At 73.7% G+C, this 42785-nt stretch carries 40 protein-coding genes, 1 pseudogene and 1 riboswitch; of the genes and pseudogenes, 21 read left to right on the top strand and 20 right to left on the bottom strand.

Annotation, left to right across the window (positions count from 1 at the left end; genetic code table 11):
* A pseudogene (locus ACEPPI_RS23530) lies at window positions 1-965 on the top strand (hypothetical protein); the annotation flags it as partial.
* A gap of 78 nt (window positions 966-1043) precedes the next feature.
* On the opposite strand, the gene ACEPPI_RS23525 reads toward ACEPPI_RS23530, so the two are convergent.
* From ACEPPI_RS23525 to ACEPPI_RS23515, 3 genes are read right to left on the bottom strand one after another with little or no spacing between them, the layout of a single operon-like run.
* Entirely contained in the window at window positions 1044-2426 is a 1383-nt protein-coding gene (locus ACEPPI_RS23525) for a bifunctional RNase H/acid phosphatase (RefSeq protein WP_373917233.1), read from the bottom strand.
* Window positions 2426-3169 (bottom strand): zinc ribbon domain-containing protein, encoded by a 744-nt coding sequence (locus ACEPPI_RS23520; protein ID WP_373917237.1) that lies wholly within the window; start codon window positions 3167-3169, stop codon window positions 2426-2428. Before ACEPPI_RS23520 ends, ACEPPI_RS23525 begins: the two co-directional genes overlap by 1 nt.
* Entirely contained in the window at window positions 3166-4023 is an 858-nt protein-coding gene (locus tag ACEPPI_RS23515) for a Nif3-like dinuclear metal center hexameric protein (protein WP_373917232.1), read from the bottom strand. The genes ACEPPI_RS23520 and ACEPPI_RS23515 overlap by 4 nt, the downstream gene beginning before the upstream one ends.
* Window positions 4024-4396: 373 nt before the next feature.
* Between ACEPPI_RS23515 and ACEPPI_RS23510 the strand changes: the two genes are divergently transcribed.
* Together ACEPPI_RS23510 and ACEPPI_RS23505 are read left to right on the top strand one after the other, a co-directional pair.
* Window positions 4397-5464 (top strand): hypothetical protein, encoded by a 1068-nt coding sequence (locus ACEPPI_RS23510; RefSeq protein ID WP_373917231.1) that lies wholly within the window; start codon window positions 4397-4399, stop codon window positions 5462-5464.
* A gap of 34 nt (window positions 5465-5498) precedes the next feature.
* Window positions 5499-5966, top strand: a complete 468-nt coding sequence (locus tag ACEPPI_RS23505) for a hypothetical protein (RefSeq protein WP_373917230.1) — start codon at window positions 5499-5501, stop codon at window positions 5964-5966.
* Here ACEPPI_RS23505 and ACEPPI_RS23500 read toward each other — a convergent pair.
* From ACEPPI_RS23500 to ACEPPI_RS23490, 3 genes are read right to left on the bottom strand one after another with little or no spacing between them, the layout of a single operon-like run.
* On the bottom strand, window positions 5963-6904 hold the full coding sequence (locus ACEPPI_RS23500; protein WP_373917229.1) for a 3-oxoacyl-ACP reductase: 942 nt from the start codon (window positions 6902-6904) through the stop codon (window positions 5963-5965). The two genes, ACEPPI_RS23505 and ACEPPI_RS23500, sit on opposite strands and share 4 nt — an antisense overlap.
* Before the next feature lie 24 nt (window positions 6905-6928).
* Complete coding sequence (locus tag ACEPPI_RS23495; RefSeq protein ID WP_373917228.1) at window positions 6929-8005, bottom strand: Zn-dependent alcohol dehydrogenase; 1077 nt, start codon at window positions 8003-8005, stop codon at window positions 6929-6931.
* Between the two features lie 36 nt (window positions 8006-8041).
* A complete protein-coding gene (locus ACEPPI_RS23490; protein WP_373917227.1) occupies window positions 8042-8896 on the bottom strand; it encodes a MaoC/PaaZ C-terminal domain-containing protein in 855 nt (284 codons plus the stop codon).
* Window positions 8897-9161: 265 nt separating this feature from the next.
* Here ACEPPI_RS23490 and ACEPPI_RS23485 point away from each other — a divergent pair, with 265 nt between their 5' ends.
* Window positions 9162-9521: a DNA-binding response regulator gene (locus tag ACEPPI_RS23485; protein WP_373917236.1), complete on the top strand. Its 360-nt coding sequence runs from the start codon at window positions 9162-9164 to the stop codon at window positions 9519-9521.
* A gap of 72 nt (window positions 9522-9593) precedes the next feature.
* Here the strand turns inward: ACEPPI_RS23485 and ACEPPI_RS23480 are convergent, their stop codons facing one another.
* Window positions 9594-10898, bottom strand: coding sequence for a cytochrome P450 (locus ACEPPI_RS23480; RefSeq protein ID WP_373917226.1), 1305 nt, complete (start codon window positions 10896-10898; stop codon window positions 9594-9596).
* 208 nt (window positions 10899-11106) lie between these two features.
* Between ACEPPI_RS23480 and ACEPPI_RS23475 the strand changes: the two genes are divergently transcribed.
* A complete protein-coding gene (locus tag ACEPPI_RS23475) occupies window positions 11107-12159 on the top strand; it encodes an amidohydrolase family protein (protein WP_373917225.1) in 1053 nt (350 codons plus the stop codon).
* A gap of 98 nt (window positions 12160-12257) precedes the next feature.
* On the opposite strand, the gene ACEPPI_RS23470 is transcribed toward ACEPPI_RS23475, so the two are convergent.
* Together ACEPPI_RS23470 and ACEPPI_RS23465 are read right to left on the bottom strand one after the other, a co-directional pair.
* Window positions 12258-13442 (bottom strand): lipid-transfer protein, encoded by a 1185-nt coding sequence (locus ACEPPI_RS23470; RefSeq protein WP_373917224.1) that lies wholly within the window; start codon window positions 13440-13442, stop codon window positions 12258-12260.
* Window positions 13443-13462: 20 nt separating this feature from the next.
* Window positions 13463-15619: an acyl-CoA dehydrogenase gene (locus ACEPPI_RS23465; RefSeq protein WP_373917223.1), complete on the bottom strand. Its 2157-nt coding sequence runs from the start codon at window positions 15617-15619 to the stop codon at window positions 13463-13465.
* 150 nt (window positions 15620-15769) lie between these two features.
* Here ACEPPI_RS23465 and ACEPPI_RS23460 point away from each other — a divergent pair, with 150 nt between their 5' ends.
* From ACEPPI_RS23460 to ACEPPI_RS23450, 3 genes are all read left to right on the top strand, one after another.
* On the top strand, window positions 15770-15970 hold the full coding sequence (locus ACEPPI_RS23460) for a hypothetical protein (protein ID WP_373917222.1): 201 nt from the start codon (window positions 15770-15772) through the stop codon (window positions 15968-15970).
* A 161-nt stretch (window positions 15971-16131) separates the two neighbouring features.
* Window positions 16132-16683, top strand: a complete 552-nt coding sequence (locus ACEPPI_RS23455) for a hypothetical protein (protein WP_373917221.1) — start codon at window positions 16132-16134, stop codon at window positions 16681-16683.
* A 5-nt stretch (window positions 16684-16688) separates the two neighbouring features.
* Window positions 16689-19532 (top strand): M48 family metalloprotease, encoded by a 2844-nt coding sequence (locus ACEPPI_RS23450; protein ID WP_373917219.1) that lies wholly within the window; start codon window positions 16689-16691, stop codon window positions 19530-19532.
* An 89-nt stretch (window positions 19533-19621) separates the two neighbouring features.
* Here ACEPPI_RS23450 and ACEPPI_RS23445 read toward each other — a convergent pair whose 3' ends face one another.
* The 3 genes from ACEPPI_RS23445 to ACEPPI_RS23435 are packed head-to-tail and all read right to left on the bottom strand — an operon-like array spanning window position 19622 to window position 22307.
* A complete protein-coding gene (locus ACEPPI_RS23445) occupies window positions 19622-21220 on the bottom strand; it encodes a serine/threonine-protein kinase (RefSeq protein ID WP_373917218.1) in 1599 nt (532 codons plus the stop codon).
* A gap of 18 nt (window positions 21221-21238) precedes the next feature.
* Window positions 21239-21499, bottom strand: coding sequence for a DUF397 domain-containing protein (locus tag ACEPPI_RS23440; protein ID WP_373917217.1), 261 nt, complete (start codon window positions 21497-21499; stop codon window positions 21239-21241).
* Window positions 21459-22307, bottom strand: coding sequence for a helix-turn-helix domain-containing protein (locus ACEPPI_RS23435; protein ID WP_373917215.1), 849 nt, complete (start codon window positions 22305-22307; stop codon window positions 21459-21461). Before ACEPPI_RS23435 ends, ACEPPI_RS23440 begins: the two co-directional genes overlap by 41 nt.
* Window positions 22308-22389: 82 nt before the next feature.
* Between ACEPPI_RS23435 and ACEPPI_RS23430 the strand changes: the two genes are divergently transcribed.
* From ACEPPI_RS23430 to ACEPPI_RS23420, 3 genes are all read left to right on the top strand, one after another.
* Window positions 22390-22800, top strand: a complete 411-nt coding sequence (locus tag ACEPPI_RS23430; RefSeq protein ID WP_373917214.1) for an ATP-binding protein — start codon at window positions 22390-22392, stop codon at window positions 22798-22800.
* An 84-nt stretch (window positions 22801-22884) separates the two neighbouring features.
* Complete coding sequence (locus ACEPPI_RS23425; RefSeq protein WP_373917213.1) at window positions 22885-24717, top strand: protein kinase; 1833 nt, start codon at window positions 22885-22887, stop codon at window positions 24715-24717.
* A 90-nt stretch (window positions 24718-24807) separates the two neighbouring features.
* A complete protein-coding gene (locus ACEPPI_RS23420) occupies window positions 24808-25449 on the top strand; it encodes a class I SAM-dependent methyltransferase (protein ID WP_373917212.1) in 642 nt (213 codons plus the stop codon).
* Here the strand turns inward: ACEPPI_RS23420 and ACEPPI_RS23415 are convergent.
* Window positions 25446-26318, bottom strand: a complete 873-nt coding sequence (locus ACEPPI_RS23415; protein WP_373917211.1) for a class I SAM-dependent methyltransferase — start codon at window positions 26316-26318, stop codon at window positions 25446-25448. The genes ACEPPI_RS23420 and ACEPPI_RS23415 overlap by 4 nt on opposite strands.
* 226 nt (window positions 26319-26544) lie before the next feature.
* Here ACEPPI_RS23415 and ACEPPI_RS23410 point away from each other — a divergent pair, with 226 nt between their 5' ends.
* From ACEPPI_RS23410 to ACEPPI_RS23395, 4 genes are all read left to right on the top strand, one after another.
* Entirely contained in the window at window positions 26545-27561 is a 1017-nt protein-coding gene (locus ACEPPI_RS23410) for an N-acetylmuramoyl-L-alanine amidase (protein WP_373917210.1), read from the top strand.
* Between the two features lie 157 nt (window positions 27562-27718).
* Window positions 27719-28564 carry a hypothetical protein gene (locus ACEPPI_RS23405; protein WP_373917235.1) on the top strand — a complete coding sequence of 282 codons (846 nt, stop codon included), beginning with the start codon at window positions 27719-27721 and terminating at the stop codon, window positions 28562-28564.
* Between the two features lie 127 nt (window positions 28565-28691).
* Window positions 28692-29702, top strand: a complete 1011-nt coding sequence (locus tag ACEPPI_RS23400) for an LLM class F420-dependent oxidoreductase (protein WP_373917209.1) — start codon at window positions 28692-28694, stop codon at window positions 29700-29702.
* 31 nt (window positions 29703-29733) lie between these two features.
* A complete protein-coding gene (locus ACEPPI_RS23395; RefSeq protein WP_373917208.1) occupies window positions 29734-29961 on the top strand; it encodes a hypothetical protein in 228 nt (75 codons plus the stop codon).
* A 90-nt stretch (window positions 29962-30051) separates the two neighbouring features.
* Here the strand turns inward: ACEPPI_RS23395 and ACEPPI_RS23390 are convergent, their stop codons facing one another.
* The 4 genes from ACEPPI_RS23390 to ACEPPI_RS23375 form a co-directional block, all read right to left on the bottom strand.
* Entirely contained in the window at window positions 30052-30690 is a 639-nt protein-coding gene (locus tag ACEPPI_RS23390) for a hypothetical protein (RefSeq protein ID WP_373917207.1), read from the bottom strand.
* Between the two features lie 154 nt (window positions 30691-30844).
* Window positions 30845-31951 carry a prenyltransferase/squalene oxidase repeat-containing protein gene (locus ACEPPI_RS23385; protein WP_373917206.1) on the bottom strand — a complete coding sequence of 369 codons (1107 nt, stop codon included), beginning with the start codon at window positions 31949-31951 and terminating at the stop codon, window positions 30845-30847.
* Window positions 31948-32682, bottom strand: coding sequence for a class I SAM-dependent methyltransferase (locus ACEPPI_RS23380; RefSeq protein ID WP_373917205.1), 735 nt, complete (start codon window positions 32680-32682; stop codon window positions 31948-31950). Before ACEPPI_RS23380 ends, ACEPPI_RS23385 begins: the two co-directional genes overlap by 4 nt.
* Before the next feature lie 73 nt (window positions 32683-32755).
* Window positions 32756-34078 (bottom strand): glycosyltransferase family 4 protein, encoded by a 1323-nt coding sequence (locus ACEPPI_RS23375; protein ID WP_373917204.1) that lies wholly within the window; start codon window positions 34076-34078, stop codon window positions 32756-32758.
* Between the two features lie 228 nt (window positions 34079-34306).
* On the opposite strand from ACEPPI_RS23375, the gene ACEPPI_RS23370 reads away from it, so the two are divergent.
* Window positions 34307-34954: a TetR family transcriptional regulator gene (locus ACEPPI_RS23370; RefSeq protein ID WP_373917203.1), complete on the top strand. Its 648-nt coding sequence runs from the start codon at window positions 34307-34309 to the stop codon at window positions 34952-34954.
* Between the two features lie 210 nt (window positions 34955-35164).
* On the opposite strand, the gene ACEPPI_RS23365 is transcribed toward ACEPPI_RS23370, so the two are convergent.
* From ACEPPI_RS23365 to ACEPPI_RS23355, 3 genes are all read right to left on the bottom strand, one after another.
* Entirely contained in the window at window positions 35165-35344 is a 180-nt protein-coding gene (locus tag ACEPPI_RS23365) for a hypothetical protein (RefSeq protein WP_373917202.1), read from the bottom strand.
* Window positions 35345-35423: 79 nt separating this feature from the next.
* A complete protein-coding gene (locus ACEPPI_RS23360; RefSeq protein WP_373917201.1) occupies window positions 35424-35657 on the bottom strand; it encodes a ferredoxin in 234 nt (77 codons plus the stop codon).
* Window positions 35657-37108 (bottom strand): aldehyde dehydrogenase, encoded by a 1452-nt coding sequence (locus ACEPPI_RS23355; RefSeq protein ID WP_373917200.1) that lies wholly within the window; start codon window positions 37106-37108, stop codon window positions 35657-35659. The genes ACEPPI_RS23360 and ACEPPI_RS23355 overlap by 1 nt, the downstream gene beginning before the upstream one ends.
* A 198-nt stretch (window positions 37109-37306) precedes the next feature.
* Between ACEPPI_RS23355 and ACEPPI_RS23350 the strand changes: the two genes are divergently transcribed.
* From ACEPPI_RS23350 to ACEPPI_RS23330, 5 genes are all read left to right on the top strand, one after another.
* Window positions 37307-38416 carry an MBL fold metallo-hydrolase gene (locus ACEPPI_RS23350; protein WP_373917199.1) on the top strand — a complete coding sequence of 370 codons (1110 nt, stop codon included), beginning with the start codon at window positions 37307-37309 and terminating at the stop codon, window positions 38414-38416.
* A 102-nt stretch (window positions 38417-38518) separates the two neighbouring features.
* Window positions 38519-38596: riboswitch (cobalamin riboswitch) on the top strand.
* A gap of 131 nt (window positions 38597-38727) precedes the next feature.
* On the top strand, window positions 38728-39975 hold the full coding sequence (locus tag ACEPPI_RS23345; RefSeq protein ID WP_373917198.1) for a prenyltransferase/squalene oxidase repeat-containing protein: 1248 nt from the start codon (window positions 38728-38730) through the stop codon (window positions 39973-39975).
* Entirely contained in the window at window positions 39975-40661 is a 687-nt protein-coding gene (locus tag ACEPPI_RS23340; RefSeq protein ID WP_373917234.1) for an SCO2322 family protein, read from the top strand. Before ACEPPI_RS23345 ends, ACEPPI_RS23340 begins: the two co-directional genes overlap by 1 nt.
* The gene (locus tag ACEPPI_RS23335) at window positions 40658-41854 is read left to right on the top strand and encodes an energy-coupling factor transporter transmembrane protein EcfT (protein WP_373917197.1); all 1197 of its coding nucleotides are present in this window, start codon (window positions 40658-40660) and stop codon (window positions 41852-41854) included. The genes ACEPPI_RS23340 and ACEPPI_RS23335 overlap by 4 nt, the downstream gene beginning before the upstream one ends.
* On the top strand, window positions 41851-42785 hold a 935-nt coding region (locus ACEPPI_RS23330; protein ID WP_373917196.1), incomplete at its 3' end, for an ABC transporter ATP-binding protein. The genes ACEPPI_RS23335 and ACEPPI_RS23330, both read left to right, overlap by 4 nt.

The raw sequence follows: 42785 nt of genomic DNA, 5'->3' as shown, positions 1-42785 counted from the left end.
TCGCCCTGCCCGCCACCCGGGCCGAGCACGCGGCCCGTCCCGCCGCGGACGCCGCCGCCACGCCCGCCGGGTCGGCGCGTACGACCGGCACCCCGGCCGCGCCCGTCCCCGCGGGCAGCGGCAGCGGCAGCCCGTCGGGCGCGGGCTACGGCACGACGAACACCGCGCCGACCCTCGCGACCTGGCGAGCGGCCCGCGCCGCACAGACACCGGCCGAGAACGACGCGTGGGGATCCATGGGCACCGGAGCCTGGCTCGACGCCAACACCCACCCCGACCAGGACTTCTCCCTCAGCTTCCACCAGCCCCGCGGGGAGGTGTACATCACCTCCGGCGGCCGGGAACTCGACTTCGGGGCGATCCACGAGGTCGCCAGGACCGCCTGCCTGGGGCTGCGGGACCTCCGTACCGCCTACCCGGACCTCCCGTACCGCACCTACGTGATCGTCGACACCGGGCACAGGGGAGGCCCCGCCGTCGTCTGGGCCGACGACTTCCGCGCCAACACCGCCTGCTCGACGTCCGTGACCGACCGCACCACCGCCCCCGGCGCAGGGCAGGCGGCCGGCTGGTACCCCGACGCGGGAGGCCTCGCCGCCGCGCAGGTGCCCTCCCGCGACCCGGACGAGATCCGCGTCGCCGACCGGATCGCGACGTCGATCATCCGGGCGTGGAGCGGCAACAGCTCCGACCACGGTTACTACCGGCTCAGCCACGACAACCTGAGCGTCGGGTTCGACCCCGAGAAGCGGGTGATGTACGTGTGGGCAGCCAAACCCGCATGGGACGGGACCACCCGGGGCGAGTGGGCGCACCAGGCGGCACAGCAGTCCTGCACGCAACTGGCCGCCGCATCCGCGGATTCACCGAACTGGCCCTACACGAGGTACGCAGTACTGATCGAGGACCCCACCGCCGGAGACGAGTTCCTGCTCTGGGGCTCCTCCGGAGCCTGCGAGGCCTGACGACCCGCACGGCGCCACCGGCCGGACACGACGGAAGGACCCCCGCCCGGTGGGCGGGGGTCCTTCCGTTCCGCTCCGCTAGCGCAGGTGCGAGGTGTCGTTCAGGAGGCGGACCGAGGCGTTGCCGTCGGCGTAGTAGGCGACCGCCGACAGGGAGGCCGCGGACAGCTCCATCTTGAACAGGGACTCCGGCGGCGCGCCCAGCGCGAGGCGGACCAGCGTCTTGACCGGGGTCACGTGGGTCACCAGCAGCACGGTGCGGCCCGCGTGGGCGGACAGCAGCCGGTCACGGGCCGCCGAGACGCGGCGGGTGACGGCCGTGAAGCTCTCGCCGCCACCGGTCGGGGCCGCCTTCGAGGAGTCCAGCCAGGCCTGGAGGTCGTCCGGGAAGCGCTCGCGCACCTCGGCGAAGGTCAGGCCCTCCCAGGCTCCGAAGTCCGTCTCGCGCAGGCCCTCCTCGACCGTGACCGGCAGCCCGAGGCGGTCGGCGACGGCCTGGGCGGTCTCCCGGCAGCGGCGCAGCGGGGAGCTGACGACGGCCTGTACGGTGCCCCGCGCGGCCAGCGCCTCGGCGACGGCCGCGGCCTGGCGGCGGCCTGCCGGGGACAGCTCCGGGTCGGTGCCGCCGCTGCCGGAGAAGCGCTTCTGCGGGGTGAGGGCGGTCTCGCCGTGCCGCAGCAGCACGAAGGTGGCGGGCGCGCCCATGTCGGGCCCCCATCCGGTGCCGGTGCCGGTGCCGGTCGTGGCGCCCGTGCCGGTCGTGGCGCCGGTGCCGGCGGCGGGCTCGGGGGCCCCGGCCGCGCCGAACAGCGTGTCGGTGTCGCGCGCCACCACGGAGGCGGCGCGGACGGAGTCGGCCTCCGCGGAGGTGCCGGCGTCGCCGAACAGGGTGTCCGCCCCGGCCGTCGCGGCCCCGGCCGCGCGGGTTCCCGTGGCACCGCCGGAGGCCATCGCGGCGCGGACGGCCGCCGCGCCCTTCGTCGCGTCGCCGGGGGGACCGGACGGCGGGGCGGCGGCGAAGGCCGTGGAGCGGGACGGTTCCCACTGCGCTCCGCGCTTGCCCGCGTCCATCGCCTCGTTGGCGAGCCGGTCGGCGTGCTTGTTGCGCTCGCGCGGGATCCACTCGTAGGTGACCTGCGCGCGCGGAAGGACCTTCGCGGCCTGTGCCGCGAGCGGCTTCATGTCGGGGTGCTTGATCTTCCAGCGGCCCGACATCTGCTCGACGACGAGCTTGGAGTCCATCCGGACCAGGACCGTCGCGTCCGGCGCCAGCTCACGCGCCGCCTCGAGGCCGGCGATCAGGCCCTTGTACTCGGCGACGTTGTTCGTCGCGACGCCGATGAACTCGGCGCGTTCGGCCAGGGTCTCCCCCGTCGCCGGGTCGAGGACGACCGCGCCGTAGCCGGCGGGACCCGGGTTGCCCCGGGAACCGCCGTCCGCCTCCACGACGAAACGCGGCATCAGATGCCCGAGTCCGCCGCACGGACCAGGATGCGGCCGCAGTTCTCGTGCCGGACGACCTGGTCGCGGGCCGCGGCCTTGATCTCGTTGACCTCGGCCAGGTCCAGCTCCAGGCGGCAGCCCTCGCAGCGGCGCTGGTACAGGCGGGCCGCGCCGACGCCGCCCTGTTTGACGCGGATCTTCTCGTACAGGGCCATCAGGTCGGACGGCATGGAGCCGACGATGACCTCGCGGTCCTTGCCGATCTTCGCGACCTCGGTGTCGATCTCGCCGGTGGCGGCGTCGCGGCGCGCGGTGGCGTCGACGAGCTTGGCCTCCAGGGCGGCGACCCGCTCCTTCAGCTCGGTGACGCGCTCCTGCGCTGCCTCCAGGCGCTCCATGACCTCCAGGACCACGTCCTCCAGGTCACCCTGGCGCTTGGCGAGGGAGACGACCTCGCTCTGGAGGTTCGCCAGGTCCCGGGCCGAGATGCCGACGCCGGTGTCCAGGCGCTGCTGGTCGCGGGCCGCACGCTGACGGACCTGGTCGACGTCCTGCTCCGCCTTGGTCTGCTCGCGGGCGGCGTCGCTGGCCTGGGTCTGCGCGGCGACGAGCAGGTCGCGCTGCTGGCTGAGGTCCTTGGTCAGGGAGTCGACCTCGGTGTGCTCCGGGAGCGACTTGCGCTTGTGGGCGAGCTGAGACAGCCGCACGTCCAGGGCCTGGACGTCGAGAAGTCGGATCTGGTCGGCGGGCTCGGCGTTCAGTTGGGGGCTCCAGAGGTAGAGGGGGAGGTGACGGACGGCGCGTGCGCCGTCCACGGGTCGGTGACCGTGCGCGAGACGTGGGTCCGCAGACCCCAGCCGTGGCGCTCGGAGATCGCGTCGAGCTGCGCGGCGGCCTGCTCGCACCAGGGCCACTCGGTGGCCCAGTGGGCGGCGTCGACGAGGGCCAGCGGGCTCTGCTCGCGGGCCTCGGACGCCGGGTGGTGGCGCAGGTCGGCGGTGAGGAAGGCGTCCACGCCGGCGGCGCGGACCTGCTCGAAGAGGCTGTCGCCGGAGCCGCCGCTGACGGCGACGGTACGGATCAGCGCGTCCGGGTCGCCCGCGGCGCGGATGCCCTGCGCGGTCGACGGCAGCCGGGAAGCGGCGCGGGCCGCGAACTCGCGGAGGGTCTCGGGGTGGTCCAGCTCGCAGATCCGGCCCAGGCCCCGGCGGCCGGCCGGGTCGGTGGGGTCGGGCACGAGCGGGCCGGTGACGCGCAGGTCGAGGGCGCCGGCGAGGGCGTCGGAGACACCGGGGTCGGCGGTGTCGGCGTTGGTGTGGGCGACGTGCAGCGCGATGTCGTTCTTGATCAGCGTGTGCACGGCGCGGCCCTTGAAGGTGCCCGCCTCGACGGTGGTGGTGCCGCGCAGGTAGAGGGGGTGGTGGGTGACGAGCAGGTCGGCGCCCAGCTCCACCGCCTCGTCGACGATGTCCTGTACGGGGTCGACGGCGAAGAGCACCCGGGTGACCTCGGCATCGGGGTCGCCGCAGACGGTGCCGACGGCGTCCCACTGCTCGGCCCGCGAGGGGGGCCAGAGAGCGTCCAGCGCGGCGATGACTTCAGAGAGGCGAGGCACAGGCCAAGGTTACCGTTCCTTTTTTACGGGCTCCCTCGCCTCCGGGGCGCCGGATGCCTGGCTCACGGCACCGCGCGTCCTCGGAAACCGCTCGTTCCTCGCGGTTTCCCGCGGGCGCTGTGCACTGTTCCCCCGGCGCACCCCTTCGGCTCGGGAGCCCGGTGCGGGCTGCGGGGGAAGAAGGGGCGGTGGCGGTGTTCGGGCGGGGTGGGCCGCCCTCTGACCCCAAACGCCCCGATATGGAACAGCACAGCCGCGCCCCCCGCCACCGGCGAATCGCCTCGTGGCCACCCGTACGTGTGAAGCCCGCCGAGTCGTGCGCGACCCCGGGGGCCTCGAAAACTAGCTTCCTCATCCGGAGGTGACGGCCCGGATGACTGTCTGTGCCATCGAGATCACGACGCCCGCCCCGTTCACGATCGCCGCCGACGGGGCGTATGCCGCGCGGCTGGCCGGGGAGGGGCAGGCGCGCTACCCGGAGCGCTGGACGCTGGGGGGACCCGAGCCGTACGCGGTGCCATTGCCGCTCGCGCAGCCTGAGGAGGCCGACAGCGAAGTGCTGGCGCTGACCGACGGGCGGGTGCTGATCCACCGCCGGGTCGCCGACCGGCACGCGTTCGCGCTGCTCTACCCGTCGGGCGCCGCGACCGGGCCGCGCACGGGGGAGCTCCAGCTCGGCGCGGTGCCCGCCGAGGAGGGCGTACGGGTCCGCCTGCTGCCGCCCTCCCCCGACGGACACGGGGCCTACGCCCTGGCGGTGGGGCCGGCTCAGAGCACCGTCTGGCAGGTCGCCGGTGCCCCCGGCGGGCCGCGCCGGGCCGCCGTGCTGCCGGGGCGCTGCTCCGGCGGGGTGTGGCTGGACCGGGTCGGCCGCCTGCTGTCCCTGGACCGGGAGCTGGACGGCCGGACCAAGGCCGTCGCCGTGGACCTGGAGCGGGGCGGCGAGGTCAGCCCGCTGCTCCAGATCGCCGAGGACAGCGACGACCGGCTCCTGCTCGCAGCACCCGACAGCGGGCTGCTGCTGATCCGCTCCGACGCCCCGGGCGAACCCCGGCTCGGCTGGGGGGTGCTGGGCAGTGCCCGCCCGGTCCGCTTCCCGGAGTGCCTGCGCATCGCGGACGCGCACCCCTTCGCCGTGCAGCCGGGCCAGGCCCTGATGCCGGAGACCTGCGGGGTCGCGCTGCGGGTCGGCGAGGCGGAGCTCGTGCTGTGGCGGCCGGCCGACCGCGGCGTCTTCCGGCTCGGCGCCCCGGTGGGCTGGCTCGGCACCGGCCTGTGGACCCCGCAGGGCCGCCTGCACCTCCCGTACGCCACCCCGGAGGTCCCCTGCGGGATCGTCGGCATCGGCCAGCCCGCACCCCCGCCCCCACCGGTCCGCCTGGACCCTCCACCGGCCCCGCCCCTGCGCCCGGTCCCCCTCCAGCAGGCCCCGCTGAGCTGAGCCCGGGGCGCGCGCGTACGGGCACAATGGCCGCGTGGGCAGCCAGATCGACATCTTCAGACTCTTCGGTTACCGGCCGTGCGGGCAGGACCTGCTGGTGCGCGTGGTCCGGCCCGCCGCCGCGAACGCCGATCAAGGGGCGCTGGACGCCGCCGACGCGGTCGCCGACTCGGCGACGCGGCGGCTCACCACCCGGTGGGAGCAGGGGCACCTGCGGTCCGGGTGCCCCCACCCGCACACGGCGAGCCTGGTCGCCGAGATGCAGGAGGCGCCCGTGGGGGAGGAGCTGTACGGCCCGGGCCGACGTCGGCTCTGGGTGTGGGTGGCGCGCACGAAGTACGGCGCGCCGTGGACGGTCCTCGGGACCGCACCGACCGAAGCCGAGTTCTGGGAGGAGGTCCGGGACGACCCGGACCTCCTCGGTCTCGGCCCCCTGGCACCCGCCGAACTGCGCCGGGTGTGTTTCCTCACCGACGGGGACGACACGCCCCCGCCGGCCTAGCCGTGCTTGAGGCCCAGGACCTCGGCGGCCGCGAAGGTCTCGTTCGGCGGGCGGGAGTCGTAGTGCGGGGTGAGGAGCCCGTCGAGTTCCTCGTAGGAGAAGGACTCCTTGGCGGTGTCGAACTTGGCCGCCACCCTGGGGCGTTCCATCACGACCACGATCCCGCCGTGCACGACGAACAGCTGCCCGTTGGCCTTCGCCGAGGCCGGCGAGGCCAGGTAGCCGACCAGCGGGGCGACGTGCTCGGGGGCGAGGGCGTCGAGTTTGCCCTCCTCCGGCTCCTGGAAGCCCGCGAAGACGTCCTCGGTCATCCGGGTGCGGGCGCGCGGGCAGATGGCGTTGGCCGTCACCCCGTACTTGGCCAGGGCCAGGGCGGTCGAGGTGGTCAGGCCCACGATGCCGCCCTTGGCGGCCGCGTAGTTGGGCTGGCCCGCCGAGCCGCCGAGGAAGGCCTCGGAGGAAGTGTTGACGATCCGGCCGTAGACCGGGCCGCCCGCCGCCTTGGAGCGTTCCCGCCAGTGCGCGGCGGCGAAGTGGGTGGTGTTGAAGTGACCCTTGAGGTGGACCCGGATCACCGAGTCCCACTCCTCCTCCGACATGGAGAAGATCATCCGGTCCCGCAGGATGCCCGCGTTGTTGACGAGGACGTCCAGCTTGCCGAACCGGGAGACGGCCAGTTCCACCAGGTCCCGGGCCTGCTCGAAGTCGGCCACGTCACCGAGGTGCGCCACCGCCGATCCGCCCGCCGCACGGATCTCGGCGGCCACCTCCTCGGCCGGGGCGGCGGACGCATCGCCCGAGCCGTCCCGGCCGCTCTGGCCGAAGTCGTTGACGACCACGCTCGCGCCGAGGCGGGCCAGTTCGATCGCCTCGGCCCGGCCGAGCCCGCGGCCGGCGCCGGTGACGACGGCGCTGAGCCCCTCAAGTGGCAGTGACATCTACCGGATTCCTCTCAGAGCGGGTCAGAGTTCGATGCAGGTGCGCAGCGCGACGCCGGTGCGCATCTGGTCGAGGGCGTCGTTGATCTCGGTGAGGTGGACCCGGTGGGTGATCAGGCTCTCCAGATCGACCCGGCCGGCCCGCCACAGGGCGATGGTGCGCTCGTAGGAGCGGAGCACGTCCCCGCCCCCGTACATCGACGGCAGGATCTTCTTCTCGTCGAAGAACAGCGAGAACATGTCGACCTGGAAGGTGTCGTCGAGGGCGCCCGCACCGACGATGACGACACTGCCGCCGCGGCGGGTCGCCTTGTAGGCGGTCTGCGCGGTGGCGGACTTGCCGACGACCTCGAAGACGTAGTCGAAGCCCTCCCCGGAGGTGATCCGGCTCTTGGCGTCGTCCAGGGCCTCGGGGGCCACGGCCTCCGTCGCGCCGAAGCGCAGGGCCGCCTCGCGCCGGGAGGCGACGGGGTCGACGGCGATGATCTGGGCGGCGCCCTGGAGCCTGGCGCCCTGGATGACGGAGATGCCGACGCCGCCGCAGCCGATGACGGCGACCGAGGAACCGGCCTCCACCTTGGCGGTGTTGACGGCGGCGCCCAGCCCGGTGGTGACGCCGCAGCCGATGAGGGCGGCGATGTCGAAGGGCACGTCGTCGGGGATCGGGACGGCGCACTTGGCGTCGACGACGAGCTCCTCGGCGAAGGTGCCGGTGGCGGCGAAACCGAAGACGTCCCCGCCCGCGCGCCGGAAGTTGGGGGTGCCCGCGTTGACGAGGCTCTCCAGACAGAGGTGGCCCTGCCCGCGCTTGCAGGCCGCGCAGTGCCCGCAGGGCGGCAGCCAGCAGACCAGGACCCGGTCGCCCTGCTTGAGGTGGGTGACCCCGTCGCCCACGTCGGCGATCACCCCGGAGCCCTCGTGGCCGGGGATGAAGGGGGCCGGCTGCGGCAGCACGCCGCTCATCGCGGAGAGGTCGGAGTGGCACAGGCCGGTGGCCCTGATGCGGATCTTCACCTTGCCGGGGCCCAGGCCCACGGCCTCCATGTCGTCGACGACCTCCAGCTTGTCCTGGCCTATCTCGCTCTGCAGTGCTGCGCGCACGGTGCGGCTCCTTCTGTGGTCGCAGGTCTGACTGTCTTACGCGTGTTCGACGACGGTGTCGGCGAGGACCGGGGCGTCGTCCCGGTCGACGGCGGTGACCGAGACCAGGACCCGGCCGGTCTCCTGCCACATCCGGATGCGCAGCGTCTCGCCGGGGAAGACGATCCCGGCGAAGCGCGTGCGGTAGGCGCGGACCCGGGAGACATCACCGCCGAGGACGGTGTCGACGACGGCCTTGAGGGTCATCCCGTACGAGCACAGGCCGTGCAGGATCGGCCGGTCGAAGCCGGCCAGCTTGGCGAACTCCGGGTCGGCGTGCAGGGGGTTCCAGTCCCCGGAGAGCCGGTAGAGCAGGGCCTGCTCCTCGCGGATGGTGCGCTCCTCGGTGCGGTCGGGGGCCCGCTCGGGCTGCTCGGTCCTGACGGAGGGCCCGCGCTCGCCGCCGAAGCCGCCTTCTCCCCGGACGAAGAGCTGCGCGTCGCTGGTCCACAGCGGCCCGTCGGCGTCCGCGACCTCGGAGCGCAGCACGATCACGGCCGCCTTGCCCTTGTCGTGGACGGCGGCGACCTTGGAGGTGGAGGTGGCCCGCCCCTTGACGGGGATCGGGCGGTGCAGCTCGATGGAGTGCCCGCCGTGCAGGACGGCGGCGAGGTTCACGTCGATGCCGGGGGCCGCGAGGCCGCCCAGCATGGCCATGCCGGCGCCCGCGACGGTCGCGAAGCTGGGCAGCACGTGGAGCTTGGACTCCAGGGTGTAGCGCAGCTCGTCGGGGTCGGTGGCCGGGAGCCCGGCACCGAGGCCGAGGTGGTAGAGCTGGATGTCCTTGTGGTCCCAGCCGATGTCCCCCTGGCGGGGTTCGGCGGCGAGGGCCTTGGCGGCATCGATCGGCATGGGGATGCTGCTCCCTGGGTCGGGGCGCCGCGGCCTGCGCGAGCACCGCTGCCTTGGAAGACCTCGGCGCGGCCGTCCGCACCGTCAGCCGCACCGAGGTCGTACGCGGAACCGTTCTAGAACGCGTTCTAGCGCCGGTTGAAGGAATGTATAACGCACGCCCGATCACTTGGGAAGACTCCTGACTTCACGTCAGATCGGGTGGCCCAGTGGCGTGTTGCCCCCTGCCCCAGGTGGGGGGCGTTACGCTGCGCCGGTGGACGAAATGCCCGTGACGCACCGGCCCGCCCGCTCCCTGCGCGTCCTGCTCGACCCGCCGAACCCGGCCCTCGCGGTCCATTTGAGCCTCCAGCCGGACATCGAGGTGGTCACCTCCGCGACGGCCCGGCCGGCGGTGGCGCTGGTGGAGGACCTCGCCTCGGTGACGGCCCTGCTGGAGGACGATCCGCAGTGCCGGGTCCTGGTCGCCACGGGCTCGGCGCACCCCGGGCTGAGGGAGGCGGTCCTGGCGGCGGGCGCGGCGGGGCTGGTCCTGCGGGACGGCCCGGTCGCGGAGCTGGCGGAGTGCATGCGCCGCGCGGCCACGGGCGAGACGGTGGTGGACCCGGCCCTCGCGGGCCCGTAGCACGGCGTGCGGAAGCCCTCCGCCGGCGGCGCGGAGGGCTTCGTACGGAGGACTCCGGTGCGCGGGACGTCCCTACCGCGCCGGGGCGGTCCAGTCGTCGACCGTCCGCGAGGGGTCCAGCGCCACGGGCAGCTTCTCCAGCCCCCGGAAGGCCGGGAACGGCCCCTTGAGCCAGTCCCCGGCGTCGGAGTCCGGGAGCGCCAGGACCATGTCGGGGAAGCGGTCGAGCAGCGCGGTGAGGCAGATCTCCAGCTCCAGCCGGGCCAGCGGGGCGCCCAGGCAGAAGTGGGGGCCGAAGCCGAAGCCGAGGTGTTCGCGCTGGAGGTGTTCGCGGGTGATGTCCAGGGTGTCCGGCGCGGGGAACTTCTCCGGGTCGCGATTGGCGGCGGTCAGGGCGATCTGCACGATCGCGCCCTGCGGAATGAGCGTTCCGCCGATTTCCACGTCCTCCAGCGCGTACCGGAAGGTGGAGGTTTCCACGGAGCCTTCGTAGCGCAGGAGTTCTTCGATGGCCTGCGGCAGGAGTTCGCGGTTCTCCTGCAGCGCCCTCAGCTGTTCGGGGTGGGTGAGCAGGTTGAAGACGGAATTGCCGATCTGCAGGGTGGTCGTCTTGTGCCCGGCGAAGAGCAGCACCCAGATCATCGAGACGAGTTCGTCGTCGGTCAGCGGTTCTTCCTCGTGCCGCGTCTGCACCAGGACCGTCAGGAAGTCGTCCGTGGGATTCGCGCGGGTGCACCGGATGTGTTCGGTGAAGTAGTCCCGCAGCCAGTGCTCGGCCTCGACGAGGTCTTCCTTCATGTCCCTGCTGAACCGGGAGCGCGTCACGACCGAGAACCACTTCAGGACCTCGGTGCGCTCGACCCCGACGATACCGAGCAGCTCGCAGATGACCATGACGGGCAGCGGCAGCGCGAAGGACTTCATCAGGTCGACGGGCTCGTCCGTCGGGCACCGGTCCAGGAGCTCGTTCGCGAGCTCCTCGATGTGCGGGCGCAGGTCCTTGACGTGGCGCGGGGTGAACGCGGTCTTCGCGATGTGGCGCAGCCGGGTGTGCCGGGGCGGGTCCGCGAAGAGGAGGTTGTCGTCGAGCGTCTCGCAGGCGTCCCCGAAGAGCGCGTGGTAGAGGTCGATGGCCTCGTGCATGTCCTTGCCGATGCGGGGATCGGCGAGGGCCGCGTGGGCGTCCTCGTAGCGGGTGATGAGGTACGTGTCCACCCCGTGGCGGGGGGCGAGCCGGGCGACGGGGGCCTGTTCGCGCAGGACCTTGTAGACCGGATGGGGGCACTGCCGGTATTCCGGCGTACTCAGTGTCGCCGCCTTCACCGCTTCGCCCAGCGCGAGGCCGTCGTTCACCGCCGCAGTCGGTTCAGTCGTCACGCGCAGAAACCTTTCGCATTTCCCGGAACGGACAGTCGGCTCCTTTCCCCGGGCGCGTCGTGGACGAAACCGCATTGACCCGTTCGGAGCCTAAAGCTCCCTCCCGTGAATGTCCGGCGGAAAGCGGCCAGAGCCCGCCCTAGGGTGTGCCGTGATCCCCTTTTCGCGCCCGATGGACCCGTTGAACCCGATGAAAGGGAATGCGCGCATGCCGGAATACGGAGCGGTCGGTATCACCGTCGGCGGAACGGCACGGCCGGACGCGGCGGACCCGGCGGGCGGTGAGGACGACGGCAGCCGGGCCGTGATCGACGTCCACCACCACTTCTGCCCGCCCGCCTGGCGCGAGTGGGCCGAGCGGCGGGGGCTGGTGAACCCGAAGGCGATGGCGCCGTGGGCGCGCTGGGACGCGGAGACCGCGCTGGGGCTGATGGACCGGGCGGGGATCGCCACCGCCGTGCTCAAGCCGATGATGTACGCCCGCTACGAGAACTCCGCGCAGCTGCGCGAGGCGACGACGGTGACCCTGCGGGCGGCGGTGGAGGTCGTCGAGGCGCATCCGGGGCGGTTCGTCTTCCACACCCCGCTGTTCCTGGAGGACCCTGAGGTGTCCTCGTGGGCGCTGCGGTACGGCCTGGACGAGCTGGGCGCGGTCGGGGTGAACGTGACCGCCAACCACGGCGGCGTCTACCTCGGCGACCCCTCCTACGACGCGATCTTCGCCGAACTCGACGAGCGGTCGGCGGTCGTCGACACCCACCCGCACAACCTGCCCGGCGGCCCGCCCGGAGCCCCGCCCGGCGCGCCGACCGTGCCGGGGCTGCCGAACTTCCTGTGCGACTTCCTCCTCGACACCACCCGCGCCGCCGCGAACATGATCCGCAACCGGACGCTGGACCGCTTCCCGAACCTGTCGGTGATCCTGCCGCACGGGGGCGGTTTCCTCCCGCACATCGCGGCCCGGCTGGAGGCCTTCGCGCACTCCTTCGACCCGCCGGTGGAACCCGCCGCCGTACGGGACCACCTGCACCGCTTCTACTACGACACCGCCGGCCCCCTGTCCCCGGCGGGCACCCTGCTGGCCACGGTGTCCCCGGACCGGATCCTCTTCGGCAGCGACTGGCCGGCCTGCCCCGCCGCCGTGGTCACGGACGTCGCGGTGCCCGCGCTGGCCGCCGACCCGGCGTTCACCCCGGCGCTGCGCCGGGCCGTGAACCGGGAGAACGCGCTGCGCCTGATGCCGGCCCTGGCGCACGTCTGACACGCCGCCCCTGCGGGACCCCCTCACCGCCCCGCCCGCCCCGCCCGCTCGCCGGGGCGGGCGGGGGCAGAGCCGGGCGGGGCCGCGGGCCGGGCCCGTCAGCGGCGCAGCAGGGTGACCACCGCCGCACCGCCCAGCCCGATGTTGTGCGCCAGCCCGACCCCGGCTCCGGGGACCTGCCGGGGCCCGGCCTCGCCGCGCAGCTGCCAGACCAGCTCGGCGGCCTGCGCGAGGCCCGTGGCGCCCAGCGGGTGCCCCTTGGAGATCAGACCGCCCGACGGGTTGACGACCCAGCGGCCGCCGTAGGTGGTGGCACCGCTCTCGACGAGCGTGCCGGAGGCCCCGTCGGCGCACATGCCGAGTGCCTCGTAGGTGAGGAGTTCGTTGACGGAGAAGCAGTCGTGCAGCTCGATGACGTCGACGTCCTCGATGCCGAGACCGGAGGCCTCGTAGACCTGCCGGGCCGCGGCGGCGGTCATGGGCTTGCCGACGACGTCGATGCAGGAGCCGCCGAAGCTGTCCGCGGTGTCGGTGGTCATGGCCTGGGCGACGATCTCCACCGCCCTGTCGTGCAGCCCGTGCCGGACGACGAACCGCTCCGAGACGACCAGGGCGGCCGCCGCGCCGTCCGAGGTGGGCGAGCACTGGAGTTTGGTCAGCGGGTCGTGGATGGTCTTCGCGGCGAGGATCTCCTCCACCGTGTACACGTCCTGGAACTGGGCGTTCGGGTTGTTGGCGGAGTGCCGGTGGTTCTTGGCGCCCACCGCCGCGAGCTGCGCGGCCGTGGTCCCGTAGCGCTCCATGTGCTCACGGGCGGCGTTCCCGAAGATCTGCGCGGTGGGCGGGGACATCTCGAAGCCGTGCCCGGCCGCCATGATCCCGTAGTGACGGGCGACCGGGGACGTCTTGAAGTCCCCGCCGTCGGCGCCGCCGCCGAGGGCGCCGCGCTTCATCTTCTCGAAGCCCACGGCGAGGACGCAGTCGTTGATCCCGCCCTGCACGAACTGCCGGGCCATCATCAGGGCCGTGGAGCCGGTGGCGCAGTTGTTGTTGACGTTGTAGACGGGCACCCCGGTCAGGCCCAGTTCGTACGCGGCCCGCTGGCCCGCGGTGGAGGCCTGGAAGCAGTAGCCGACGGGCACCTGCTCGACGAGCCCGTAGTCCACGCCCGCGTCGGCCAGCGCCGCCGCGCCGGCCTCCCGCACCATGTCCCAGTACTGCCAGTCGCGCGATTCCGGCTTCTCGAACTTCGTCATGCCGACGCCGACGATGTAGGCCTTCATGTGGTGCCTTCCCTTCCCCTTCAGTCCCGCGGGAGGCCGAGGATGCGCTCGGCGACGACGTTGAGCTGGACCTGTGTGGTGCCCCCGGCGATGGTCAGGCAGCGGGACATGAGCATGCCGTGCACGGCCCGCTCCCCCGCCCCCTCCCGCACCGCGCCCGCCGGGCCCAGCAGTTCGAGCGCGAGCTCGGCGGTCCGCTGCTGGTGGGGGGTCTGGACGAGTTTGCGTACGGACGCGCCCGCGCCGGGCTCCAGCCCGGACACCTGCTGGAGGGTGGTGCGCAGGCCGATGCAGGCGAGGGCGTGCGCCTCGGCGGCCAGGGCGCCGATCCGGGCCCGGTAGGAGCCGTCGAGGTCGGCGGCGCGGGCGAGGAGCGCCTCCAGGCCGGTGTCGAAGGTCATCTGGTCGGCCATGTGGACGCGTTCGTTGCCGAGGGTGTTGCGGGCGACCTTCCAGCCCTCGTCCGGGGCTCCGACGAGCGCGTCCGCGGGCAGGAGGACGTCGTCGAAGTACACCTCGTTGAAGAGGGCCTCGCCGGTGATCTCCTTCAGGGGGCGGACGTCGATGCCGGGGGTGTTCTTCATGTCGACGACGAAGTAGCCGAGGCCCTTGTGCTTGGGGGCGGCCGGATCGGTGCGGGCGAGGAGGATCCCGAAGTCGGCGGTGTGCGCGGAACTCGTCCACACCTTCTGTCCGTTGACCCTCCAGGAGCCGTCCTCCAGCCGTTCGGCCCGCGTGCGCAGGGAGGCCAGGTCGGATCCGGCGCCCGGCTCGGAGAAGAGCTGGCACCAGGTCGTGTCCCCGCGCAGCGTGGACACGACGTGGGCCTCGCGCTGCGCGTCGGTCCCGTAGGCGAGCAGTGAGGGCACGACCCAGGTGGCGATGCCGAGGTCGCAGAGCGCGACGCCCGCCGCCTTCAGTTCCTGCTGTACGACGAGCTGTTGGAGGGGTCCGGCGCCGAGACCGTAGGGGCGGGGCAGGTACGGGGCCGCGTAGCCGGTCGGGGCGAGGGCCCGGCGGGCGGCGGCCGGGCCGAGGCCGTGCGCGTCCCGGGCGGCGGCGCGGGCGCCCTCCCGGTACGCCTCGGCGGCCTCGGGCAGCTCCAGCCGCAGCTCGCGGCGCGCACCGTCCGCGGCGAGGCCGACGGCCCGGATGCGGTGACCGTCGCCGGGGCCCAGGAGCTGACGGGCGACGAGGGCCCGGCGCAGGTGGATGTGGGCGTCGTGTTCCCAGGTGAAGCCGATGCCGCCGAGGATCTGGATGCAGTCCTTGGCGCAGGAGTAGGAGGCGTCGAGGGCGGTCCCGGCTGCGAGCGCGGCCACCAGGGAACGCACCCGGGGGCTCTCGTCCGCGCTGTTCGCCGCGTCCCAGGCGAGGGCGCGGGCCTGCTCCAGGCGGACCAGCATGTCGGCGCACAGGTGCTTGACGCCCTGGAACCGTCCGATGGGCCTCCCGAACTGCTCGCGCACCTTCGCGTACTCGGCGGCCGTGTGCACGGCCCAGGCGGCGGTGCCGCAGGCGTCGGCGGCGAACAGGACGCAGGCCAGGTCCCGGACCAGGTCCGCGTCCAGCTCCAGGAGCCGGCCGGCCGGGACGAGGACCCCGCGCGCCCGCACCTCGGCGGTGGGCCGGGTCGGATCGGCGCCCTCGTGGGTACGGACGTCCAGCGCGGCGGCGTCCACGGCGAACCACCGGGTGCCGACCCCGGCCCCGGCCTCGGCCCCGGCCCCGGCCTCGGCGGCGACCAGTACGAGGTCGGCCTCGCCCGCGCCCAGCACGGGCGGCGCGAGCCCGTCCAGCAGGTACCCGCCCTCCTCGACGGCGACGGCGGTGACGCCGCCGGGCCCCAGGGCGACCGCCCCGACCCGGCCGTCGAGCGGCTCGGCCCCGGCCCGGTCCAGGAGTACGGAGGCCAGCGCGCTCGGCAGGAACGCCCCGGGCAGCGCCCCCCGGGCGGCCTCCTCCACCACGACGGCCAGATCCAGCAGGGTCCCGCCCTCCAGGTGCGGCGCCAGCAGTCCGGCCGCCGCGAGCCCGTCCCAGTAGCCGGGCCGCTCCCCGGTCCGCGGCGGGGTGTCGAGCAGCTTGCGCACCTCCTCGGGCGGCACGGCCCGCCCCACCCAGCCGCGCACGGCGTCGGCCAACTCCCGCTGCTCTTGCGTGATTCCGATGCCCATGCGCGGCAGACTAGAACACGTTCCAATCTGACGGAAGGTCAGGTGACGGTGTTCTTCGGCGCCTCCTCCGGGGTCGCCGCGACAGGTTCCGCCCCGGTGGCCCCGACCTGGCAGAATTCCGGGACGGGGACGACCTCGAAGGTGGGGAAGATGACTTTTCTGGTACTGCTCGGCGTCCTGGTGATCGCCGTCGGCGGGTGCGTGTGCGTGGTGTGGGCATCGCGCGGCGGACCCGGCTGGGTCCGCGCCGTGGCGGCCGTGACCCTCGGCGCGGGCGAACTGCTGCGCCGCTCCGCGAAGCGCCGCCGCCGGCTCGGCGGAAGCGGGAACAACGGCGGCGACGACAGCTAGCGCCGCGGCCGGAACCGGTCGGCCGGAACCGGTCGTCCGGCGCCGACCCGCCTGCACCATGGGCCACGAGTTCGTGAGAACGAAGCCCTGGAGGGGAACCGAGCCCCTACCCTCTTGTCATGTCATGCCCACATGGCACACGGCGGATTCACGGGGGCGCAATGGTCTCGGGAGCAGCCCGGTCGGGCGGCGGCACCGATCTGCCCGGGCGGGTCAGGGTACGGGAAGTGGTCCGCGAGGTCGTGGCGGATACCGCGCCGGCGGAGCTGGTCCTGGTCGACGGCCTGGCCCGGTTCGATGACGCGACGGCGGTACGCCGACTACGCCCACGGGGCGGGCGGCGGGAGCCGCTCGGATTCGGCCTGGGTGAGATCGCGGCACTGGTGACACCCGTGGTGTGGCTCGTACTGGACCAGACCGCGAGGAAGTTCGCGGAGTCCGCAGCGGACGGCACGGTCACGGGCACCCGGGCCCTGCTCCGCAGGGTGTTGCGCAGGACTGCCGAACCACTGGTCGTTCCCCCACTGACCCCGGGACAACTCGCCCAGGTGCGCGAGCGCGTGCTGGAAAGCGCGTCCCACCGCGGTCTGACGGTGGAGTGTGCCGAGGCGGTCGCCGACGCGGTCGTGGCCAGGCTCGCGCTCGCGGTGGCCGGTCCGGCCCCCGAGAGGCCGGCCGGTCCGGCTGAGGACGACACTCCGGACGCGGGCTGAGGGCGATGGCCGACGAGCCCCTTCCCCTTCGGACGGAGCCGCAGGCACGGGCGATACCCGCCGGCACGACCATGCGGTTCGTGCTGCTGGTCGTCCTGATGCTCGCGAGCAGCAGCTCGATGCTGCCGACGGCGCTCACCGCCGCCGGGCTCAACGACGGCCCCCAGTGCCTGCTCGCGGCCGGAGTCGCCACCGGCAGGACGCCCCCCGCCGAAGTCCTCCACAGCGCCGCCTATCGGGCCTGCATCGCCGAGCACGGGCCGGTGCCCTGGTGGGTGGCGCCGACGGTGCCGGTCGCCCTGCTGCTCCTGGCCTGCGGGCTCTTCTTCGCCCTTCCGGCCTGGAGGTCGCGCCGCAGCCGGGCCGTCCCGCTGGCAGTGGTCGATCACGACAGCCGGATCCTGCGCCAACTGGAGCAGTTGGCGCAGGTCGCCGGGCTGAAGCGCGTGCCCCGTGTCGTGGTGGATCCGTTCGCCGCCTCGACCGGCGCCGCGGTGTTCGGCAGCGACCGTCGTCCGATCGTGCGCCTGCACGGTGGTCTCCTCACCCGACGGTCCTCGGCGCCGGAGGACTTCGAGGCGGTGCTCCTGCACGAGCTGGCCCACATCCGCAACGGTGATGTCACCCTCACCTACGCGACGGTCGCGCTGTGGCGGACGTTCATCGCCGCGGTACTCGTTCCCTACGCGGTGGGGTTCGGCATCCTCGTCTTCAACGCGTACGCCCCGGAGTCGCCGCCCTACGAGATCTCGCTGCCCGCGTGGCGGGCCCTCGTCCTCCCCCTGCTCATGACGGTGGTCATCTACCTGGCGCGGTCGGACGTGCTGCGCAGCCGGGAGCTGCATGCCGACCTCACCGCTGCCCGCTGGGGCGCGAACCCGCGCATCTGGGGTGCCGTCGCCCCGGCTCCGCCCGTGGGGGTGCTGCCCCGCGCACTGCGCTCGTTCACCGAGCTCTGGCACACGCACCCACGGTGGGACCTCCGGCGGGAGGCACTGGCCGACTCCACGGCGATGTTCGAGGTGCCCGCCCTGTTGATGTTCCTGACGGGGACCGCCGCCGCCCTGGTCAACAGCCAGCTGTGGCACTTCGTCGCCCACGCCGGCCTGGCAAGCCGGTGGGCGTGGAACCTGACGATCGCGCTCCTGCCCGCCACGCTGGTCACCGGGGTCGCGGGCACGGCCCTGTGGCGTTCGGTGGTCCACCGGCTGCTGACCGCGCGGCCCAGGCTCAACGGAGCCCGGGCGGGTCTGTGGCTCGGCGTCGGGATGGCGGTCGGTGAACTGTTCGGGAACCGGATCGCAGTCGACCGGTTGCTGCCCGGCGAACCGGTGATGGTGGTGCCCGTGGTGCTCGTGGGACTGGCGTTCGCCTGGTGGGTCACCCAGTGCTCCCACCTGTGGTTCACCGTCCGGCGCGGTCGCGCGATCCACCCGCCGATGGCGCTGGTCCTGGCAGGGGCGTGCCTGGCACTGTGCGCGTGGTTCTGGTGGTGGCAGGACTTCGGCGTGATCATCGCGAACATACCGGGGTTGCTGACCAACCCCCTCGGACCGGGAACCGAAGGCCTGCCGGTGGATCCGGCCGGTCAGTACGACGCGATCCTCAACGCGACCGCACGCGCGGTGCCGCTGCTGGGCACGACGGTCGCCGTCCCGCTCGCCCTGCCGGCGGTCGCCGTGCTGTGGGTGGTGCCGTTGACGGCCTGGGCGGTCCGCCGGGTGCCCCCGGGCCGGGTCCCTTCCGCCGTACCGGGCATCGGCGGGTCGGCAGTCCCCGCCGAACCCCTGCCGGCGCTCCGTCGCGCCCTGCTCGCCGGAATGCTCGGTGGTGTCCTGTGCTGGGCCGCCGTCGCGGGCGTGAAGGCCCACATGCACGGCTGGCAGCCCCCGGTCCGGCTCCGGGGGATCGCGGCTCCCCTGCTGTTCCAGACCGGGGCGTGCGCCGCCCTGCTGGCGGGAGCCGCGGTCGCGGCCCTCGTCGCAGGTCTGCTGGTCGACCGCTACCGGCTGATCGCGGCGCTCGTCGCGGCCCATGCCGCCGCGCTGGCGGGCTACGGCGGCGTATGGGTGCTCTCCGCGTCGGACGGCTGCATCGGGGCCATCAGTACGTTCACGACCGCGTGCGACTGGCGGCCGGTCGCGGTCTGGCAGGCCTTCCAGTACCTCCTCGGCATCGTCCTCGTCCTCGTCACCGTCGTGGGCATCGCCTCGGCCGCGGTCGCCTCCGTCGCCCGCAGGGCACTCCGGCGGGGGACACGCCCCGCGGCCCCCGCGCGGGCCGGGAAGGAGCCCCGGGGGCCGGTCCTGCGCCGCTCGGTCGTAGGAGTGCTGTGCGCCGGGGCCATCGGGGTTCCCACAGCGCTCCTGTCCCTCCCCGGCCCCCCGGAGACCGGCGTGGCGGCCTCGTCCGTGAAACCCGCCGCACATCCGAGGTTCGCCGCTCAGGAAGCGTCGGGGCAGGCAGACGCCTGGTACGGCCTGGGCGGGCGGGCCCTGGTCGTCCGCTACAACACCGTCCTCGAACAGCTGCGGACCCTCGGGGCCGAGGCGACGCAGTCCGCGGACGGTGACGCGCTGGTCGCGTCCCGGCTCCCCTCGATCTGCGTCGGGTTCGGAAAGGTCGCGCGGGACGCCGACGCCTTCTTCCCCGTCCCGGACCCCCGGGTCCTGCCGAGCTGGCGGACGTTCACCACGATGGCCGCCAAGGGCAGCCGGGATTGCCTGGACGGCCTCGACCGGAACGACAACGATCTCGTCGCCACCGGCATGAAGGAGATAAACCAGTCGACGGCAGCCGCCGACTCGATCAACGCGTGGATCACCGCGAGCAGGGCAGGTCGCCCCTGAGCGTCCGGGACGGGAGACGGCCCCCGGACCCCAGTGCTGTCCGCCGCGACCGGCCCGCCGCCCCGTCCGGATCCCCGGCGGCGGCCTCGTCACCGGGGGATCGCCTCCATGGCGTTCTTGCCGAACTTCCGGGTGAGGGCCTCGCACCGCCCCGGGGGATAGTTGACCCCGCTCACCGACACCACCACCGTCTGGTTGACGTCCCGCGCGGTCAGGACGCAGTTCGAGCCGTCCCCCCTCCCCTTCTGCCACCACAGACCCTCCTCGGCGAAGCCGAGGGCGCCGTCGCGTCTGGTCTCGCCGCGCCGGTAGTCGTCCTCGTACGCGCTCTTCGCCTGCTCGGCGCCGGTCTTCCCGCCGGACCGGGAGACGAAGACCCGCCAGGAGACGAAGACCTCGTCACCGCCACCGGTCCTCCAGATGCAGACGTTGTACGGGCCCGCCCACCCCCCGTTGAGCTCCGCCAGGCCCTGGCCCGTCCGCTTCCCGAACACGGCCGGCACGGTCATCCCGGACGCGAGCTGCTCACAGGTCATCCGCTGCGGCCGGTACTTGTCGGCCACCTGCGCGAGCGGGGTCCCGCCGGGGGTCGGCACGCTCTCCGGCACAGCGGAGGTGTACTGGAGCCAGACGAAGTGCCGCCCGGCGGCGCTCAGTCCGGTGGCGGCGGCCAGGACGACCGCGACGGCCGCCGCGACCAGGTACGGGTTCCACCGGCGCCGCAGCACGGGCGGCGGCTCGACGGGCGGCGGCTCGACCGGCGGCCCGGGATCCGGCGCGGGAACGGGATGCGGAACCGGTACGGCCACCAGCCCTGCGATCTCCGCCCGCTGCTCGGCGGTCAGCCGCGGCACCGGCTCGGGCCAGGCCGCCCCCGTCGGCTGGACCCGCCCGACCAGGTCGAGCAGTTCCCACGGCGCCGGCCGCGCGGCGGGGTCCTTCGCGAGGCACCGCTCCACGATCCCGCGCAGGCCCGCCGGCACCCCGTCCAGGTCGGGCTCCGCATGGACCACGTCGAGCAGCACCTTGGGCACCGCGCCCCCGCCGCCGAACGGCACCCTCCCGGTACAGGCCGCGACGAGGGTGGCGCCGAGCGAGAACACGTCGCTGGCCGGGGTGAGTTCCTGCCCCAGGGCCTGCTCCGGCGACATGAACGAGGGCGAACCGATCAGCATGCCGGTGTGCGTGATGCGGGTCTGATCCCCTACGGCCCGCACGATGCCGAAGTCGATGACCCGGACGCCGTCCCCGGCGAGCAGCACGTTCGACGGTTTGAGGTCGCGGTGGATCAGCCCGGCCCCGTGGACGTCGGCCAGCGCGTGCGCCAGCCCGGCCGCCAGCCGCCGCACCGCGGGCTCGGGCAGCGGCCCACCCGCGTCCAGGGCCTGGCTCAGGGCGGGCCCGGCGACGAAGCGGGAGGCCAGCCAGGGCGTCTCCGCTTCCGGGTCCGCGTCGATCACGGGGGCGGTGTAGGCCCCGGAGACCTTGCCGGAGGCCTCGACCTCACGCCGGAAGCGGGCCCGGAACCCTTCGTCCCGGGCGAGCTCGGCGTGCACCTGCTTGACGGCCGCGAGCCGCCCGTCGGGCCCCCTGGCCAGCAGCACCCGGCCCATCCCGCCCCGCCCGAGCACCGCGAGGGCCCGGAACGGCCCCACGTGCGTGGGCTCGGTGGCCCCTAGAACCTGCATGCGCCCCAGGCCGACCTCTCAGAGCCCGCGCACGAACGCCGCGAAGGCGGCGGGGCTCACGGTGAAGGCGGGACCCTCGGGGTTCTTGGAGTCCCGGACGGCGACGAGGGCGGGCTGGGTGGCGACTTCTACGCAGTTGCCGCCGGTGTCGCCGCTGTACGAGGACTTACGCCAGGCAGCGGCGCCGAGGGGGGTGCATTCGACGCACTCGCCACCCGTGTCACCGCTGTACGAGGACTTACGCCACCGCGCGTTCGTCAGGCTCTGGATGGTGTCCATAACGCTCCTCCATTACGCGCGCGATCAGTGCTGCCGAGTCGTCGACGGAGAGGGCGGCAGCCTGCAGGTGATCGTAACGGAGATAACCCTCCCTGAGGGTTTGAGGATTGGCCGTCATATGACCCTGGATGAAGTCCTCCGTATAGACAAGGTCAGGGTCATCGTCGAACCGCAGGACGGTGAACGAACCCAGCTGCCCGCCATGGGCACCCGCCTCGAAAGGAAGGATCTGAACCTTGGCCCACTCCCGCCTCTGCAGGGCCAACAAGTGAGCGAGTTGACTCCGCATGACCTCACGGCCGCCGACCTCTTGGTGCAGCACCGCCTCGCTCATCACCACCCAAGTCAGTGGCGGGTTCTCGCGGTCCAGGATGCGCTGCCGCTCGATTCGGGCGGCCACCTTGGCGTCGAGGCCCTCGTCGGTCCGCACACCCAACACCGCCCGCGCGTACTCCGGCGTCTGCAGCAGCCCGTACACCAGCTGGGCCTGGAAGGTCGGGATGTACGCCGCCTTCGCCTCCATCTCCGCGTACGCCTGGAACCACGTCGGCAGTTGACTTCTCAGCACCAGGCCCACGAGCCGCGAGAACAGCCCGCCCGTCCCCAGCGCAGCGTCGACCCGCTCCGAGAAGTCCCGCGTCGGAACCTTCCTCGCCGTCTCGATCTGCCCGATCAGGGACCCCGTGCAGAAGACGATGCCACCCAGGTCGCTCTGCTTCAGATTGACTCCCTCCCGCAGGCGGCGCAGTTCAAAGCCGTAGTAGTCCAACGGTGAGGCGCTGGGATCGAGATTCCGGATGTTGACCACGGGCGGACACCCCCAACTCCACGTGCACGATGTTGTTTTCCATCCGTAGCCGAGCGTAACCGCGCGACGCCAACCTGATGGCATGAATCACGCAACTGGGTACCCCAGCACGGAAATTGGCGGCACCTACCGCATGGGCTTCACCGTCAGTGAGCATTCCGCCGGGCACATGCGGCAGATCCTGCGGTGGTTCCTAGTGCGCTGGGGCCTCGACAAGGTGGCCGACGGCGCCGAGCTGGCGCTGACGGAGCTGGTCGCCAACGTCGTGCGGCACGTGCCCGACCGGGGCTGCTCGGTGCTGATCCAGCGCAGGCCGGGCGGGCTGCGGGTGGAGGTGACCGACGGGTGCCCCGCGCTCCCGCGCGTCGCGCCGGGCGGCGATCCGCTCGCCGAGGGCGGGCGGGGGCTGCGGCTGGTGCAGGCGGTCACCGACCGCTGGGGCGTGCTGCCCCGGCAGACCGGGAAGACGGTGTGGTTCGAGTGCGACGGATGACGGCGCGGACCGGCCCCACCCTCCCCCGCCCGGAGATAATGCCCCTGCGAGTGGACGATCAAGGGGCGACGGGGGCCGAGGGGCGTGCGGGAGATCATCGAAGGGCGTTACGAGCTCGACGAATTGCTCGGCCGGGGCGGCTTCGGTGAGGTCTGGCGGGCCAAGGACTCCCGGGTGGGCCGCTGGGTCGCGGTGAAGATCGGATATCCGCAGACCCCGGAGGAGACCCGCCGGTTCGAGCGGGAGGCGAGCCTCGCCGGGAACCTGGCGCACCCCAACATCGCCACCATCCACGACTTCGGCCGTACCGAACGGGCCGGGCGCGACGCCGTGTTCCTCGTGATGGAGTTGCTCCAGGGCCGCAGCCTCGCCGAGGTGCTGGAGGGCGGGGCGCCGGACCTGGCGGACATCCTGGAGTGGGCCGCGCGGATCGCGGACGCGCTCGGGGCCGCCCATGACGCCGGGATCGTCCACCGGGACGTCAAGCCGGCCAATGTGATGGTCACCGAGAGCGGGGTGGTCAAGGTCCTCGACTTCGGGATCGCCAAGTCCTCGGGCGCCCCCGGGACGGAACTGACTGCCACCGGGATGATCATCGGGTCGTTCCCCTACATGGCGCCGGAACGCTGGACGGGCGGCGCGAACGGGGTCCCCGTCGACGGGCGGGCCGATCTGTACGCCCTCGGCTGCGTGCTGACGGAGCTGCTGACCGGCCGACGGCCTTTCCCCGCCCGCGAGATGCACGAGCTGCTCGCGCACCACCTGACGACGGCGCCGCCCGCGCCCGGTTCGCTGCGCGAGGGGATCCCCGCCGCGCTGGACGCCCTGGTGCTGGCCCTGCTCGCGAAGGACCCGCACGAGCGGCCGGCCGACGCCCGGGAGGTGAGCGGCAGGCTCGCGGAGATCGCCCGGGGCGCCGCCCCGGCGGCCCCTGCCGCCGCTGCCGCCCCTGCCGTGCCTCCCGCCCCGGCCGCCCCCCTCACGTCCTTCCCTCCCCCGCCCTCGTACTCCCCGACCGTGCACACGGCCGCCGGGGACCCCGTCCGGTCGATGTTCGAGCGGCGCCTGACGCAGGTGCTCGACGACGCCCCGGCCGACCGGGTCGTCCGGCTGGACATGCTGGTCGCCGACCTGACGGAGGAGCTGGGCGCACAGGACGCGCTGACGGTGCGGGCCTCCTACCACCGGGCCATGACCGTACGCGGGCACTCCCCCACCGACCTGGAGCGCATCCTGCCGCGCATGGTGCGGGTCCTCGGCCTGGAGCACCCCGACACCATCGCGGCTCGGGCCGCGCACGTCGGCGAGGCCGCGGCCTACGGGCCGGGCGACGGCCGCCGCCACGAGGCCGAGCTGCGCGAGATCATCGACCAGGCGGGGCGGGTGCTGGGCGCCGACGACCCCGTCACACTGTCCGCCCGCTACCACCTGGCCGGGGCGCTCCAGCGCGGTGACGCGGTCCGCGACGGGCGGTGGGGCTCCGAGACCGCGGCGCAGGCGCACGCGGAGCGCGGCTGGCTGGCGCCGCTCCTGCCCGACCTGGAGCGGCGGCTGCCCGCCGACAGCCCGGTGCTGCTCGACGTACGGCGGCGGCTGGCGCACGACGCCTGGCTGCTCGGCGACTTCGTCACCGCCGCGCCCCTGTACCTGCGGCTGTACCCCGACCTCGCGGCGATGGCGGAGCGCGGCGACGCGGAGACGGCGTACCGGGTGCTGCGCAGCGTCGGCGAGGCGGGGGAGCCGGGGCGTGCGCTCCCCCACCTGAAGGCGCTGCTGCACCGGCTCCACCTGACGGCCGGCAACACCCACTGGCTGACCCGCGAGGTGACGGAGACCCGCGACGACCTCCGGCGGGCGCTGCGCGAGGACCGGGTCGCGGACCTCGGCGGCGGCCTGTCCCGGCTCTTCGGCCGCTGAGGCGACTGACGCTGCCCCACCCGTAGCGCCCTACCCGCTGGTAAGGCAGCATGGCCCGGCATCCACACGCAGCTCAGCAGGAGGAACGACATGGCCACCCCCAAGCCGCAGACCCTGGCCGCCTTCGAGGCCGCCAAGGGGTTCATGCCCGTGGGCGAGGGCCTCGCGCTGTACGCGGCGGCCACCGAGGCGGCCGGGCTCGGGCTGCCGCTGCTGGAGGTCGGCACGTACTGCGGGCGCTCGACCATCCTGCTGGCCGACGCCGCGCGCGAGGCGGGCGTGCCCGCGCTCACCGTCGACCACCACCGGGGCAGCGAGGAGCAGCAGCCGGGCTGGGAGTACCACGACCCGACGGTGGTGGACCCGGAGGTCGGGCTGATGGACACCCTCCCGACCTTCCGCCGCACCCTGCACCGGGCGGGGCTGGAGGAGCACGTGATCGCCCTGGTGGGACGCTCGCCGCAGGTCGCGGCGGCCTGGGGCGGCCCGCTCGGGTTCGTGTTCATCGACGGCGGCCACACCGACGAGCACGCGACCGGCGACTACGAGGGCTGGGTCCCGCACCTGGCGGTGGGCGGGACGCTGGTGATCCACGACGTGTTCCCCGACCCGGCCGACGGCGGCCAGGCCCCGTACCGGATCTACCTGCGCGCGCTGGCCTCGGGGGCCTTCGAGGAGGTGTCCGTCACGGACTCCCTGCGCGTCCTGCGCCGCACCGGCGACGGCATCTAGCGGGCGGGGACGCTCGCTCGGGCGAGGACGGACAGGCCGAACGGGCGGAGTGCGTCGGTGCGCTCCCGCCCCGCCGGGTCCATGATCTCGTGCTGCCGGACGTACTCGACCGGGTTCAGCCGGTGCTCGCGCAGGAGGGCGTCCATCTGCTCGACGCTCAGGAACGTCCGCCAGGGCTCGCCCTGGCCGGCTGCCGCCGCCATGACCGCCTCCGCGTACGACTGCCCCGCCTCGTCGCGCAGTCCGGCCGGCAGGAGGTGCTCCACGATGAGTTCGGTTCCGGGCGGGAAGCCGCTGATGGCGGCAAGTGTCTGTCCGACCGCCTCCCGGGTGAGGTACATCGTCACCCCGAGCCAGCTGACCAGGGCGGGCCGGCCCGGGTCGAAGCCGGCCCTCACGAGGTGGCCGGCCAGCGCGTGTGCGGGCTCCTGCTCGAAGTCGAAGGGGACGAAGGCCGCGGACGGGGGCACCTCGGTCCCCGTCGCGGCCAGCAGTGCCCGCTTCCACTCCTGGGTCGCGGGCAGGTCGACCTCGAACACCTCGACACGGGCGGCGAGTTCCGACCGGTAGGCGAAGGAGTCCAGCCCCGCACCGAGGATCACGTACTGGTCCACGCCCCGGTGGGCCAGCTCGGCCAGCCGGTCCTCCGTATAGCGGCCGCGGGTGACGGCGGTCGTCCGCGCGCCGGCCAGAACGGGGTGACCGCCGTAGGACCGGTGGTACCCGAGGAGTTCCTCGGCATCCTGTCCCAGGAAGGTCTGCGCCAGGGTGTCGGAGAAGATCGAGGGGGCGTCGTCGACGAGGAGGTGCGCCGCGCGCGCCGCGGCCGCCATGAGCGCCGTCCGGCTCGGCTGTCCACTGTTTGTCATGCACAGAGACACTACCGGCAATTTTTTGCATAGTATCACAAATCTATCAATATAGGAAGTGCCTCCGGATTGTGGTTCGGTAACGAATCGACCGGCGGCGCGTGGGGCCGATTCGGGAGCGCCCCGACGGCCCCGGCGGCTTCGGCATACAAAAGGCTGATCGCACCACGCCCCCGGATGGAGCAGGGTCCGTACGGGTGCCGGTCGGGCGTTCTAGCATCGCGAGGTGCGCTACGACGACAGTTCCCCGGCCCCCGAGTCCCGCGACTCCATCAGCCCCGACCGGCGCTGGTACGCGCGCCGCTCCACCCTCGCGGTGGCGGTCGCGGTGCTCGCCCCGACCGTCCTCGCCGGCTGGGTCCTGACCCATACCCTGACGGGGACGGACGGGCAGCGGCCCGGACCCGCCCCGCACCCGGCCTCGCACGCGACGGCGGCCGACGCGAAGTCCAGCGCCTCCCCGGGTACGCAGGCGGGCGCGGGGACGGGCGCGTCCCCCTCCGCCTCCCCCTCCGCCTCCGCGTCGGCCTCCGGCACGGCGGCGGCACCCGCTCCGGCCAAGGGGCCCCTCACGGACAAGACGGTCGTGATCGACCCCGGGCACAACACCGGGAACTTCCAGCACACCGACGAGATCGACCGTCAGGTGGACATCGGCACCAACCGCAAGGAATGCGACACCACCGGCACCACCACCAACTCGGGTTACATGGAAGCCGAGTTCAGCATGGACGTGTCCCGGCGGCTGCGCACCATCCTGGAGGGCCGCGGGCTGAAGGTGGTGCTCACCCACGAGGCCGGCACCGCCCGCCCCTGGGGCCCCTGCATCGACGAGCGCGCGCGGATCGGCAACGAGGCCCGCGCCGACGCCGTCGTGTCCGTCCACGCGGACGGGGTCTCCGCCGGCAACCGCGGCTACCACGTCATCCTCCCGGCCAAGGTCAAGGCGGGCGGCGCCGACACGGCCGCGATCGTCGGGCCCTCCCGCCAGCTGGGCGAACGCATCGGCGGCAACTTCTCCCGGACCACCGGCTCGGCCCCCGCCAACTACCTTGGCTCCGGGACCGGATTGGTCGTCCGCGACGATCTGGGCGGTCTCAATCTGTCGACCCGGCCCAAGGTGTTCATCGAATGCGGCAACATGCGTGACAGCAAGGACGCGGCGCAGCTGACGAGTCCGGAGTGGCGGCAGAAGGCGGCACAGGGCATCGCGGACGGCATCGTCGGATTCCTCGGGGGGTAGCCCCGAGGGGGGAGCTCCTGACGGGGCGTCCCTCCGCCCCGATCCTCTCGGCCGCGGGAGACTCCGTACGATGGTGGCGCCGCCCCCGCTCAGCCACGGTCCGCCCACGCGACCGCGGCGCCACGAGACGACCGAGACCGAGAAGGACATCAGAGACGTGAACATCCGCTCCCTCACACGAGGCGACGGCGTGGTGATCGGAGCAGCGGTGCTGCTGTTCATCGCCTCGTTCCTCGACTTTTACTCCGCCACCAACGTGGACATGCCGAGCGCGTGGGACACGGACTCCTACGGGCTGGTCCTTCCGACGGTCTTCCTGACCGGTTTCATCGCCGCGGGCCTGCTGATCGGCGCGCGCTTCCAGCCCGAGGGCCGCAAGCTGGGCGGGCTGCCGCTGACGGCGTGGGGCACGGCGCTGGCGGTGGCGGCCGTCTGGAACGCCCTGTGGTCGCTGATCGTCACCCCGACGCGACTCGACCTGGGGCCCGGCTGCATCCTCGCCTTCCTGGCCACGCTGGCCCTGGCGGGCGTGTCCGTCGCCGGTTCGAAGATCCCCGCGCTCGCGGGGAGCCTCCTCCCGGAGGCCGCGCCCGTCGCCCCCGCGCCCTACGGCGGCCACCCGCAGCAGCCGGGCAGCGGGTACGGCTACCCGGGCGGCCCGCAGCAGCAGAGCCCGTACGGTTCCACCCCGCAGCCCGTCCCGCCCTACGGTGGCGGCCCCGCGGCGCCCGCGCCCGGTCCGCAGGACGCGGGGCAGCAGCCTCCGCAGCAGTCGCAGCCGCAGCCGCAGCCGGCCGCGTCGGCGTTCGCGCCGTTCTGGTTCGCGGTGCCGGAGGCCCGTCCCCTCTTCGGCGAGGACGGCTCCCCCGCCCCGATCGCGGAGCTCGCGCCGGGCACCTGGTACCTGGCCGTCGACCAGCGGGGCCCCTCGTCCCTGATCGCCCAGACCCAGGACGGCCGCCGCGGCGTCCTGAACGACACCTCGAACATCCAGCGGGGCTGACCCGCCGGCCCGAAGGCCCCCGCCCCCCACGGGCGGGGGCCTTCGGGCTTCCCGGCGGGAGCCGCGTGCCCTACAGTCGCCTGACGCAGCGTCAGATATGGGCGACGGCATCTCGGAGGGGACCCCCATGCGCCTCGGACTCGCACTCGGCTACTGGGGCCGCGGGCCCAGCCCGGCCCACCTCGACCTCGCCACCGAGGCCGAACGCCTCGGCTACGACTCGGTGTGGACCGCCGAGGCCTGGGGCTCCGACGCCTTCACCCCCCTCACCTGGATCGCCGCGCACACCTCGCGGATCCGCCTCGGCACCGCCATCGCCCAGATGGCAGCCCGCACCCCCACCGCCACCGCCATGCACGCCCTCACCCTCGACCACCTCTCCGGCGGCCGGATGATGCTGGGCCTGGGCCTGTCCGGACCCCAGGTGGTGGAGGGCTGGTACGGGCGCCCCTTCCCCGCGAGCCCGCTCACCGCGACCCGGGAGTACGTCGACGTCGTCCGGCAGGTGCTGCGCCGCGAGGCCCCCGTCGCCCTCGACGGCCGCTTCCACCGCCACCCGTACCGCGGCGAGGACGGCACCGGCCTCGGCAAACCCCTCAAGCCCATCACCCACCCGCTGCGCGCGGACCTGCCGCTGCTGCTGGGGGCGGAGGGGCCGAAGAACATCGCCCAGACCACCCGGATCGCGGACGGCTGGCTGCCCCTGTACTGGTCGCCCACCCGCACCGACGTCTACCGGGCCTCACTGGCCGACCTGCCCGACGGGTTCATGATCGCCCCGATGGCCCGCGCCGCGGTCTGCGAGGACGTCGCCGCCGGGCTGCTCCCCGTCAAGGCGATGCTCGGCTTCTACATCGGGGGCATGGGCCACGCGGCCCGCAACTTCCACGCCGACCTCATGGCGCGGATGGGCTACGAGAAGGAGGCCCACCGCATCCAGGAGCTGTTCCTCGCGGGGCGGCGCGAGGAGGCGGTACTCGCCGTCCCGGACGCGTTCGCCGACGAGATCTCGCTGGTCGGGCCGCGCGAACGGATCGCGGAACGACTGGAGCTGTGGCGCGAGGGACCCGTCACCGACCTCCTGGTGACCGCCCCCGACCCGCACACCCTGCGGGTACTGGCAGAGCTGAACGGCTAGGGCGGCACCCGGGCGCGAGCGGCCAACCGGCGTGGCACACCCCCATCCTCCGACGCTCGCTGGTCACCCTGACCGTGGCCGCCATCACGGGGCTCGGCACGACCACGGCCGTGAGCTGCAGATCGACGGCGTCTTCGGCCAGGACACGGGCCAGGTCGTGCTCGAACACGTCAAGCGCAACCCCTGGACCACCGGCGACTTCACCAGGGCCACCAGCTGCGCCCACTCCGTGCCCTCGCACACCGTCGTCCTCAACTGACCCCCACCGCTGCGGCGCGTCCGGCCGCGGGACGGCCGGAACCCGCCCACCGGAGTCCGGTGGACGGGTGCCCGGCTGCCCGCCGCGGGACTATCCGCCCAGCTGGGAGAGGCTCGGGACCTGGTCGGTCACCGTCGCGCCCGCGCTCTGGCCCGCCGACTTCACTCCGTTGATGACGTCCTGGAACGAGCTGATGTCCGCATCGCCCGCCTGCCCCTTGCGGAGCTTTCCGGCGAGACCCTTGAGGGACGCGATGCCCGCCGTCAGCGGCACCATCGCCTTCGACAGCAGCGGGTCGCCCTTGGCGTTCTCGGACGCCGCCTTGAGCCGGTTGTAGGCGAAGGCACCGGCCAGACCCGCCTTGATCAGCGCGAACGTACGGCCCTTCGCGCCCTTCTTGAACTTGCCCTCCTGGTACGGCTTGATGATCCACTGGTACGTCGCACCGGCCGCGAGGCCCGCATTGGCCACGAAGCGGGTCTTCGCGAACTTCTGCCGCTCGGCGGAGGTACTGGGCGAGGGGGTGGCCGCGGCCAGTTCGTCCTGCTCGACGGCCGCCGGCTCGGCGGCCGCGAGGACGGCCAGGTCCGTGGCGGCGGCCGAGGAGATCTCCTCCCCCCGTCCCTGGTCGCTGCCGCCGCCGCACGCGGTGGCACCGGCCAGCAGCGCGGTGGACAGGACCACCGCGGTGAGGGCTCGGCGGAATCGGACGGTCGTGGGTACGCGCACGGTTGCCTCCGGGGACTGAGGTGTCCCCCGCAGCCTCACCCCGCCCCGGCCGCCGCACCACCGGGGCGACCCGTTCGGGTGCGGCCGCCCCGCCCTCGGCCCCACCCTCCGCCGCGCCGGACCGGGACCGCGAGGGGCCCCGGACCGGCGGCGGTCAGCGGCAGCAGTCCGGTTCCAGGCCGCGCGGCAGCGCGAGGCCCCCGAACACCTCTCCCGTGGCCTCGTCCCCGCCCAGCGCCGCCACCGCGAGCAGCAGCGAGCCCGCCGTCCAGGTCGTCTGCTCCACCGGCCACACCGCTCGGTCGTCGAAGACGTAGCCCGTCCAGTACATGCCGTTCCCGTCACGCAGGTGCCCGATCGAGCGCAGGATCTCCAGCGCCCGGTCCGACTCGCCCATCACCCAGAGCGTCAGCGCCAGCTCGCAGGACTCCCCGCCCGTCACCCACGGGTTCGGCAGCACGCACCGCACCCCCAGGTCCGGGACGACGAACTCCTCCCAGCGCTCCTCGATCCGCGCCTTCGCCCCCTCACCCGACAGCGCGCCGCCGAGTACCGGGTAGTACCAGTCCATCGAGTAGTGCGACTTGTCCAGGAACCGCTCCGGGTGGTGGCGCACGGCGTGCGCGAGCGCGCCCGTCGCCAGCTCCCAGTCGGGCTGCGGGTCACCGCGGTGGTCGGCGATCGCCAGGGCGCAGCGCAGGGCCTGGTGGATGGAGGAGGAGCCGGTGAGCAGGGCGTCGGTGACGGCGCCGCCGTCGGACTCCCGCTTCCAGCCGATCTCGCCGCCCGGCTGCTGGAGGCCCAGGACGAACTCGACGGCCGCGTAGACCGCCGGCCACATCCGGTCCAGGAAGGGGTCGTCGCCGGTGGCGAGGTAGTGGTGCCACACGCCGACGGCTATGTACGCGACGAAGTTGGACTCGCGGCTCGCGTCCTGCGGCGCGGCGGTGTCCACCCCCTCGGGGCGGTCCGCGTACGCGGCGTACCAGGAGCCGTCCTCGTTCTGGTGGCGCACCAGCCAGTCGTAGGCGCGTTCCGCGGCCTCGTGCTCGCCCGCCACGTCCAGGGCCATCGCGGCCTCGGTGTGGTCCCACGGGTCGAGGTGGTGGCCCCGGAACCACGGTATCGCCCCGTCGGCGCGCTGCGCCGCCAGGATCCCGGCGACGGTGGCCGCGGCCTCCTCGGCCGTCAGGACCCCGTCGAGGAGCAGGTGTTCGGGCACCTCGGGCACCTCGGGAACGGTGCGGCCGGGGGAGGTCACTGCGCCGCGCCCACGGGGAGGTGCGGCTTGGTCGCGTACGCCACGAAGCTCTTGCCTATGACCGGGTTGAGCGCCTGCTCGGCGAGGCGGGTCGCCAGCGGCTTCTTCATGATGTCCCAGACCAGCAGTTTGTGGTACGCCTTGACCGGGAGCGCCTTGTCGTTGTCCACGCCGAAGGCGCACTTGAGCCACCAGTACGGGGAGTGCAGGCCGTGCGCGTGGTGGGTGCCGTACGGCTTGAGGCCGGCGGCCTTCATCTTGCCGAGCAGCTCGTCCGCCTTGTAGATGCGGATGTGGCCGCCCTCGACCTCGTGGTAGGCGTCGGACAGCGCCCAGCAGATCTTCTCCGGCCCGTAGCGGGGCACGGTGATGGCGATGCGGCCGCCCGGCTTGAGCACGCGCACCATCTCGGCGAGGACGCCCTTGTCGTCGGGGATGTGCTCCATCACCTCGGAGATGATGACGACGTCGAAGGAATCGTCGGGGAAGGGCAGGGCGAGGGCGTCGCCCTCCATGGCGGTGGCGGTGGCCCCGGCCGGGGCCTCACCGGCCTCCTTCATGGCGGCGAACCACTTGGCGACCTCGCGGATCTCCTCGCCGTTGCGGTCGACGGCGACCACCTGGGCGCCGCGCCGGTAGCACTCGAAGGCGTGCCGGCCTGCGCCGCAGCCCAGGTCGAGTACGCGGTCGCCTGCGGCGAGCGGGAACCGGGAGAAATCGACGGTCAGCACGGGGTCCTGCCTTCGCGGTCGCGGGGGTGAGAGGTGGTGCGGATGGGCGGGGGGAAGCGGTGGGGGCGGCAGGTCACCGCGACGCGCGGCCGGCGCGGACGGCCGCGGCCTGCTCGATCGCGGCTCTGTAGTGCCGGACCGTGCCCTCGGCGGCCTTGGCCCAGGTGAACCGGGCCAGGACCCGCTCCCGCCCGGCGGCTCCGAGGCGGGCGCGCAGGTCCGCGTCGCCCAGCAGCCGGCCCAGCGCGGCGGCCAGCGCCCCCGCGTCACCGGGCGGCACGGCCAGACAGGTCTCGCCGTCCGGCCCCGCCACCTCGGGGATGGCCCCGCCGGTGGTCGCGACCAGGGGCGTGCCGGTGGCCATGGCCTCGGCCGCCGGGAGCGAGAAGCCTTCGTAGAGGGAGGGCACGCAGGCGACCTGGGCACTGCGCACGAGGTCGACGAGCTCGGCGTCGGTGATGCCCTTGACGAACCGGACGGCGTCCTGGAGGTCGTACTTCTCGATCGCGCGGGCGACCGGGCCGCTCTCGGCGCGCTTGCCGACGACGACGAGGTGGGCGTCGGGGCGCTCGGTGCGGAGCTTGGCGAGCGCCTCGACGAGGTGGACGAGGCCCTTGAGCGGGACGTCGGCGCTGGAGGTGGTGACGATCCGTCCGGGCACCTCGGCGACGGAGGCGTCCGGCGACCAGAGGTCGGTGTCGGCGCCGATGTGCACGACGTGGATGCGGTCGTCGCGCACACCGAGGTGCTCGGCGATCTCCTGCCGGGAGGATCCGGAGACGGTCAGCACGGAGGGCAGCCGGCGGGCGACGCGGCCCTGCATGCGCGTGAAGGCGTACCAACGGCGCACGGAGAGACGCTTCTTGCGGTCCTTGGCGGCGGCGAGGTCGAGTTTGCGGTCGACGGTGATGGGGTGGTGGACGGTCGTCACCAGGGGCGCGCCGATGTCCCCCAACAGGCCGTAGCCGAGGGTCTGGTTGTCGTGGATGACGTCGAACTCGGCCCGGCGGGCGCGCAAGTGGCGGCGGGCGCGGAGCGAGAAGGTCAGCGGCTCGGGGAAGCCGCCGGTCCACATGGTGGCGACCTCCAGCGCGTCGATCCAGTCCCGGTACTCGTCGTGCTTCGGGGTGCGGAAGGGATCGGGGCTGCGGTACAGGTCCAGGCTCGGGAGCTCGGTGAGCGTGGCGCCGGTGTCGAGCACCGGGTAGGGCTGTGAGCCGATCACCTCGACGGAGTGGCCCAGCTTCACGAGCTCGCGCGAGAGGTGGCGGACGTAGACGCCCTGGCCGCCGCAGAACGGGTTCCCCTTATAGGTGAGGAGTGCGATGCGCAACGGGCGGTCGCCGTCGGTGGCGGAACCCGCGAAAGGGCTTGTCACCATGGCCTCTGCGGTCACTCTCGGCCCCCTTCTCCCTGCACTTTCGCCGGAGCGTAACCGCTCGGATAATGTAGAACAAGTTTCAGACTTGATCCGTCGAAGACCATTGAATCTACCGGCCGGAAACCACACCGTAAGAGGCGGAGCAGGTGATTCGCGCCACGGCTCGGACGCCTGAGATGCTGGCCCCGGACCCTCCCGGAATCAGCTCCCCCGCAACGACACGGAACGCCAGGAACGGGACACATGACAGCGGAAGCGAAGGCGGTCGCGGCAGCGGCGACCACATCGGCAACCACGCCGGCGTCCCCTCCCCTGACGGAGCGCCAGGAGGCCCGCCGCCGCCGCATCCTGCACGCCAGCGCGCAGCTGGCGAGCCGGGGCGGCTTCGACGCCGTGCAGATGCGCGAGGTCGCGGAGCTGTCCAGCGTGGCCCTCGGCACGCTGTACCGGTACTTCCCCTCCAAGGTGCACCTCCTGGTGGCCACCATGCAGGACCAGCTCCAGCACATGCACACGACACTGCGCAAACGCCCCCCGGCGGGCGACGATCCGGCGGCGCGGGTGGCGGAGACCCTCATGCGCGCCTTCCGCGCCCTCCAGCGCGAACCCCACCTGGCAGACGCCATGGTCCGCGCCCTGACCTTCGCCGACCGCAGCGTGAGCCCCGAGGTCGACACGGTCTCCCGGCTGACCACGGCCATCATCCTGGACGCGATGGGCCTGGACGCCCCGCCGACGGCGGAACAGCTCTCGGCGGTCCGCGTCATCGAGCACACCTGGCACTCCGCCCTGATCACCTGGCTCTCGGGCCGCGCCTCGATCGCCCAGGTCAAGATCGACATCGAAACGGTCTGCCGCCTGATCGACCTGACGTCCCCGGAAAAGGCTTGATCGTGGCGTAGAGGGGGTCGGGGTCGGGACGTGACCTGCCAGCCGCGTTCCGTCAGGGCGGCTTCGAGCGTCCGCCACCGGGTCGGGTCGGCGGGGCCCGAGCCGGTCCAGTCGGCGACGCAGTCGGCCAGGGCCCCCTCCTCGGCGGGACGGGGGCTGCCCGGGGTCAGGCCCGCGGCAGCGGCGACGGCGGCCAACTCGGCCTGCGCTTCAGCACGCGAGGGGTGCGAGGGCCCTCCCCCCCGCGTCGGCCGGGCCGATCTCGCGTACCCGGAACCAGCCGTGGTCGGTGCCACCCCCGGCCGTGGACCACAGGACCGCGCCCACCACGGCGACGCCCGCCCCCACCGCCCCGGCCGCCGCTCCGGCCACCCACTTCGTTCTGCCCATGCCGACGATCATCCCCGTGCCCCGTGCCCCGTGCCCCGCGCCGCCCGGCCCTCAGCCCGCGCCCCTGCCCCCGCCCCCCCTACTCCTCCGGCGGGAACACCGGTTCGCCCGTTGCCGAGAGGGTGATCAGGATGGCTTCCACCGGGCAGCCCTCGGCGGCCGTCAGGGCGGGTTCGTTGGCGTCGGTCTCCGGGGAGCGGGGGTGGGACTGGCGGGCCGAGTCGAGGGCGAAGGCCTCCGGGGCGTGGTTCACGCACATGCCCGAGCCGATGCAGACCCCCCGGTCCACCTCGATCTGCCAGCGGTCCCCCATCACGCACCCGCCGGGAGGTGGATCATCTTGTGCTCCAGGTATTCGCTCAGCCCCTCCGGCCCGAACTCCCGCCCCAGGCCGCTGTTCTTGTAGCCGCCGAACGGGCCCAGCATGTCCAGGCTGAAGGTGTTCACGTTGAAGGTGCCCGTGCGCACCCGGCGCGCGAAGTCGACGCCGTGCTCGACGTCGGCGGTCCAGACGCTGCCGCTGAGGCCGAACTCCGAGTCGTTGGCCACCCGCAGGGCCTCCTCCTCGTCCCCGTACGGGATCAGGCAGACGACCGGCCCGAAGATCTCCTCGCGGGCGATCCGCATCGAGTTGTCGACGTCGCCGAAGAGGGTGGGCTCGACGTACCAGCCGCGTTCCAGGCCGGCCGGGCGGCCGCCGCCGGTGAGGATCTTCGCGCCCTCCTCCTGGCCGATCCGGATGTAGTCGAGGGACCGTTGCTGCTGGCGCTGCGCGACGAGCGGGCCGAGCTGGGTCGCCGGGTCCAGCGGGTCGCCGACGACGAGGGCTCCGGCGGCGGCCGCGAAGGCGTCGGCGTACTCCTCGTAGCGGCTGCGCGGGGCGAGGATGCGGGTCTGGGCCACGCAGGCCTGGCCGTTGTTCATCCAGGCGGCGGGCACGATCCCCGCGACGGTGGCGGCCGGGTCGGCGTCGGGCAGGATCACGGCGGCGGACTTGCCGCCGAGTTCGAGGGTGACCCGGGTCAGGTTGCGGGCGGCGACCTCCATGACCCGCCGGCCGGCCGCGACGGAGCCGGTGAAGGAGACCTTGTCGACGCCGGGGTGGCCGACGAGGTACTCGCTGACCTCCCGGTCGGCGGGCAGGACGGAGAGCACGCCCTCCGGCAGCCCGGCCTCCCGCGCGATGTCGGCCAGGATGTACGAGTCGAGCGGGGCCTCCGGCGACGGCTTGAGGATCACCGAGCAGCCGGTGAGCAGCGCCGGGGCGAGCTTGGCGGCGGCCACGAACTGCGGGACGTTCCAGGGGATGACGGCGGCGACGACCCCGACCGGCTCGCGGCGCACGAGGATCGGCCCGAGCGCGCCCTGGCGGCGCTCCTCGTAGGGGTAGTCGGCGGCGACCTTGATGGCGGAGTCGTAGACCATCATCGCGCCGAGGGCCTGGGCCAGGACGCTCCAGGAGTACGGGGAGCCGTTCTGGGAGCTGATGGAGCGGGCTAGTTCCTCGTGCCGGACGGCGATGGCGTCCTTGATCCGGGTGACGACGGCGATCCGTTCGTCCAGGGAGAGCCGGGGCCAGGGGCCCTCGTCGAAGGCCTTGCGCGCGACGGCGACGGCCCGGTCCACATCGGCGCGGGAGGCGTGGGGGACGCTGCCGATGACCTGCTCGGTGTGGGGGGAGACGACGCGGATGGTGTCGGTGCCCAGCGGCTCGGTCCATTCCCCGCCGATGAACAGGTGTCCGTGTTCCACGAGCTCGGTCATGGCTGATGCCTCCTGAGGCTGCGCGCGGTGTCGCAGAACTGATACCAGTTCTAGTTCCAGGAGTCCACGGCCAGGACGAGGCCGCTCCGAAGATCCGAGGGCTGTTCAGAAAGCCGGGGAGATGGTCGACTTGGGCGACTACTGAAACACGTTCTCGCTCGACCGCCCGACCGATCCGCAGTGAGCCAGGGAGTCCTCATGTCAGAGGCCAAGCCAGAGGTGACGCCGAAGGCCGATCCGGAGGTCACGCCGAAGGCCGCACCAGAGGCCGAGCCGCACGTCACCGATCACGGCGGGGGTGTCTGGGGCATCAAGGTCCCCATCCCCGACAACCCGCTCGGACACACCCTCGTCCACGTCCTCGACACCGACCGCGGCCCCGTCCTGATCGACACCGGCTGGGACGATCCCGCCTCCTGGGACGCCCTCGCCGCCGGGCTCGGCGCGCTCGGACTCGCCGTCGCCGACGTGCACGGGGTGGTCATCACCCACCACCACCCCGACCACCACGGGCTGTCCGGGCAGGTGCGGGAGGCCTCCGGGGCGTGGATCGCCATGCACGCCGCCGACACGGAGGTGGTCGTGCGGACCCGTTCCGCCGAGCCCGGCGTCTGGTTCGACTACATGAGCGGGAAGCTGACCGCCGCCGGAGCCCCCGAGGAGCACGTCGCCCCGCTGCGCGCGGCCCGCGCGAGCGGCCGGCTGCGGACCCTGCCCGGACTGCGGGCCGCCGTCCCCGACCGGGAGATCGTCCCCGGCGAGCTGCTGCCGCTCGCCGGGCGCCGGCTCCGCGCGATCTGGACCCCCGGCCACACCCCCGGCCACGTCTGCCTCCACCTGGAGGAAGAGCACCCGGCCCGGCTGCCCGGCAACGGCCGGCTCTTCTCCGGCGACCACCTGCTGCCCGGGATCTCCCCGCACATCGGCCTCTACGAGGCCCCTGAGGACACCCGCGTCACCGATCCCCTCGGCGACTACCTCGACTCCCTCGAACGCATCGGCCGCCTGGAGCCCGCCGAGGTGCTCCCGGCCCACCAGCACGCCTTCACCGACGCGCCCGCCCGCGTACGGGAGCTCCTGGATCACCACGAGGAGCGGCTGACCGGGCTGTGGCGGCTGCTGGCCGAGCCGCTGACCCCGTGGGCGCTCGCGGAGCGGATGGAGTGGAACCGCCCGTGGGAGCGGATCCCGTACGGCTCCCGGAACATCGCCGTCTCGGAAGCGGAGGCGCATCTGCGACGCTTGGTGAAGCAGGGCCGCGCAGAAGCGGTACCGGGTACCGAGCCGGTGGAGTACCGGGCGCTGTGAGGGGCGCGGGGCTCCCCCGGTAAGGGGTGCCGGGGCCCGCCGCCCCCGGACCGGTGGGCTACGGGCCGGTAGAGTGGGGCCGTCGTCCACACCTCAGTACGGGGGGAAGCCGGTGCGAATCCGGCGCTGACCCGCAACCGTGACCCGGCCCGCTCCGCGGGACGGGTAGCCGGAATGCCCCGTACGGGAGGTGCGCGGCTCGTGCCGCCGGGGCCTCCGGCGGCCGGCACCGTCGAGGTAAGCGGAGCCGGAGCCCGGTGCCCGCGTGTGCCTGCCTCCGACTCCCCAGCACGAGAGGCACCCGCCCCGCCATGAACGTCCGCCGCAGCGCCGCCGCGCTCGCCGCCTCCGCCGTGCTCTGCGTGGGCGCCGCCCCCGCAGCCCTCGCCGACACCGCTCCGCCCTCCCCGTCCGCGCCGCCGGTCGTCCCCTCGGGCCTGTTCGGCAAGGCCGACCCGACGTACGACGGCGTGTGGCGCCAGTCGATCGCGCTGCTCGCCCAGCAGACGGCGGGCGAGAAGCCCGCCGCACAGGCCGTGGACTGGCTCACCGGCCAGCAGTGCGCGAACGGCGGCTTCGCCTCCTTCCGCGCGGACGCCTCCAAGGCCTGCGACGCGACGACGATGTTCGACACCAACGCCACCGCCATCGCCGTGCAGGCGCTGAAGGCGATCGGCGGCAAGGACGCGGCGGTCAAGAAGGGCGTGGACTGGCTGAAGTCCGTCCAGAACGAGGACGGCGGCTGGGCCTACGTCCCGGGCTCCCCCAGCGAGGGCAGCTCCACCTCGATCGTGATCAGCGCGCTCGCGGTGGCGGGCGAGAAGCCGGCCGAGGTCAAGTCGAAGGCGGGCAAGTCCGCCCACGACGGACTGCTCGCCTTCCAGCTGGGCTGCTCCGCCGAGCCGGCCGCCGACCGCGGCGCCTTCGGCTACCAGGCCGCCGACGGCAAGCTCCCCGCCAACGCCGATGCCACGGCCGCCGCCGTGCTGGCCGGTCTCGGCAAGGGCGCGGTCGTCGACCCCGCCGCCACGGACACCCCCGCCGCCGCGCTGCCCTGCCCGGCGGGCACCGCCGATCCGGCGGGCGCCGCCCAGGGCGCAGCCGGCTACCTCGCCGAGGCCCTGAAGAAGGACGGCCACCTCACGGCCGTCACCCCGGGCGCCGACCAGCCCACCGCCGACACCGGCAACACCGCCGACGCCGTGATCGCCCTGGCCGCGGCCGGCCACCGGCAGGCGGCGGCGGGCGCGCTGGAGTGGCTGAAGAACAACTCCGCCGACTGGTCCAAGGGCAACCCGGCGGCGCTGGGCACCCTGATCCTCGTCGCGCACGCCACCGGCACCGACCCGAAGGCCTTCGGCTCCGCCGACCTGGTCGGCGCACTGAACGCCACGGGCCCCGCCCCGCAGGCGGCCGACACCGAGCCGAAGAAGGTCGAGAGCGACGGCGGCACCGGTTCCGGCGGCCAGAACATCTGGTGGATCGTCGGCGCGGGCGCCGCGGCCGGCATGGGCATCGGCATCCTGCTGAGCGGCCGCCGGAAGAAGAACCAGCTGTGATCCGCCGTCCGCGCACCGCGGCCGCCGTGCTCCTGGGCCTGCTGCTGACCCTCATCGCCGCCTCCCCGGCCCTCGCGGCGGGCTACCGCTACTGGTCGTTCTGGGACGGTGCGGGCGGCAACTGGGCGTACGCCACCCAGGGTCCGTCGACGGCCCGGCCCGCGGACGGCACGGTCTACGGCTTCCGCTTCTCGGTCAGCAAGGACGCGGCGGCCGAGGCGGCCCGGCCGCGCGCCGCAGCCGACTTCGAGGCCATCTGCGCCGGCACCACCGCCGCCGACGGCAAGAAGCGGGTGGCCGTGGTCCTCGACTTCGGGGTGCCCGAGGACGCGCCCGGCGGTGAGCACCCGCCGCAGGACGCCCCGCGCACCGCCTGTGCCCAGGTCGCCCCGGAGGCCACCGCCGCCGAGGCACTGGCATCGGTGGCGAAGCCGCTGCGCTACAACGGTGCGGCCCTGCTGTGCGGGATCTCCGGCTACCCGAGGACGGGCTGCGGCGAGCCGATCGAGGACTCCGGGGCCAAGGCCCCGGCGGCTTCCCCCACGGCGTCCGCCGGTCCGGCGGACGCCGCCGCGGCGCCCGCCGGCGGGGGCTCCGGCCCCTCCGCGGGCCTGGTCGCGGGCATCGCGGCCGTGATCGTCCTCGCCGCGGCCGGTGTCTGGCAGTCCCGCCGCCGCGGGCGATGACGCACGGCGCCGCAGGTACGCACGCACCCCCGGCCGGGCCCGGCCCGGACCGGGCCGGTCGGGGGGTGCGCGGGGCGACGTACAAGAAGGGGACGGCCTGGCGGGCTCCCGAGGCGCGGCGCAGCAACGCCCTGCACGCGGGGGCCTGGTGGCTGTGGGCCCTCGGGCTCGCCACCGCCGCCTCCCGGACCACCAATCCGCTGCTCCTCGGGCTGATCGTCGGCGTCGCCGGGTACGTGGTCGCCGCCCGGCGCACCGCCGCGCCCTGGGCCCGGTCCTACGGCGCGTTCGTCCGGCTCGGCCTCTTCGTCATCGGGCTGCGGCTCCTCTTCTCCGCGCTGCTCGGCTCCCCCCTGCCCGGCGCGCACGTCCTGTTCACGCTGCCCGAGCTCCCGCTGCCGGGCTGGGCGCAGGGCATCCGCCTCGGCGGCCGGGTCACCGCCGAACAGCTGGTCTTCGCCTTCTACGACGGCGCGAAACTGGCCGCGCTGCTCATCTGCGTCGGCGCCGCCAACGCCCTGGCCAATCCGGCGCGGCTGCTGAAGTCGCTGCCCGCCGCCCTGTACGAGGTGGGCGTGGCGGTGGTCGTCGCCATGACGTTCGCGCCGAACATGGTCGCGGACGTGGCCCGGCTGCGCACCGCGCGCAGGCTGCGCGGCCGGCCCACCGGCGGGGTGAAGGCCGTCCTGCAGATCGGGCTGCCGGTACTGGAGGGGGCCCTGGAGCGTTCGGTGGCCGTCGCCGCCTCCATGGACGCGCGCGGCTACGGCCGCACGGCCCGGGTCCCGGCCGTCGTCCGGCACACCACCAACGTGCTCACCCTGGGCGGCCTCCTCGGCATGTGCGCCGGCACGTACGGGCTGCTCGCCGCCGAGGGCGCCGCGTACGGGCTGCCCGTGCTCGGCATCGGGCTGGTCCTGGCCCTGGCCGGGCTGCGCCTGGGCGGCCGGCGCAGCGTGCGAACCCGCTACCGGCCCGACCGGTGGGGGGCGCGGGCGTGGCTGGTCGCCGGGTCGGGGGCGGCGGTCGCGGCCCTGCTGGTCCGGGCCGCTTCGCTGGACCCGGAGGGGCTGCGGCCGGGCGTGGTCCCGCTGGTCGCGCCGACGCTGCCGCTGTGGCCCGCGGCGGCGATCCTGATCGGCCTGCTTCCCGCCTTCGTGGCACCCGTACCGTCCGAGGAGTCCGCGCAGTGATCCGCTTCGAGCAGGTGTCGGTGACCTACGACGGCGCCGCGCACCCCTCCCTCCAAGGCGCCGACTTCACTCTCCCCGAGGGGGAGCTCACCCTCCTCGTCGGCCCGTCCGGGGTGGGCAAGTCCACCCTGCTCGGGGCGGTGTCCGGGCTGGTCCCGCACTTCACGGGCGGCACCCTGCGGGGGCGGGTGACGGTCGCGGGCCGCGACACGCGGACCCACCGGCCGCGGGAGCTCGCGGACGTGGTGGGCACGGTGGGCCAGGACCCGCGGGCGCACTTCGTGACGGACGTGGTGGAGGACGAGCTGGCGTACGGCATGGAGTCGCTGGGCCTTCCACCTGCGGTGATGCGCCGCCGGGTGGAGGAGACCCTCGACCTGCTGGGCCTGAACGAACTCCGCGACCGCCCCATCGCCACCCTGTCCGGCGGCCAGCAGCAGCGGGTCGCGATCGGCTCCGTCCTGACCCCGCACCCGAAGGTCCTGGTGCTGGACGAGCCGACGTCCGCCCTGGACCCGGCGGCGGCGGAGGAGGTCCTCGCCGTGCTGCAGCGCCTGGTGCACGACCTGGGCACGACGGTGCTGATGGCGGAACACCGGCTGGAGCGGGTCGTCCAGTACGCCGACCGGGTCCTGCTGCTCCCCTCCCCGGGCGCTGCCCCCGTGGTCGGCACCCCGGCCGAGGTCATGGCCGTCTCCCCCGTCCATCCCCCGGTGGTCTCCCTCGGCCGGCTGGCGGGCTGGTCCCCCCTGCCGCTCTCCGTCCGCGACGCCCGCCGCACGGCCGCTCCGCTGAGGTCCCGCCTGGCCGGAGCCACCCCCGCTACCCCCGCCGCCCTCGCCGCCCCCGCCGCCCTCGCCGCCCGGCACGAAGCCCCCGGCACGGCTCCCGCGTCGGGCACGGCGGCGGAGCCGACGGCGGCCGGGGTCCA

The sequence above is a fragment of the Streptomyces sp. AB3(2024) genome (assembly GCF_041862025.1).
Classification (GTDB): domain Bacteria; phylum Actinomycetota; class Actinomycetes; order Streptomycetales; family Streptomycetaceae; genus Streptomyces.
The sequence above is the reverse complement of the archived record's forward strand: the minus strand, read 5'-3'. Positions and strand labels throughout refer to the sequence as shown.

Coding starts and splice junctions, on each gene's coding strand:
- ACEPPI_RS23525 (WP_373917233.1), bottom strand. CDS start 2,426: ATGCCGCGTTTCGTCGTGGAGGCGGACGGCGGTTCCCGGGGCAACCCG.
- ACEPPI_RS23510 (WP_373917231.1), top strand. CDS start 4,397: ATGACTGTCTGTGCCATCGAGATCACGACGCCCGCCCCGTTCACGATC.
- ACEPPI_RS23500 (WP_373917229.1), bottom strand. CDS start 6,904: ATGTCACTGCCACTTGAGGGGCTCAGCGCCGTCGTCACCGGCGCCGGC.
- ACEPPI_RS23490 (WP_373917227.1), bottom strand. CDS start 8,896: ATGCCGATCGATGCCGCCAAGGCCCTCGCCGCCGAACCCCGCCAGGGG.
- ACEPPI_RS23485 (WP_373917236.1), top strand. CDS start 9,162: ATGCCCGTGACGCACCGGCCCGCCCGCTCCCTGCGCGTCCTGCTCGAC.
- ACEPPI_RS23475 (WP_373917225.1), top strand. CDS start 11,107: ATGCCGGAATACGGAGCGGTCGGTATCACCGTCGGCGGAACGGCACGG.
- ACEPPI_RS23470 (WP_373917224.1), bottom strand. CDS start 13,442: ATGAAGGCCTACATCGTCGGCGTCGGCATGACGAAGTTCGAGAAGCCG.
- ACEPPI_RS23465 (WP_373917223.1), bottom strand. CDS start 15,619: ATGGGCATCGGAATCACGCAAGAGCAGCGGGAGTTGGCCGACGCCGTG.
- ACEPPI_RS23460 (WP_373917222.1), top strand. CDS start 15,770: ATGACTTTTCTGGTACTGCTCGGCGTCCTGGTGATCGCCGTCGGCGGG.
- ACEPPI_RS23455 (WP_373917221.1), top strand. CDS start 16,132: ATGGTCTCGGGAGCAGCCCGGTCGGGCGGCGGCACCGATCTGCCCGGG.
- ACEPPI_RS23450 (WP_373917219.1), top strand. CDS start 16,689: ATGGCCGACGAGCCCCTTCCCCTTCGGACGGAGCCGCAGGCACGGGCG.
- ACEPPI_RS23445 (WP_373917218.1), bottom strand. CDS start 21,220: ATGCAGGTTCTAGGGGCCACCGAGCCCACGCACGTGGGGCCGTTCCGG.
- ACEPPI_RS23440 (WP_373917217.1), bottom strand. CDS start 21,499: ATGGACACCATCCAGAGCCTGACGAACGCGCGGTGGCGTAAGTCCTCG.
- ACEPPI_RS23430 (WP_373917214.1), top strand. CDS start 22,390: ATGAATCACGCAACTGGGTACCCCAGCACGGAAATTGGCGGCACCTAC.
- ACEPPI_RS23420 (WP_373917212.1), top strand. CDS start 24,808: ATGGCCACCCCCAAGCCGCAGACCCTGGCCGCCTTCGAGGCCGCCAAG.
- ACEPPI_RS23415 (WP_373917211.1), bottom strand. CDS start 26,318: ATGACAAACAGTGGACAGCCGAGCCGGACGGCGCTCATGGCGGCCGCG.
- ACEPPI_RS23400 (WP_373917209.1), top strand. CDS start 28,692: ATGCGCCTCGGACTCGCACTCGGCTACTGGGGCCGCGGGCCCAGCCCG.
- ACEPPI_RS23370 (WP_373917203.1), top strand. CDS start 34,307: ATGACAGCGGAAGCGAAGGCGGTCGCGGCAGCGGCGACCACATCGGCA.
- ACEPPI_RS23365 (WP_373917202.1), bottom strand. CDS start 35,344: ATGGGCAGAACGAAGTGGGTGGCCGGAGCGGCGGCCGGGGCGGTGGGG.
- ACEPPI_RS23360 (WP_373917201.1), bottom strand. CDS start 35,657: ATGGGGGACCGCTGGCAGATCGAGGTGGACCGGGGGGTCTGCATCGGC.
- ACEPPI_RS23355 (WP_373917200.1), bottom strand. CDS start 37,108: ATGACCGAGCTCGTGGAACACGGACACCTGTTCATCGGCGGGGAATGG.
- ACEPPI_RS23350 (WP_373917199.1), top strand. CDS start 37,307: ATGTCAGAGGCCAAGCCAGAGGTGACGCCGAAGGCCGATCCGGAGGTC.
- ACEPPI_RS23345 (WP_373917198.1), top strand. CDS start 38,728: ATGAACGTCCGCCGCAGCGCCGCCGCGCTCGCCGCCTCCGCCGTGCTC.
- ACEPPI_RS23335 (WP_373917197.1), top strand. CDS start 40,658: ATGACGCACGGCGCCGCAGGTACGCACGCACCCCCGGCCGGGCCCGGC.